Source organism: Paenibacillus lacisediminis, from assembly GCF_046567315.2.
Genome location: NZ_JBKIAX020000003.1, coordinates 459,961 through 517,494, shown reverse-complemented (window position 1 = coordinate 517,494; position 57,534 = coordinate 459,961). Strand labels below are relative to the sequence as shown.

Annotated in this window: 57 protein-coding genes, 1 pseudogene and 1 riboswitch (1 of these 59 only partly in view); of the genes and pseudogenes, 41 read left to right on the top strand and 17 right to left on the bottom strand. The window is 52.9% G+C overall.

From position 1 onward, the window contains the following. Positions 1-1,231 carry the 3' portion of a DNA topoisomerase 3 gene (locus tag ACLD72_RS08550; protein WP_410999112.1) on the top strand. Its footprint begins 1,061 nt before the window's first position, so 1,231 of the gene's 2,292 nt are visible here — the last part of the coding sequence; its start codon lies off the left edge, out of view; the stop codon is at positions 1,229-1,231. Here the strand turns inward: ACLD72_RS08550 and ACLD72_RS08545 are convergent. After that, positions 1,220-1,507, bottom strand: coding sequence for an EamA family transporter (locus ACLD72_RS08545; RefSeq protein ID WP_410999110.1), 288 nt, complete (start codon positions 1,505-1,507; stop codon positions 1,220-1,222). The two genes, ACLD72_RS08550 and ACLD72_RS08545, sit on opposite strands and share 12 nt — an antisense overlap. Positions 1,508-1,566: 59 nt before the next feature. On the opposite strand from ACLD72_RS08545, the pseudogene ACLD72_RS08540 reads away from it, so the two are divergent. The 7 genes and pseudogenes from ACLD72_RS08540 to ACLD72_RS08510 all read left to right on the top strand — a co-directional run. After that, a pseudogene (locus tag ACLD72_RS08540) lies at positions 1,567-2,205 on the top strand (helix-turn-helix transcriptional regulator); the annotation flags it as partial. Between the two features lie 4 nt (positions 2,206-2,209). Beyond that, positions 2,210-2,890 carry a response regulator transcription factor gene (locus ACLD72_RS08535; protein ID WP_410999108.1) on the top strand — a complete coding sequence of 227 codons (681 nt, stop codon included), beginning with the start codon at positions 2,210-2,212 and terminating at the stop codon, positions 2,888-2,890. Next, the gene (locus ACLD72_RS08530) at positions 2,884-4,713 is read left to right on the top strand and encodes a sensor histidine kinase (protein WP_410999106.1); all 1,830 of its coding nucleotides are present in this window, start codon (positions 2,884-2,886) and stop codon (positions 4,711-4,713) included. Before ACLD72_RS08535 ends, ACLD72_RS08530 begins: the two co-directional genes overlap by 7 nt. 118 nt (positions 4,714-4,831) lie before the next feature. Further along, positions 4,832-5,512, top strand: a complete 681-nt coding sequence (locus ACLD72_RS08525; protein WP_410999104.1) for a GDSL-type esterase/lipase family protein — start codon at positions 4,832-4,834, stop codon at positions 5,510-5,512. A 54-nt stretch (positions 5,513-5,566) separates the two neighbouring features. Next, on the top strand, positions 5,567-6,973 hold the full coding sequence (locus tag ACLD72_RS08520; RefSeq protein ID WP_410999102.1) for an MBOAT family O-acyltransferase: 1,407 nt from the start codon (positions 5,567-5,569) through the stop codon (positions 6,971-6,973). A 23-nt stretch (positions 6,974-6,996) separates the two neighbouring features. Further along, the gene (locus ACLD72_RS08515) at positions 6,997-8,136 is read left to right on the top strand and encodes a DHHW family protein (protein ID WP_410999100.1); all 1,140 of its coding nucleotides are present in this window, start codon (positions 6,997-6,999) and stop codon (positions 8,134-8,136) included. Further along, the gene (locus ACLD72_RS08510) at positions 8,133-8,636 is read left to right on the top strand and encodes a DUF4358 domain-containing protein (protein WP_410999098.1); all 504 of its coding nucleotides are present in this window, start codon (positions 8,133-8,135) and stop codon (positions 8,634-8,636) included. The genes ACLD72_RS08515 and ACLD72_RS08510 overlap by 4 nt, the downstream gene beginning before the upstream one ends. Positions 8,637-8,940: 304 nt before the next feature. On the opposite strand, the gene ACLD72_RS08505 is transcribed toward ACLD72_RS08510, so the two are convergent. Both ACLD72_RS08505 and ACLD72_RS08500 read right to left on the bottom strand, forming a co-directional pair. Further along, positions 8,941-9,711 carry an HAD family hydrolase gene (locus tag ACLD72_RS08505; protein ID WP_410999096.1) on the bottom strand — a complete coding sequence of 257 codons (771 nt, stop codon included), beginning with the start codon at positions 9,709-9,711 and terminating at the stop codon, positions 8,941-8,943. A gap of 48 nt (positions 9,712-9,759) precedes the next feature. Then, the gene (locus ACLD72_RS08500) at positions 9,760-10,677 is read right to left on the bottom strand and encodes an ArsR family transcriptional regulator (RefSeq protein WP_410999094.1); all 918 of its coding nucleotides are present in this window, start codon (positions 10,675-10,677) and stop codon (positions 9,760-9,762) included. A 207-nt stretch (positions 10,678-10,884) separates the two neighbouring features. Between ACLD72_RS08500 and ACLD72_RS08495 the strand changes: the two genes are divergently transcribed. From ACLD72_RS08495 to ACLD72_RS08475, 5 genes are read left to right on the top strand one after another with little or no spacing between them, the layout of a single operon-like run. Next, on the top strand, positions 10,885-11,619 hold the full coding sequence (locus ACLD72_RS08495; protein WP_410999092.1) for a phosphonate ABC transporter ATP-binding protein: 735 nt from the start codon (positions 10,885-10,887) through the stop codon (positions 11,617-11,619). Between the two features lie 16 nt (positions 11,620-11,635). Next, positions 11,636-12,898, top strand: coding sequence for a hypothetical protein (locus ACLD72_RS08490; RefSeq protein WP_458475708.1), 1,263 nt, complete (start codon positions 11,636-11,638; stop codon positions 12,896-12,898). 32 nt (positions 12,899-12,930) lie between these two features. After that, positions 12,931-13,629: a response regulator transcription factor gene (locus tag ACLD72_RS08485; RefSeq protein WP_251595045.1), complete on the top strand. Its 699-nt coding sequence runs from the start codon at positions 12,931-12,933 to the stop codon at positions 13,627-13,629. Continuing rightward, a complete protein-coding gene (locus ACLD72_RS08480; RefSeq protein ID WP_410999088.1) occupies positions 13,626-15,143 on the top strand; it encodes a sensor histidine kinase in 1,518 nt (505 codons plus the stop codon). Before ACLD72_RS08485 ends, ACLD72_RS08480 begins: the two co-directional genes overlap by 4 nt. A gap of 21 nt (positions 15,144-15,164) precedes the next feature. Continuing rightward, entirely contained in the window at positions 15,165-15,710 is a 546-nt protein-coding gene (locus ACLD72_RS08475; protein ID WP_410999086.1) for a GNAT family N-acetyltransferase, read from the top strand. A gap of 124 nt (positions 15,711-15,834) precedes the next feature. On the opposite strand, the gene ACLD72_RS08470 is transcribed toward ACLD72_RS08475, so the two are convergent. Continuing rightward, the gene (locus tag ACLD72_RS08470) at positions 15,835-17,052 is read right to left on the bottom strand and encodes a glucose-1-phosphate adenylyltransferase (RefSeq protein ID WP_410999084.1); all 1,218 of its coding nucleotides are present in this window, start codon (positions 17,050-17,052) and stop codon (positions 15,835-15,837) included. 180 nt (positions 17,053-17,232) lie between these two features. Between ACLD72_RS08470 and glgB the strand changes: the two genes are divergently transcribed. Together glgB and glgA are read left to right on the top strand one after the other, a co-directional pair. Further along, positions 17,233-19,161 carry a 1,4-alpha-glucan branching protein GlgB gene (gene glgB / locus ACLD72_RS08465; protein ID WP_410999210.1) on the top strand — a complete coding sequence of 643 codons (1,929 nt, stop codon included), beginning with the start codon at positions 17,233-17,235 and terminating at the stop codon, positions 19,159-19,161. Then, complete coding sequence (glgA, locus tag ACLD72_RS08460; RefSeq protein WP_410999082.1) at positions 19,158-20,594, top strand: glycogen synthase GlgA; 1,437 nt, start codon at positions 19,158-19,160, stop codon at positions 20,592-20,594. Before glgB ends, glgA begins: the two co-directional genes overlap by 4 nt. A 16-nt stretch (positions 20,595-20,610) precedes the next feature. Here the strand turns inward: glgA and ACLD72_RS08455 are convergent, their stop codons facing one another. Then, positions 20,611-22,356, bottom strand: coding sequence for an alpha-glycosidase (locus ACLD72_RS08455; RefSeq protein WP_410999080.1), 1,746 nt, complete (start codon positions 22,354-22,356; stop codon positions 20,611-20,613). A 364-nt stretch (positions 22,357-22,720) separates the two neighbouring features. On the opposite strand from ACLD72_RS08455, the gene ACLD72_RS08450 reads away from it, so the two are divergent. The 4 genes from ACLD72_RS08450 to ACLD72_RS08435 all read left to right on the top strand — a co-directional run bounded on the left by ACLD72_RS08450 (position 22,721) and on the right by ACLD72_RS08435 (position 26,227). Beyond that, complete coding sequence (locus ACLD72_RS08450) at positions 22,721-23,575, top strand: transporter substrate-binding domain-containing protein (protein ID WP_410999078.1); 855 nt, start codon at positions 22,721-22,723, stop codon at positions 23,573-23,575. A 99-nt stretch (positions 23,576-23,674) separates the two neighbouring features. Beyond that, complete coding sequence (locus tag ACLD72_RS08445; RefSeq protein WP_410999076.1) at positions 23,675-24,337, top strand: amino acid ABC transporter permease; 663 nt, start codon at positions 23,675-23,677, stop codon at positions 24,335-24,337. Continuing rightward, positions 24,324-25,046: an amino acid ABC transporter ATP-binding protein gene (locus ACLD72_RS08440; RefSeq protein ID WP_410999074.1), complete on the top strand. Its 723-nt coding sequence runs from the start codon at positions 24,324-24,326 to the stop codon at positions 25,044-25,046. Before ACLD72_RS08445 ends, ACLD72_RS08440 begins: the two co-directional genes overlap by 14 nt. Positions 25,047-25,392: 346 nt before the next feature. After that, positions 25,393-25,566, top strand: a riboswitch (cyclic di-AMP (ydaO/yuaA leader). A gap of 4 nt (positions 25,567-25,570) precedes the next feature. Further along, on the top strand, positions 25,571-26,227 hold the full coding sequence (locus ACLD72_RS08435) for a 3D domain-containing protein (protein ID WP_410999072.1): 657 nt from the start codon (positions 25,571-25,573) through the stop codon (positions 26,225-26,227). A 74-nt stretch (positions 26,228-26,301) separates the two neighbouring features. Here ACLD72_RS08435 and ACLD72_RS08430 read toward each other — a convergent pair whose 3' ends face one another. Further along, on the bottom strand, positions 26,302-27,150 hold the full coding sequence (locus tag ACLD72_RS08430; protein WP_458475707.1) for a polysaccharide deacetylase family protein: 849 nt from the start codon (positions 27,148-27,150) through the stop codon (positions 26,302-26,304). Positions 27,151-27,303: 153 nt separating this feature from the next. On the opposite strand from ACLD72_RS08430, the gene ACLD72_RS08425 reads away from it, so the two are divergent. From ACLD72_RS08425 to mobB, 5 genes are read left to right on the top strand one after another with little or no spacing between them, the layout of a single operon-like run. After that, a complete protein-coding gene (locus ACLD72_RS08425; protein WP_410999070.1) occupies positions 27,304-27,999 on the top strand; it encodes a dihydroorotate dehydrogenase electron transfer subunit in 696 nt (231 codons plus the stop codon). Then, positions 27,996-28,934: a dihydroorotate dehydrogenase gene (locus tag ACLD72_RS08420; RefSeq protein WP_410999068.1), complete on the top strand. Its 939-nt coding sequence runs from the start codon at positions 27,996-27,998 to the stop codon at positions 28,932-28,934. The genes ACLD72_RS08425 and ACLD72_RS08420 overlap by 4 nt, the downstream gene beginning before the upstream one ends. Before the next feature lie 36 nt (positions 28,935-28,970). Next, positions 28,971-29,297: a prenylated flavin chaperone LpdD gene (gene lpdD, locus ACLD72_RS08415; RefSeq protein WP_410999066.1), complete on the top strand. Its 327-nt coding sequence runs from the start codon at positions 28,971-28,973 to the stop codon at positions 29,295-29,297. Continuing rightward, on the top strand, positions 29,294-30,565 hold the full coding sequence (locus ACLD72_RS08410; protein WP_410999064.1) for a molybdenum cofactor synthesis domain-containing protein: 1,272 nt from the start codon (positions 29,294-29,296) through the stop codon (positions 30,563-30,565). Before lpdD ends, ACLD72_RS08410 begins: the two co-directional genes overlap by 4 nt. A 26-nt stretch (positions 30,566-30,591) precedes the next feature. Continuing rightward, positions 30,592-31,095 carry a molybdopterin-guanine dinucleotide biosynthesis protein B gene (mobB, locus tag ACLD72_RS08405; RefSeq protein WP_458475705.1) on the top strand — a complete coding sequence of 168 codons (504 nt, stop codon included), beginning with the start codon at positions 30,592-30,594 and terminating at the stop codon, positions 31,093-31,095. Positions 31,096-31,168: 73 nt separating this feature from the next. Here mobB and xerS read toward each other — a convergent pair whose 3' ends face one another. From xerS to ACLD72_RS08390, 3 genes are read right to left on the bottom strand one after another with little or no spacing between them, the layout of a single operon-like run. Next, positions 31,169-32,257, bottom strand: coding sequence for a tyrosine recombinase XerS (gene xerS, locus ACLD72_RS08400; RefSeq protein WP_410999060.1), 1,089 nt, complete (start codon positions 32,255-32,257; stop codon positions 31,169-31,171). Beyond that, positions 32,254-32,928, bottom strand: a complete 675-nt coding sequence (locus tag ACLD72_RS08395; protein ID WP_410999058.1) for a spermine/spermidine synthase domain-containing protein — start codon at positions 32,926-32,928, stop codon at positions 32,254-32,256. Before ACLD72_RS08395 ends, xerS begins: the two co-directional genes overlap by 4 nt. A gap of 44 nt (positions 32,929-32,972) precedes the next feature. Beyond that, positions 32,973-33,419: a MarR family winged helix-turn-helix transcriptional regulator gene (locus ACLD72_RS08390; protein WP_410999056.1), complete on the bottom strand. Its 447-nt coding sequence runs from the start codon at positions 33,417-33,419 to the stop codon at positions 32,973-32,975. Between the two features lie 173 nt (positions 33,420-33,592). Between ACLD72_RS08390 and ACLD72_RS08385 the strand changes: the two genes are divergently transcribed. Continuing rightward, the gene (locus ACLD72_RS08385; protein WP_251595006.1) at positions 33,593-34,048 is read left to right on the top strand and encodes a CBS domain-containing protein; all 456 of its coding nucleotides are present in this window, start codon (positions 33,593-33,595) and stop codon (positions 34,046-34,048) included. Positions 34,049-34,065: 17 nt separating this feature from the next. Further along, on the top strand, positions 34,066-35,316 hold the full coding sequence (locus tag ACLD72_RS08380; RefSeq protein ID WP_410999054.1) for an MFS transporter: 1,251 nt from the start codon (positions 34,066-34,068) through the stop codon (positions 35,314-35,316). 241 nt (positions 35,317-35,557) lie between these two features. On the opposite strand, the gene ACLD72_RS08375 is transcribed toward ACLD72_RS08380, so the two are convergent. Together ACLD72_RS08375 and ACLD72_RS08370 are read right to left on the bottom strand one after the other, a co-directional pair. Further along, a complete protein-coding gene (locus ACLD72_RS08375; RefSeq protein WP_410999052.1) occupies positions 35,558-36,886 on the bottom strand; it encodes an outer membrane protein assembly factor BamB family protein in 1,329 nt (442 codons plus the stop codon). Positions 36,887-37,044: 158 nt separating this feature from the next. Continuing rightward, entirely contained in the window at positions 37,045-37,971 is a 927-nt protein-coding gene (locus ACLD72_RS08370) for an L-lactate dehydrogenase (protein WP_251594999.1), read from the bottom strand. 571 nt (positions 37,972-38,542) lie between these two features. On the opposite strand from ACLD72_RS08370, the gene ACLD72_RS08365 reads away from it, so the two are divergent. The 4 genes from ACLD72_RS08365 (at position 38,543) to ACLD72_RS08350 (ending at position 41,896) form a co-directional block, all read left to right on the top strand. Then, entirely contained in the window at positions 38,543-39,514 is a 972-nt protein-coding gene (locus ACLD72_RS08365; RefSeq protein ID WP_410999050.1) for a polysaccharide deacetylase family protein, read from the top strand. Between the two features lie 76 nt (positions 39,515-39,590). Beyond that, positions 39,591-40,889 carry a WD40/YVTN/BNR-like repeat-containing protein gene (locus ACLD72_RS08360; RefSeq protein WP_410999048.1) on the top strand — a complete coding sequence of 433 codons (1,299 nt, stop codon included), beginning with the start codon at positions 39,591-39,593 and terminating at the stop codon, positions 40,887-40,889. Between the two features lie 193 nt (positions 40,890-41,082). Further along, positions 41,083-41,274: a hypothetical protein gene (locus ACLD72_RS08355; RefSeq protein WP_410999046.1), complete on the top strand. Its 192-nt coding sequence runs from the start codon at positions 41,083-41,085 to the stop codon at positions 41,272-41,274. A gap of 202 nt (positions 41,275-41,476) precedes the next feature. Continuing rightward, complete coding sequence (locus ACLD72_RS08350) at positions 41,477-41,896, top strand: DUF2500 domain-containing protein (protein ID WP_410999044.1); 420 nt, start codon at positions 41,477-41,479, stop codon at positions 41,894-41,896. Between the two features lie 126 nt (positions 41,897-42,022). Here the strand turns inward: ACLD72_RS08350 and ACLD72_RS08345 are convergent, their stop codons facing one another. Continuing rightward, on the bottom strand, positions 42,023-43,348 hold the full coding sequence (locus tag ACLD72_RS08345) for a phytoene desaturase family protein (RefSeq protein ID WP_410999042.1): 1,326 nt from the start codon (positions 43,346-43,348) through the stop codon (positions 42,023-42,025). A 270-nt stretch (positions 43,349-43,618) separates the two neighbouring features. Between ACLD72_RS08345 and ACLD72_RS08340 the strand changes: the two genes are divergently transcribed. From ACLD72_RS08340 to ACLD72_RS08330, 3 genes are all read left to right on the top strand, one after another. Continuing rightward, positions 43,619-44,041: a cell wall hydrolase gene (locus tag ACLD72_RS08340; protein WP_410999040.1), complete on the top strand. Its 423-nt coding sequence runs from the start codon at positions 43,619-43,621 to the stop codon at positions 44,039-44,041. A 62-nt stretch (positions 44,042-44,103) separates the two neighbouring features. Further along, positions 44,104-44,553 (top strand): spore coat protein GerQ, encoded by a 450-nt coding sequence (gene gerQ / locus ACLD72_RS08335; RefSeq protein ID WP_410999038.1) that lies wholly within the window; start codon positions 44,104-44,106, stop codon positions 44,551-44,553. Between the two features lie 283 nt (positions 44,554-44,836). Next, positions 44,837-46,156 carry a hemolysin family protein gene (locus ACLD72_RS08330; RefSeq protein ID WP_410999036.1) on the top strand — a complete coding sequence of 440 codons (1,320 nt, stop codon included), beginning with the start codon at positions 44,837-44,839 and terminating at the stop codon, positions 46,154-46,156. Between the two features lie 60 nt (positions 46,157-46,216). Here ACLD72_RS08330 and ACLD72_RS08325 read toward each other — a convergent pair whose 3' ends face one another. Continuing rightward, a complete protein-coding gene (locus tag ACLD72_RS08325) occupies positions 46,217-46,795 on the bottom strand; it encodes an RNA polymerase sigma factor (RefSeq protein WP_410999034.1) in 579 nt (192 codons plus the stop codon). A 241-nt stretch (positions 46,796-47,036) separates the two neighbouring features. Here ACLD72_RS08325 and ACLD72_RS08320 point away from each other — a divergent pair, with 241 nt between their 5' ends. After that, complete coding sequence (locus ACLD72_RS08320; RefSeq protein ID WP_410999032.1) at positions 47,037-48,248, top strand: MFS transporter; 1,212 nt, start codon at positions 47,037-47,039, stop codon at positions 48,246-48,248. A gap of 74 nt (positions 48,249-48,322) precedes the next feature. Here ACLD72_RS08320 and ACLD72_RS08315 read toward each other — a convergent pair whose 3' ends face one another. Continuing rightward, positions 48,323-49,555 carry an aminopeptidase gene (locus tag ACLD72_RS08315; protein ID WP_410999030.1) on the bottom strand — a complete coding sequence of 411 codons (1,233 nt, stop codon included), beginning with the start codon at positions 49,553-49,555 and terminating at the stop codon, positions 48,323-48,325. 89 nt (positions 49,556-49,644) lie between these two features. Further along, positions 49,645-50,973: a TrkH family potassium uptake protein gene (locus tag ACLD72_RS08310; RefSeq protein WP_410999207.1), complete on the bottom strand. Its 1,329-nt coding sequence runs from the start codon at positions 50,971-50,973 to the stop codon at positions 49,645-49,647. Positions 50,974-51,129: 156 nt separating this feature from the next. Here ACLD72_RS08310 and ACLD72_RS08305 point away from each other — a divergent pair, with 156 nt between their 5' ends. The 3 genes from ACLD72_RS08305 to ACLD72_RS08295 all read left to right on the top strand — a co-directional run bounded on the left by ACLD72_RS08305 (position 51,130) and on the right by ACLD72_RS08295 (position 53,091). Then, entirely contained in the window at positions 51,130-51,402 is a 273-nt protein-coding gene (locus ACLD72_RS08305) for a hypothetical protein (protein ID WP_410999205.1), read from the top strand. Between the two features lie 48 nt (positions 51,403-51,450). Beyond that, positions 51,451-52,539 (top strand): AI-2E family transporter, encoded by a 1,089-nt coding sequence (locus ACLD72_RS08300; RefSeq protein WP_410999028.1) that lies wholly within the window; start codon positions 51,451-51,453, stop codon positions 52,537-52,539. 84 nt (positions 52,540-52,623) lie between these two features. Beyond that, positions 52,624-53,091 (top strand): hypothetical protein, encoded by a 468-nt coding sequence (locus ACLD72_RS08295; protein WP_128633650.1) that lies wholly within the window; start codon positions 52,624-52,626, stop codon positions 53,089-53,091. Between the two features lie 68 nt (positions 53,092-53,159). Here the strand turns inward: ACLD72_RS08295 and trxA are convergent, their stop codons facing one another. Next, complete coding sequence (gene trxA / locus ACLD72_RS08290; RefSeq protein ID WP_410999026.1) at positions 53,160-53,501, bottom strand: thioredoxin; 342 nt, start codon at positions 53,499-53,501, stop codon at positions 53,160-53,162. Continuing rightward, positions 53,473-53,871, bottom strand: coding sequence for a MerR family transcriptional regulator (locus ACLD72_RS08285; protein ID WP_251594966.1), 399 nt, complete (start codon positions 53,869-53,871; stop codon positions 53,473-53,475). The genes trxA and ACLD72_RS08285 overlap by 29 nt, the downstream gene beginning before the upstream one ends. Positions 53,872-54,063: 192 nt before the next feature. Here ACLD72_RS08285 and ACLD72_RS08280 point away from each other — a divergent pair, with 192 nt between their 5' ends. The 4 genes from ACLD72_RS08280 to ACLD72_RS08265 all read left to right on the top strand — a co-directional run bounded on the left by ACLD72_RS08280 (position 54,064) and on the right by ACLD72_RS08265 (position 57,436). Continuing rightward, the gene (locus ACLD72_RS08280) at positions 54,064-54,552 is read left to right on the top strand and encodes a cysteine hydrolase family protein (protein ID WP_410999024.1); all 489 of its coding nucleotides are present in this window, start codon (positions 54,064-54,066) and stop codon (positions 54,550-54,552) included. Between the two features lie 71 nt (positions 54,553-54,623). After that, positions 54,624-55,058 carry an Rrf2 family transcriptional regulator gene (locus ACLD72_RS08275; protein ID WP_410999022.1) on the top strand — a complete coding sequence of 145 codons (435 nt, stop codon included), beginning with the start codon at positions 54,624-54,626 and terminating at the stop codon, positions 55,056-55,058. A gap of 834 nt (positions 55,059-55,892) precedes the next feature. Then, on the top strand, positions 55,893-56,771 hold the full coding sequence (locus ACLD72_RS08270; RefSeq protein ID WP_410999020.1) for a VOC family protein: 879 nt from the start codon (positions 55,893-55,895) through the stop codon (positions 56,769-56,771). A 77-nt stretch (positions 56,772-56,848) separates the two neighbouring features. After that, positions 56,849-57,436, top strand: coding sequence for a GNAT family N-acetyltransferase (locus tag ACLD72_RS08265; protein WP_410999018.1), 588 nt, complete (start codon positions 56,849-56,851; stop codon positions 57,434-57,436). Positions 57,437-57,534: the final 98 nt, after the last annotated feature.

The window sequence follows — 57,534 nt, the reverse complement described above, 5'->3', positions numbered from 1 at the left end:
CTGCAACCCGGCTCGCGTGGAAGATCACCATGCGATTTTGCCCACGCTAAAACGGCCGGGTAATTTAAGCAAAGAGGAGCAAAACGTGTACGACCTCGTTGTCCGCCGGTTTCTGGCGCATTTTTATCCGCCGGCCGAGTACAAGCAGCATACCGTGTTGACCGAGGTGGAGGGCGAGACGTTCAAAACAAACGTAAAGGAGCTGCTTTCCCTGGGGTGGAAAGTGTGTCTCCCCGGCGACGAGGCCTCCAAGCCAAGCGGACGCGGCAAGAAAAAGGACGAAGAGGAAGAAGCCGAGGAACTGGTCAGCGAGCCGTTTCACATCGACCGGAATCAGCCGGCTTACTGCGCGGACGCTCAGGTTAAGGAGAAGGCGACCCAGCCGCCGAAGCATTATACCGAAGGAACGCTGCTCAAAGCGATGGAAAGCGCGGGCAAGCAGCTTGAGAACGAGGAGCTGCGCGAAGTGATGAAGGATGCCGGGCTCGGCACGCCGGCCACCCGGGCGGCGACGATCGAGCGGCTAAAAAAAGTCGGCTACATCACGATGCAGGGCAAAAAAATCACCGTTACGCAAAAAGGCCGGACGGCTGTGGAACTGATCCGCCGCGCCGGCGTCGAACTGCTGACTTCTCCGGAAATGACCGGCCAATGGGAGAGACGGCTGTACCAAATTTCCCGGGGGGAAGCCACCCCGGACAAGTTCATGGACAATGTGCGGCGGTTTACGGTGTCGATCATCGATAAGGTACGGACGCAGCAAAAAGCGGACTCCGCCTTGTTCGGCACGGAAGGCGAGGGCAAAACCGCAGGGCGCGGGCGCGGAAAAGCCGCAAAATCCGGCCCGACAACCCGCCCCGCCAAGGCGGCGGGCGGAGGAGAGGGCGGCACAACCAAAGCGGCGTCCGCGGCCAAGCCAGCGGCCGGCCCGGGTCTGCAGCCGCTCGCGCCGTGCCCGCGCGAAGGCTGCGGCGGCCAGATCATCGAAGGCCGCAAAGGTTACGGCTGCACGCATTACAAACAGGGCTGCGGCTTTGTGATTTGGAAGGAGTTCAGCGGGAAGAAGATTTCGCAGACCATGCTGAACGGGCTGCTCGCCAAGGGCCAAACCCAACTGTTAAGCTTTAAGCGGGCAGGCGGAGAGGTCAAAGGGCGGATCGCCCTGGCCGACCGTTCAACCGGGAAGCTTGAGTTGCTGCAGGTCGAGCCGTCAGAAGCATCATCCAACTAAATCCTGACTCGTATTTTTCGGCCCAATCGCATTTTTGCGATTCGGGTCGTTTTTTCTGGACTTTGCCCAGAAATACATGCCCATTCCCACCATGGTGAACAATCCTCCAATGAATTGGGAAAAGGAAATGATCTCTCCCAAAAATACAAAGGCCAGAATGATGGCAAGGACAGGTTCTCCGATAATACCGACGGAAACGGTGGTCGCTCCGATATATTTTAACAATAGATTAAAAACAAAATGCCCAAATATGGTTGGAATCAGAGCAAGCAACAAGAAATAGATCCAATCCGAAGAGCGATAACTTGTCAGCGAGAAGTGATATTACGCCCTACAGTCAATACGTCAGTTTCAATTTTCCCGAAAAACTGTTAGGATTTTTTGCAGACAGTACTTTGGAAAATAATTATGTACTTCCTTTTACCAATTCTTTATTTTTATCTCTAGTAATCAAGCAAGAGGTAAAATGGCAACGCGAAATGGTAGGGATGCTCTGGGATTTGAAAAAAAGGTTCGATCTCAAAAAATCCTGGGGCTGGGAATATGAGGTCTCTATTAAAACCGTGCAGTTATGGTTCACGATGATCTCCCATATTTCTCTTTCTTCTGAGGAATCGCCTAAATATATCAAACAACAACAAGAAAGAATTCAATTAATGATAAGTTGCATCCATCAGAACTACGCCAACAGCATCACTTTGCCGGAAATTGCCGATGCCGCGCATCTGAGTGTCTCTCAGTGCACCCGCAGCTTTAAGAAAACATTGCTTACGACTCCTTATGATTATTTAATTAAATATCGCATCAAAAAAAGCACCGAGTTATTGATGGATACGGACTGTACGATTTCAGAAATAGCCCGCAGGGTGGGCTTCAATCATGTCAATCATTTCATCCAGTCCTTTAAAAAACAGCATAGACAAACCCCAAAGGAATACCGCAAATCCAAAAACACAATACATAACGAGAGGTAGGACCATGTCGAAAACGATTCTGCTTGTTGAAGACAAGCTGCTCCTGCGGGAGATTGTTAAAGATTACTTCCTTAACGAAGGATACGACGTGCTGGAGGCCGGCGACGGAAAACAAGCACTGGCGTTGTTCGGACAGCATGAAGTGGATTTGATCATTCTCGATATCATGCTGCCGGAATTGGACGGCTGGTCGGTGTGCCAGCGGGTCCGCAAGGTGTCGGACGTTCCGGTCATCATGCTAACGGCCCGTTCGGACGAGGACGATACCTTGCTTGGCTTCGAGCTGGGCGCGGACGATTATGTCGTCAAGCCGTGCAGCCCGCCTGTGTTGCTGGCGCGGGCCAAACGTTTCCTGGAACCCCGCAGCATACCCGGACAAGAGAGGGACGTAATGTCGGGCGCCGGGATCACTGTGCACATTCCATCCCGTTCCGTGACGATCGATGGGACGAGCTGCAGCCTCACATACACGGAATTCGAAATTTTGGCGTATCTCATGAAAAACAAAGGAATGATCGTGACCCGGGAGCAACTGATGGCGAAAATATGGGGATACGATTTTCCCGGCGACGAACGCACGATTAACAGCCATATGCGCAATTTGCGGGCGAAATTGGGCGAAAAAGCCCAATGCATCGTGACCGTCATACGCGCCGGGTACAAGTTTGAGGATCAGCCATGTTAAAGGGGATCGTCCTCAAGCTGTTTTTACTGACGACGGCGCTTTGCTTGTTTATGGTGGCGATGATTTTTGCAGTTCAAACCGTATTTTTCAAACAATTTTATGTGCATCAGAAAGTGTCGGACGTTAAGGCGGCCGTTCAAACCTTCGAGCAGGACTACATGAAAATGGACGGTGAACCGAAAGCCGTGGCCGAACTGGAGCAGGAATTTTACCGGAAGCATAACATCTGGATCGCGGCGTTGGACGAAATGGGGTATCTGCAGTACTCTGCCGATTTTAAGCTGGAGGTCCGGCTGGAACAGGCTGAAGGTTTCCCTGACCTTGACGGCCAAACGCTGACGATTCCGCTATACACCGTGGCGACCGTGGAGGATTTTAGCGCCGACAATCCGATTTACGCTTTCGGCGGTACCTGGGTCCAGGAAGACCAGCCGATCGCGATCGAGGGTCTTATGATGAAGGGGCGCCTGATTCCGCAGCGGATGGCCAGGGGCGTTTCCGGCTTAAGAGAGGAAAACCGCCTGGAAAACACACTGCTGGCCAATAAGGAATACGAGATTGTCCCGCGCTTTGAGAGCCCGGTGCAATATCATGAAAAATATCCTTCGCCGCTGGTCCAGGGGACGATCACGAAACTTTCGCTGCCGGAAGGAGCCGGCGTCTCCCGTTATACGAACCGTTTGTTTCTGGAGCGGGTCAAAGCTTTTCAGGCGGACCTGCTGTACGGTGATTTCGCCGTTGACGGAAACGAAGAGGTGATGGATTTTGCGGAAAACGATGTGGACTATAAATTGTTCGTGGAACGTATCCAGGATCGGGAAGGCAAGCCCTCTTACATTCTCGCGATGACGTCGCTTCAACCCGTCAGCGAAGCCGCAGCGGTGATGCAAAATTATTACGTTTATATTGTAATCGCCGCATTGCTGCTCGCGGTGCTGGCCTCGCTGTACTTTTCCACCCAGATTGCCCGGCCTTTGCTGCGCATCAACCGGACCACGCAAAAAATCGCCCGCCTCGATTTCTCCGAGAAGCTGCCGGTGAGCGGCAAGGATGAAGTGGGACAACTGTCCGCCAGCATCAACGAGCTGTCCGAGCGGTTAAATTCCCATATTGTGCAGCTGGAGCGGGATATTGAGAAGGAAAAGCAATTGGAGCATACGCGGAAGGAGTTTATCGCCGGCGTGTCGCATGAGATGAAAACTCCGCTGAGCGTCATCCAAAGCTGTTTGGCCGTACTCAAGGACGGGGTGGCCGGCCATAAGCGGGCCTATTATTTTGCGGCGATGGAAGAAGAAGTACACGGCATGATCTTATTAATCGCGGATATGCTGGAGCTGGCGAAATACGAGTCGGGCACGTACAAAATGCAGCTGGAGCCGTTCGAGATCGGCCATGCGATCGAGCGGGTTTGCGGTAAACTGGCCCCGGAGCTCGCGGACAAGCAGCTGCGGCTGTCGACTCGATTGGCGCAGGCCGAAGTCGTGGCGAACCGGCACCGCATCGAGCAGGTTTTGGTCAATTTCCTGACCAACGCGATTCGTTATACGCCGGAAAGGGAATCCATCCTCGTCACGGCTGCCGAAGAGGCGGATTCCGTAAAGGTGAGCGTGGAAAACCGCGGTGTTCATATCCCGGAGGAGCAGTTGGAAAAGGTGTGGGATCGCTTTTACCGCGGAGAACCCTCCCGGAATCCGGCAACCGGCGGAACCGGGCTGGGCCTGGCGATCGCCAAAAAAATATTGGAGCTGCACGGTCTGCCCTTTGGCGTGGCGAATACGGCGGAGGGCGTCATGTTTTACTTTTATTTGCGCAAACAAGCGTAGAACTTCGGTTCTGCGCTTGTTTTAACTTATATTGATTTAATCTGCACCTGGTCTGCATTTCTCTCAACTATCCTATCATGTGTGAAAGAAAAACAACATGAGAGGAATGTGAACGAAAATGAGAAAGATGCTCTGTATTTTGTTGGCCGGGATCGCTTTAATATCGCTTGCGGCGTGCGGACAACAAGAAGGAGAGCCAAACCCGGCTTCCGGCAATCCGGCTTTAGCCGGACAGGCGCAAGGGGAGGTTTCCGCGGATGTAACGCAAGCCACGCTCGCTTCGCGGTTTCAAAGCAGCGTATTTCTGGGGGATTCCATCACGGAAGGCTTGTCGTACCATGACGTGCTGGATGAAGAAAACGTGCTGGCCGGGGCGGGAAAAACGGCGGAATTCGCGATGAAGGATCTCGACGAACTGATGCGGAGAAATCCCGAGCATATTTTTATCCAACTGGGTTCGGATGACATCCTCTGGCCGACGGATAACCCGCAGGAATACGCGGTCAAGCATTACACCGCCTTGATCGAAGCGATCAAAAATAAGCTTCCGCAGGCCGACATTACGGTGTTGGCGGTAACTCCCGTTACGGATGAGGCGCGGGAGAAAGAGCCCCGCTACCAAAGCATCTCCGATTTTAATGAGAAACTGAAAGAGATGGCCGCCAAGGAGCAGACCGCGTTTGTCGATTTGACCCCGATCCTCGCGGATCATCCGGAGCTGTACGATACGGACGGCATTCACTTTAAGCAGGGGTTCTATACGCTGATGCTGGACGCTTTGAAGGGCCGAGTGGAGTGACGGCGGCCATGTACTTCCATCCCCGCCGATCCAGTGAGGCAGGGGGGATAAGCGTTGGTATTTAGCAGTCTGATCTTCCTGTTTTATTTTTTGCCGGCTACGATATTTATCTACTATTTGTCGCCCCAACGGTTTCGAAACGGTGTCCTGCTCGCGGCAAGCCTGGTGTTTTACGCTTGGGGGGAGCCGTTATATATTTTCATTATGATCTTTTCGACCGTGTTCGACTATGCCAATGGCTTGCTGATCGAGAAGTACCGGGAGCGCAAAGCGCTCGCCCGGACGATCTTTATCGGCTCCATTGCAGGCAATTTAGGGCTGTTGTGCTTTTTCAAATACGCCGGATTTGCCATCGACAACTTGAACCGGTTGTTGCATCTAGGATTGCCTGCGGCCGATCTTCCGCTGCCGGTGGGCATCTCCTTCTATACGTTCCAAACGATGTCTTATGTCATCGACGTCTATCGCGGCAAAGTGCCTGTGCAGCGCAGTCCGATCGCTTTCGGCGCTTACGTGGCAATGTTTCCGCAGCTAGTGGCCGGTCCGATCGTCAAATACGGCGACATCGCCCGGCAATTAGTTTCCCGCTGCATGACGCTTGGCCGGTTTGGCGCGGGAGCGGAGTTGTTTATCCGCGGCCTCGCCAAAAAAGTGCTGCTGGCCAACAATATCGGCCTGCTGTGGACGAATGTCAAAGCGGCGCCGCCGGGGGAGCTGAGCGTGCTTTCCGCCTGGCTCGGGATTACGGCGTTTGCCCTGCAAATTTACTTCGATTTCAGCGGATATTCCGATATGGCCCGCGGTCTCGGCAAAATGTTCGGGTTTGAATTTATGAAAAACTTCAATTATCCGTATATATCCCGGAGCATCACGGAATTTTGGCGCAGATGGCATATTTCCCTGGGCTCCTGGTTTCGGGAGTATGTCTACATTCCGCTCGGCGGCAACCGGCAAGGCCTGCCCAAGCAGCTGCGCAACCTGCTCGCGGTGTGGTTTTTAACCGGATTGTGGCATGGAGCGAGCTGGAATTTTATCGTCTGGGGTCTTTATTTCGGTTTATTGGTCACGCTTGAAAAGCTGTTTTTGCTGAAAATGCTTCGCCGGCAGTCGCGTTTTGCCGGGCACGTCTATACGCTGGCGGCCGTTATCATCGGCTGGGTGTTTTTCGAATACGAAAACCTGGGGACCGCCGCCGATTTCATCGGAACGATGTTCGGGTTGGGCGCGCGTGGCCTTGCCGGTCGGCAGGCGCTTTACGATCTGTCCGCCTATTCCGGCTGGCTGATCCTGCTCATGTTATGCGCAACGCCGTTACCGCGCCTTCTGCTGCTGCGTTTCCGGAGAAGACGAGCGCGAGTGGGGGCTGCCGCGGCTTTGGGTACGCACCTGCTGCTGCTGTTTTTATCCACGGTGTATTTGGTCAGTGAAACCTATAATCCGTTTTTATATTTTCGTTTTTAGTGTCAGGAAGGGAGGCGGCGAAATTGGAATGGTATAAAAAAGCCATGGCTGTTCTGCTGCTGGCATTTATATGCGCCTTGCCGGCCCTGGAGATTCTAACGCCGGACCGCGAATTCTCCGCAGCGGAAAACCGGATGCTCGAACCAAGGCCCAATCTCTCGCTGCAGCATTTGGCGTCAGGGAAGTTTATGGCTAATTACGAGAAATACGTGTCCGACCAGTTTCCTTTCCGGGATTTCTGGGTTGGCGCGAAATCCGATACGGCCCGGGCGATGGGGCAAAAGGAAAATGGCAGGGTTTACCTGGGCAAAGACGGTTACCTGATTCAGCGGTTCTCTCCGCCGGCGGAAGGGGAGGTGGAGGAGAACGCGGAGGCGATCCGTACGTTTATTTCCGCGGCGCCGGGCCTGCAAACCTACGTAATGCTGGCGCCTACCTCCATAACACTGAACGAGGACAAGCTTCCGGCATTCGCTCCGGCCGGCAGCGAGCTTGCCTTTTTGGACAAAATGCGGAATGCGCTCGGCCGCTTCGCGCGCTTTGTCGACGTCTATCCGGCGCTGTACGCCAAACGCCATGAGTATCTTTACTACAAGACGGATCACCACTGGACGACCTTGGGCGCTTATTACGCATACCGGGAGTTATGCAGGCAAATGGGGATGCCCCCCCAAGAAGCGGAAGATTTCGAGATCCGGCAGGCTGCGGATGATTTCTACGGATCGCTGTATTCGCAGAGCGGCTTCAGGCATTTACGGCCGGATCAAATCGCTCTTTGGCTGCCAAAGGAGAAAGAGAACGAAACAGTTGAATATGTCGACGAAGAGCAGACTACGAATTCTCTGTATGCGCTGGAGAACTTAAGCAAGAAGGACAAATATGCAGTCTTTTTGAACGGCAACCATGCGCTGGTAAAAATCACGTCGCCGGCTCATCCGGCGGGAAAAAAGCTGCTGGTCGTAAAGGACTCGTATGCCAACAGTCTGATTTCTTTTTTGACGGGGCATTTCAGCGAGATTTATGTTGTGGACCTGCGGTATTATGACGGCGATTTGCTTGCTTTAATACGGAAGCGGGAAATTCATGACATGCTGGTGCTTTATAATATCAATACGTTTTTTGCGGATCCGTCCATCAAGAACTTATCGGAGATGATAAAATGAATAAATATTTGCAGAGAACAAAATCGTTCGTGTTCGGTTCCGCTCTGCTGGCGCTTATCGTCATGACCGGCATTTTGGCGGGGTGCGCCGAAAGGGAAAAGGGAACCGGGAACCTGACGGCGGCCGATGTGGGCGAGCGAATCCGCCAGTCGGCTAACTTGGAGAACATGAAGCAAGGAGATGCCGAGAAGCTGCAAAAGCTGTATCATATCTCCAGCGAAGACATCGCGGATTTTGTGCTCTACACGGCGTCATCGAATGTGAGAGCGGACGAATTGCTGGTCATCCGGCTTAAGGATGAAGCTCAGGCGGACCGCGTCATGGCGAAAATCGCGGAAAGAATTGCCGCGCAATCCGCCAAATTCAAGGACTATCGTCCGGATCAATATTACCTGCTCGAAAAGCATGTGCTTAAGACGAAAGGCCTGTTCATCCTTTTTGCTGTCTCGGCTGAGGCGGATCAAATGGAGCGGGTTTTTGACGCGGTGACTGACGCCTGAGGACAACAAGGCAAAGGAGAGTGATATTCCTTGCTCTGCCAGAAATAACGGTAAAAAAGGGTCTTATTTGGGGAACTACGCGACTATAGGAAAAATAAGGGGCTTTTGGGGCCTTATTTTGAGGTGGAGGCGGAAATTGCATGGAATTTTACTGCTCCCAAGGGAAATAAGCACATTTTGTTCTTCTATTTTATCGAAAAAACACAATGTCACCCCAATAAGGCCCCAAATTACCTTTATTTCGTGGGTGTTCAGGAACCCGGTGGTGGGTGAGACGCGTTTCTGAACAACAAAACGGACCTTGTTATAGGGTCCGTTTTTGCCGTTTCATCTGATGGATGTGATCAAAAATGATCCGCGGCACTTCCTCGAGCGAGGACACCGTATGCATGTCCGAATTGATCTCCTGCTGCAGCTCAACGATGTTATACAGCCATTCATTTGGAATTTTGATGTAAACGGCGTTGATTCCGGCGGATAGGGCGGGCATCACATCGGTGCGCAGACTGTTCCCGATCATCCAGGTGCTGGTCCGGTCGAAACCGCGCGAGCGCAAAATTTCCTCCAGCGCTTCCGCGTTTTTGTGTTGGCGGATATAGATGCGGTCTTCAAAAAACTCGGCCAGCTTCATCTGGTCGATCTTCCGCTGTTGAATCGCGGCCTCGCCCCCGGTATATAACAAGAGTTCATGCCCCTGGCTGCGGAGCAGATTCAGCGTTTCGACCATGCCGGGATAAGGCTCGACCGGATATTCGTATACGCTGAGCCCCATCCGCAACAGCCGCTGTTCTTCTTCCGGCAACGCCTTGCGGTCATAGATGCGGCAAAAATAGCGGTACGTTTCGACGAGCGACTCCGGAAAATGGGAGCTGGCAAAGCCGATTTGATGCACGCCGGCCACATCGATTTCAATCTGCTTGTCGCGGATTTCCGCGGCGGTGACTGGACTATCGTTAAACCAATCGGCGAGAAGTTCGGCAAATTGCTCCAGGATCAAATCGAAATATTTATTGCAATAAATCAAAGTATCGTCAAGATCAAAAAAAAGGTGCTGACGCTTGGTCCGCGTGTTCACAGCAGGTCACTCCTTTATCCAATCAAACTCTCTCTGCTGCCGCCTGCATTACAAACGGATATAAGACTCCAGGAAAATCTGCAGCTCGGCGGCGCCGTCCGGGCGGATGCTGAACTTTTCGTTATCCTGATCGACCAGATGGATGCGCAGCAGTCCGGCCACCCGAAGCCGCATGAGGTCATGCATCAAATCCTCTTTGCTTTCGTTCAAGTCATGCAGCATTTCGTAGATCGATTTCGGTTCGTCCGCCACATAGCGGAGAAGCCGCAGCCGCTCGGGCTTGGCGAGCGCCCGGGTCAGACGCTTCAGTACGACCGGCGGCTCATCCTCGTCCACTTCCGGGATGTCCAGCGGGTATTGAATAAACAGGACATCGCGGTAGAAGACGTATGTATTGATCGGCCGGAAATGCGTCGACGGCGTCAGAACCACTTGGGAAACCGGCTTTTGCGGCTCCAGCACAAGACCGCCGGAAGCGTATTCGATCAGCGCGTCGGTATCCATTTTTTGGAGCAGCGCGTTTTTCTCCGCCGCGTCTTCTTCCAAGAGAGGGAGCAACTGTGGCTGCACGTCGTGAAAATACACCTGATGCCACGTTTTTAACAAAGGGATGTAATTGTCGCGAATCCGCACGATTGTCTCACAAGTCACATCGGGAATATAGGATTTTGTTTTCTGCCATAGCGCATTTGCATCAGCTTCGGCCAACTCGTTCAAAAAGACGGGAACCTCATCCGTCGTCCCGCGTTCCAAAATCCAAACAAACAATACGTCGTAATCGGAAAAAGGGAATCCGGCGGCTTCCGCGAACTGTTGTCTGACCTCCGGATTGAAGCGGTTCTGAATCTCCTCGATCCATTCCGCGCCGACATCGAGATTGTTCACCCATTTTCGCGTCGTATATATCATGAAGCTGCTGAGCAGTTCGTAGACCAGAGAGTAATCTACCTTCACATCATATGCCATGACAAGATACCTCCCAGAAATCTTTGCATACAAATTCATTATGGCTTGTTTAACGGGGGATTGTCTACTATAAATCATCAATTATTATTGGCGATTTTTCTTTTGTTTACAAATATTAAGATGCTGTAATGGATTTTCGCTGGCTTTTCCAATACACTTAGGGGTAGAGAATAAGCTAATGGCACTGTTCAAAAGGAGAATCGGACAATGATCAGAGTGAACCACTTGCACAAATCGGTGGATGGGAATAAGAAAAAAGTGCTTCGCGACATTACCGTCCAGTTTGAAGCCGGGGAAATGATCGGCGTGGTGGGGTCCAGCGGCAGCGGCAAAAGCACCCTGCTGCGCTGCCTGGCGCTGCGGGAACGCTGGAACCGCGGGGACTATACGTGGGACGGCGACCAGGTCATAAGCGGCGGAGGCAGCGGCACGCAGAAGTACCGCTCCAAATGCGCATACCTGGAGCAAAACCCTGCGCTGTTTCCCGAGAAAACGGCGCTTAAAAACGTCCTGATCGGACAAGCCGGGCAAACGCCGCTGCTGCGCCGCCTGACCGGCATGGTGCGCTCGGACGATTATATGGGCGCGATGGACGAGCTGGAGAAGTTCGGCCTGCTGGACAAAGCCCATGTGAAAGCCGGCAAACTGAGCGGCGGGGAACGCCAGCGCGTGGCCATCTGCCGGGCGCTTGTGCACGGCGCCGGTTTTATCGCGGCGGACGAGCCGGTGGTCGGGCTGGATCCGAAGTCGGCCGAGCGCGTATTGGACACGCTGAAGGGGCTTTGCAAAGAGCAGGACAAAATCGTCGTGGCGGCGCTGCCGCTGGACTTGGCCGAACGCTTCTGCACCCGTATATGGGGCATTCGCGATGGAGAGCTTAAAATCGACGTTTCCGGAAGAAGGCTTCTGCCGGATGAGAAAAGGTTGATCGATTTGGCATGAAAAGAGTGATATGATGTTGGCAAAACGATGGAGCACTGTTCTCGCGGGATTTTTTTTGCTTATAGTTTTGAGCGGCTGCAGTTTTATCAGCGACCCAAAATCGCTTATGGAAACGCCGCAGTTGTCTTCGGATAAGGCGTCCCTGATCAGCGTCATCAAATCGGAGCTGAAAGGGGGAGAAATCATCTCGCCCCGGGACGTCCGCAACAGCAGCTCGATCCGCACCCCCGACCTGAACAATGACGGAGTCAAGGAGGCGGTGGTGTTCTACCAGACGCCGGATGAAGCCGTGCGGATTCACGGCATGATCCTGGATCGCGAGGGGGATACCTGGGCGCTGAAGGCCCGCTTCGACGGTGAAGGTCAGGTATTGGAGACGTTTGACATCCTGGATTTGAACGGGGACGGGAACCTGGAGATTATCGCCGGTTTTTCCAGAGGGGGAGATGGCGATGAACAGCAAAAGGGATTAACCGTTTATTCCTATAAAAATGGAAGCGTTGAGAAAATGATGGCTTTGCCTTACGACTATTTCATGGTTGACGATCTCAATCAGGACGGTCAACCGGATATTACGGTGGTGAGTCTGAAGCGCGAGCAGTTCGCCACGGTGACGACTTACCAGTATGCGGACGGGTCCTTTCAGCAGCTCAGCCAGTTGGAGCTGAACGATCCGGTCAGTGAATACTACAACGCGGTGAGCGGAAATATTACACCGAAACTCAAGGGGATTATTCTCGACGCGTCCGTGGGGACCCATTCGGCCTTTTCCACCATCATCGTGATGAAGGACGGCCAGCTCGTGAACCTGCTTCCGTCGCAGGATATGACGCTGAAGGGGTATCCGATTATGAGCGGAGACGTGAATAACGACGGCGTGCTGGAAGTCGGCATGCTCGAGAAGCCGAAGGGCTGGGAGTACATCTCTTTTGATGAAATCCCCTGGCTGTTTACCTATTATCAATGGGATGAAAAAGACGGTCTGAAATCCGTGATGCAGCAGTATATGGATATGGCCGGCCGCTTTTATTTCAACTTCCCGAAGGAATGGCGCGGCAATGTGACGATCGACACCAAATCGGATAAAAACGAGCATCTCTGGTTTATCAAAACCGATACGAACGAGGTCGTGGCGGAAATTCGTTTCTTTACGCTTTCCGAATGGGAGAAGAACAAAGCGGATTGGCAGTACCTGGCGCAGGATACCGACAGAGTGATCGGCTTCCTCAGCCATACGGATTTGAAATTGAATAAAGGCGAGACGGAAATCAAACGTTAAGCCGTTTTCGGATAGAGAGGGAGGGCATATCATTGAGCAAGGTATTGATTTTGGAAGATGAAGAATCGATTCGCAGCTTTATCGTCATTAATTTGAAGCGGAACGGTTTCGAGGTGCTGGAAGCGGCGGAAGGCCACGAAGCGCTGAGCAAGCTGCAGAGCGTGCCGGATATCGACATCGCGCTGCTCGACGTCATGGTTCCGGGCATCGACGGGTTTGAAGTATGCCGCCGGATCCGCGAAACCAACGAACGGATCGGGATCATTTTCCTGACCGCCAAAGTGCAGGAGCAGGACAAAGTTTACGCCTTGTCCGTCGGGGCCGACGATCACGTCAGCAAACCGTTCAGCCCCACCGAACTGATCGCGCGGATCCATTCGCTGCTGCGCCGGGTTAACGTGTACCGGGAGAGCAGCGCCAAAGTCATGTTTACGTCGGGGCCGTTCACGCTGGACCTGATTTCCAAGCAATTTAAGAAAAACGGGCAACTGATCGAGCTGACGCCAACGGAATTTTCGCTCATTCAATATTTTCTTGAGAAGGAGAACATGCCGCTAAGCCGGGATGCCCTGCTTGACCACGTCTGGGGCAAGGAATACATGGGCGATCCGAAAATCGTGGATGTGAACATCCGCAGACTGCGGCAAAAAATCGAGAACAATCCGTCAGAACCGGCTTTCCTGCAGACCGTGTGGGGGCACGGTTATAAGTGGAAAGGCGAGGGACAATGATCAAGAAAGGGATCGGACGGCAGATCGTTCTGCATTATTTTATCGTCGTATTCGTGACCCTGTTCATGGTGGAGATTATTTTCACGCTGGCCATTAGAACGTATTATTACGATACGATTTATAATCATATGTACACCCATTCCATATGGGCATCGGACTTTTTCCAGAAATTCGTGCGCTTGAACTCCGAACGCGATCCGGATTATTTTACCGAGATGCTGCGTACTTTCGAGCTGGACAATACGGAATTGATGATTTTGGACCGGAACGGTGAAGTCAAAGCGAGCACGAATGCCTTCCAGGCCGACAAAGCGGTTCAAACGGGCGATGTTCCGCAAGCGCTGGCCGGCGGCGTGGGGAAATGGGTCGGCCGGCTGCCAAGCACCGGCGAGCTGGTGATGGCGGTCTCGCGTCCGCTGCAGATTCAGGGCCAGACACAGTATGTTGCCCGGTTCGTTACCTCGCTGGAGCGGGTTAATTCCAAACTGCTTAACCTGACTTTTCTCTCCATCGGGGTATCGGCCGCCGTGCTTGCGCTTGTAACGTTGTTCAGCATCGGTCTCGCCAACTCGATAGTTAAGCCCATTAACAATATTCGCGATGTGTCCGGGCAAATGGCCCGGGGGAAATTCGACGCGCGGATCAGGGGCAATTACAAATACGAGTTGGGCGAACTCGCGGCAACGCTCAATTATATGGCGGAAGAAATCGTGCGCAGCAATCAGATCAAGGATGAGTTCATTTCTTCGATCTCGCATGAGCTTAGGACCCCTCTGACCGGCATTAAAGGGTGGAGCGAGACGCTTACGTCCGGGGGGTTCGATCCGGAGGAAACGAAGCTCGGCATGGGAATCATCGCCAAGGAGACCAACCGGTTAATCGGGCTCGTCGAGGAAATTCTCGACTTCTCCAAGCTGCAGCAAAATGAAATGAAGCTGGTCATTGGACAGGTCAATTTGAAAGAGCTGATTCAGGAAACGATGCTGAATGTGTGGGCCAAAGCGGAGCAGAAGCAAATCCAGCTGAAGCTGGAGGAACGCACCGAGCGGCCCGTCATCGTCAGCGGAGACGGCAACCGCTTGAAGCAAGTTTTCCTGAATGTCGTTGACAATGCGATCAAATTTTCCCATGAACAGAGCTGGATTCAACTGGTGATCAGTCTGAAAGAGGACGACCGGGCGATGGTGGAAGTGGTCGATACCGGGATCGGCATCAGCGAGGAGTATTTGCACAAAGTGAAGGACCGCTTCTTCCAGGTCAACCACCAGGGAGGCGGGACCGGGCTTGGCCTGGCCATCAGCCAGCAGATCGTGGAGCTGCACCAGGGAGAGATGGAGATACACAGCGAGCTCGGCGTCGGTACGACCGTGGTAGTGACGCTTCCTGTCGCGGAAGACGCGGAGTTGCCTGACGCTTCTGATGCTTCGGATACAGCCGCAAGTGAAGACGGCTCGTCCTCCAATGACGACGAGGGCACGCCTCACTCTGCCGCAGGTCATAAAGATCAAGTTTAATCGAAAGAGAGAGTAATCGGAATGGTTGACATACTGGATACGTTAAACACACGGGCCGGTGAATTCGCCGTCACACTTGCGTCGCCGGCCGATTTGGAAACGGTGCGGTTAATGCTCGTCGAGGCGGCGAACTGGATGCAAACCGGCGGCGTCAAGCAGTGGGCCCCCGAGCAGTTTACTCCGGACTTGATTCGCTCTTACTATGATGAACGGGAAATATATCTGTTAATCAGGGAAGGGGAGCCGGCAGCCATGTTTACGCTGCAGGATTCGGATCCCGATTATTGGGGGGCACTGAACATCCCCGGATACAGTTACTTGCACCGGCTCACGGTCCGACAGTCTTGCCGCGGTCAGGGGCTTGGCGGTGAAATGCTGCATTGGGCGGCCAAACGCTCTAAGGCTTTGGGACGCGCTGGACTACGTCTCGATTGCTGGAACCAAAACGTGAAGCTGAACCGGCTGTATCAGGAGCTCGGCTTTCGCCTACAGGGTTCGGGGCGGAAGGATGGTGGCCGCGAATTTAATTTGTATCAGTTGGATCAGGCAATTTACGATCATGCTTAAGCCTACCCGCTGAATCAAGGGAACAAAACCTTAGCCTGAAAAGGGGCATCCCCGCAAGCTCACTTCCGTGATCTCTGCGGAGACAGCCCCTTTTTTGCATGACTCACTTACTTTCAAAAGCCCATCAGGACAGCAAGCCTTCCGCCCGCAGCCGGGCCGTATTTTCGTAAACCTCCTGCAGCAGCCTGGATGGCTGGGGGAGCACAACGGGCTTCGCCGATACGGTTTCAAAAGGCCCGATCACCGCGATTTCCGGCGAATTTCCCTTGACGACCGCACCATCCTTGATCATGGCGCCTTCGCCGATAATTGCTCGTTCAATCATCACGTTTCGTCCGATTTTGACGCCAGGCATAATGACGCTGTCCTTAATTTTGGTATTCCGTCCGATTTCCGTGCCTCCGAAAATGACCGAACGTTCGGCGTAGCCTTCCAGTTCGCAGCCATCGTGGATTAATGTTCCGAGCGGATTCCCCCGTTTTTTTGCCGGAACAGGGCTTCCCGGCAGTTCTCTCGTGTACATCGGCCAGTTTGCGTTATGGAGCTTCCAATCCGAGTTTTCCTCCAGCAAATCCATATGAGCTTCCCACAAGCTGTGAACGGTCCCCACATCCCGCCAGTAGCCCTGAAATTCGTAAGCGTGCAGCGGATCGGCACCGGCGAGCATTTTCGGAATCAGATCCTTTCCGAAGTCATGGCTGGAAACGGCATCTTCAGCATCCTCCAGCAGATGCCGCTTCAAGAATTCCCAGTTAAACAAATAAATGCCCATCGAGGCCAGGTTGCTTGCCGGCTGCTTCGGCTTCTCGGCGAATTCGGTAATGCGGTGCCGTTCGTCCTTGGACATGATGCCAAAGCGGTGCGCTTCTTCCCAAGGAACCGTCATGACGGAAATGGTGGCCTTGGCCCCATGGCTTAAATGAAAATCCAGCATTTGGCGGTAGTCCATATGGTAAATATGATCCCCCGAGAGAATAAGGACATGTTCCGGACCATACCCATCCACGAACGCGATGTTCTTATAAATGGCGTCCGCCGTTCCCGCATATTCCGCTGTTCCGGCTTTGGAGGACGGAAGCAGGGAAATTCCGCCGCCACCTGACCGCGGGAGCATCCAGGGTCCGCCTTCCCCGATATGCTCGTGCAGCGATTCGGCTTCGTATTGGGTCAGTACCCCGATCGTATCGATGCCTGAATTGACGCAATTGCTGAGAGGAAAATCGATAATTCGATAATGCCCGCCAAACGGCACGGCCGGTTTTGCCTGCTTGGCGGTTAATGGGGATAATCTTCGTCCTTCCCCTCCCGCGAGCAGCATCGCAATACAGTTCTTTTTCCTCATTTCGTTTCCCTCCCGTATGTTTTTGACCGTGTAGTACATACATTAAAGGATATAATGTAGATGAAATAAATTATGGAAATAGAAAGAAAATATTACATGAATTTCGGGAAAAACTCATTATTTTTCTTTCTCGGGAGTATATCTGGTTTCGTCCGCAAAATGTTGAATGGTGGTGATGATATGCCTGAACCGTTCTGGCGTGAGGCCGTTTCAAAAACCGATGTGTATCTGTTCCATGAGGGCACCCTGTACCAAAGTTATCGTACGTTTGGCGCTCATCTCACCGAAGAGAACGGCCGGTCCGGGGTTCGTTTTACCGTGTGGGCTCCCAATGCATGCCAAGTCGCCATCGTTTCGGATTGGAACGGATGGAAAGGAGACCGCGATGTACTATATAAGATACCCGATTCGGGAATTTGGACTCGTTTTTTTCCGGGAATCGCGGATGGAACATTTTACAAATTGGCGATAACGACGGCGGACGGCGAGACGTTTCTTAAGGCGGACCCTTACGCGTTTCATGCGGAAGTCCGGCCCCGTACGGCTTCCGTCGTCACTAGTCTGGACGGGTATGCTTGGCGCGATGCGTCATGGATGAAGAGCCGAACCCCTCCTTACCAAACACCGGTCAGCATTTACGAGGTCCATTTCGGAACATGGCGGCAAGGGGATGAGGAACGGTTTTACACCTACCGGGAAATGGCCGACCTCCTGATTCCGTACGTTAAGGAAATGGGGTATACCCATATAGAGATTATGCCGCTCGCCGAGCATCCATACGATTTATCGTGGGGGTATCAGGCGACGGGTTATTTTGCCCCGACCAGCCGCTACGGGAAACCGCAGGATTTGATGTACTTTGTGGATCGCTGCCACCAGGCGGGCATCGGTGTCTTGCTTGACTGGGTGCCGGGGCATTTTGCCAAGGACGCGCACGGCCTGCGGCGGTTTGACGGAACACCCCAGTTTGAATACAGCGATCCCGCCATAGCGGAAAAACCGGGATGGGGGACGCTCAGTTTCGATTTCGGCAAGCCGGAGGTGCGGTCGTTTTTGATCTCAAACGCGCTGTATTGGCTGGAGATGTATCATTTTGACGGGCTGAGGGTAGACGCGGTCACTAGCATGATCAGGCTCGATTTTGAGAACAACGATGCCCCGTGCAACGAGCACGGCGGCGTGGAAAATCTGGAGGCGATCGCGTTTTTGCGGCAGCTGAATTCAGTCGTATTCCATTATTTCCCGCACGTGCTAATGATGGCCGAAGAGTCCAGCGCCTGGCCTATGGTAACGGCTCCCGCTCATGACGGAGGGCTCGGCTTCAACTATAAATGGAACATGGGCTGGATGAACGATACGCTGGATTACGTCGAGACACCATTTACGGACCGCCCCGGGCGCCATCATCTGCTGACGTTTCCGGTGTGGTACGCCTACTCCGAAAATTTCGCGCTGCCATTGTCACATGACGAGGTCGTGCACGGGAAAAAATCGCTGCTGGACAAAATGCCGGGCACTTATGAGCAAAAATTTGCCGGACTTCGCCTGCTGCTTGGGTATCAGTTCACTTTTCCAGGGAAAAAACTGATATTTATGGGCGGTGAATTCGGCCAGTTCATCGAATGGCGGGATCAAGCCGAGCTCGACTGGTTTCTGCTCGATTACGAAGCCCATCGCCAGATGCGCGGTTACAGCTCCGCCCTTAACCGGTTTTATTTGCGGGAACCGGCGTTGTGGCAGCTTGATCACGAACCGGAAGGGTATCAATGGATTAACCCGCATGATGCCGGGCAAAGCGTCATAGGTTATATGCGCAGAGGCAAACGAAAAGAGGAGCAACTGATCGTATTGCTTAATTTTCAGCCGGCGGAGCGGCCCGTGTACCGTGTCGGCGTACCGCTGCCGGGACGATACGAACTCGTGTTCAACAGCGATGACGCCGGCTTCGGCGGCCTAGGTTATCCGCTGAACCTGATGGCGGCCAGCGAACGGTCGCCTTGGCATGAACAGCCTTACAGTTTAGTCCTTTCGCTGCCTCCGCTCAGCATGACCGTGTGGAAGCGTAAAATTAAAGTTTCGCCCAAACCGAAAAGGAGGGGAAGACGTTGAACATATGTTTTGCCGCCGCGGAAGTGGCCCCTTTTATGAAAACGGGAGGTCTGGCCGACGTGATTGGAGCGCTGCCGAAAGCTTTAACCGCCGCCGGGCATGATGTGCGGGTCGTGCTGCCGAAATATCGGGAGATCCCTGGGGAATATACGCAGCGGATGAAGCATCTCGGAGCGGCGACCGTGCCCGTCGGCTGGCGCCGCCAGTACGGAGGGGTGGAAGCGCTGAATTGGGAAGGTGTGCCCGTTTATTTTATCGACAACGAATATTACTTTGGCCGGGAAGGCGTATACGGCCATTGGGACGATGGCGAGCGCTTCGCCTTTTTGAACCGGGCGGTGCTGGAAATTCTGCCGCTGATCGGATTTGCCCCCGACATCATTCACTGCCATGACTGGCACACGGCGATGGTGCCGCTGCTGCTGCGGGAACATTATCAAGACAGTCTGTTCCATAAAGGCATTCGCACGGTATACACCATCCATAATTTGCTGTACCAGGGGATATTTCCGCCGGAGGTGCTTGGCGATTTACTTGACCTGCCGCAGTCCTACCTGCATGCGGACGCCGTGGAATACTACGGCAACGTCAGCTTTATGAAGGCCGGGCTCGTGTTCGCCGATCATGTGACGACGGTCAGCCCGACCTATGCCGAAGAGATTAAAACGGAGCATTACGGCTACGGCATGGACGGTCTGCTGCGGTCGCTAGGGAGCCGGCTGACCGGTATCGTGAACGGGATCGACACGAGCGTCTACAATCCCGAAACCGATCTTGAGCTGTTCGCCCGTTACCGCAACAACCTGTCGCAAAAGCAGGCCAACAAGCCCGTGCTCCAACAGGAGCTTGGCCTGAACGTGGCGCCGCATATTCCCCTCGTCTCGATGGTGACCCGGCTGGTGGAACCGAAGGGACTCGATCTCATCTTGCGGATTTTGGATGAATGGCTGGAAGAGGATGAGGTTCAGTTTGCCCTGCTGGGCACAGGGGATAAAGGATACGAGGATTGGTTCCGGGAAGCCGTACATAGGCATCCCGGAAAAATCTCCGCGCAGATTAAGTTCAGCGACGCGCTGGCGCGCCGCATTTATGCCGGCAGCGACCTGTTTCTCATGCCTTCGCGGTTTGAGCCCTGCGGCATCAGCCAGCTTCTCGCGCTTAGGTACGGGGCCGTGCCCGTGGTGCGGGAAACGGGCGGGTTAAACGATACGGTGCGGGCCTATAACGAATTCACCGGCGAAGGCAATGGGTTTACGTTCCGCAACTACAACGCGCACGATCTGCTGTATACGCTGCGCAGGGCGGTCCGGTTTTACCGCGACCCGAAGCGCTGGAGCCAAATCACGGCGAATGCGTTCGCGGGGGATTACAGCTGGAGCGCTTCGGCCGCCCGGTATGCCGATATTTATCGGCAGATAAAGGCGAATGATTAAGCCGGCTGCTTGCGGTTTATTTTAAACGCCGGTACAAAATGCGGAAGCCATAAGGATCGAGCGAGACGTTCATGACGCCGCCGACGGGCGCAACCGGCTCTTCGGTGAGTCCGTCGCGCCAATCGCTTGTCTGCATCGGATGGGTCAAGGTTCGCGGTTCGGGCGTATTGTTCATCCAAACCGTAAAATGCATCGCCTCGTCCATACGTTCATAAATGATGCACGGGTCCCCGGGTTCGGCATGAAGAAAGCGGAAGCGGCCCTGCCGCAGCGCGGTGTGCTTTTTGCGGAGCGCGATCATCAATTTGTAGAAATCGTACAGCTCCCGGTCCTGCTTGCTTTGATCCCATTCCATGCATTTCCGGCAATCCGGGTCCCCGTCGCCGGTCAGCCCGATTTCATCGCCGTAAAACACGCACGGCGTTCCGATGTACGTAAACAAAAACACGACGCACAGCTTCAGCTTGCGTTTGTCGCCGCCGACTCGGGCCAGCAGGCGGGGGGTGTCATGGCTGCATAGCATGTTGAACACGACCTCGTTCGTCTGCTGCGGATAACGCATAATCAGGGCACCCATTTCATCCGAAAAAGCGCAGCCGTCCATGCCCCCGGTAAAAAACTCCAGCACCTTGTCAGCGAACGGATAATTCATGACCGAATCGAATTGGTCGCCGAGCAGCCAGTTAAGCGAATCGCTCCAAACCTCGCCAATCAGGTAGGCGTCCGGATTGGCCCGTTTGACGACCTGGCGGAATTCCCGCCAGAAATGATGGTCGATTTCGTTGGCCACATCGAGCCGCCAGCCGTCCAGCTTGATCTCCTTGATCCAGTACTCGGCGACGCCGAGCAAATATTCCTTCAGCTGCGGGTTGGCGGTGTTGAATTTCGGCATTTTCGGAAAAAAGCCAAATGTATCGTACGTTGGAACTCCGTTTTCCACGCGCGCCGGGAACTTGTTGACATGAAACCAGTCGGCGTAAGGAGAAGCGGCCCCGTTCTTCAGCACATCCTGAAACGGCGGAAACTGCTCGCCGCAATGGTTGAACACGGCGTCGAGCACGACGCGGATGCTGCGTTCGTGGCAGCTTTCGACGACCTTTTTCAGCAGCTCGTTATCGCCGAAATGGGGGTCGACTTGTTTATAGTCCATCGTATCGTATTTATGATTGGAGGGCGCGGTAAACAGCGGCGTGAAATAGATGGCCGTGATGCCGAGGTCGACCAGGTCGTCGAGATGATCGAGAACGCCCTGCAGGTCGCCGCCAAAGAAGTTTTCCCGGGTCGGCTTTCCGCTCCAGGTCTCCACCGGCTTCGGATCATTGGACGGATCCCCGTTAGCAAACCGCTCCGGTATGATTTGATAAAAAACCGCTTGTTTGGCCCATTCCGGGACTTTAAACACCTCGATCTCGTGAATATACGGAAATTCGAACAATTCGCCGGGCGGGGTTGGCTCTTCCGTTTGAATTCCCGAATCCTGCACGTACACCGTTTCGGCTCCGGAAACCAGTTTAAAAGCGTATGACAGACGCTTGAATTTGGGCCGGACGGACACCTCCCAATAGTCGAACATCCGGTCATGCGCCGCTTTTTCCATCGCCAGTTCCTGATAGGTGCCTTTCCAGTCGTATTTGTCGCCCGTGAGGGCGAAAACCCGTTCGACATCATCCCGTTTCGTGCGAAAGCGAAGATGAATTGTTGCTGGGTCATAGGCATAGGCCCACTTGTCCCGGGGGACGTGATAGAGAGCTTCAAGCAGCACGGATCGACGCCTCCTCTTTTTCATCGAGTATTGGTTTCCATGGTCCCATTATTCCCAAACTTTTCGCGGAGCATGAACTGGAGATAGCAGGTTAGCCGGCGGCACGCTTGATGATGAGCAATGGGGGGTTGTTTATCAAACCATCGTTCAATATGTACCGCGCCATAAATGGCCGAGGGTCAAGCGGTAATAATTGACCAAAGTATTATAAATGAAGGGCGCGCGGGAGAGCGGGGAACGGTTAATGTGTGAAAATCTGATGAATGGCATGAAAATCCTTTGCATATATATACAATCTGATTTATAATTAGCCCAGTAATGATCACGTTAATAATTTGTGGAAAAAAGGACAGGAGAGAGACGAATGAAAAAATGGGGCATATTACTAACAGCTGTCTTGATGCTAACTTTCGTGTTGGCAGCCTGCGGACAGGGAAAAAATAACAGTGCAGGCCAGGCCGGTAATACCGGAGGCCAAACCACACAAAACGGCGCGCAGGCGGCCGAACCGGATACAACTACAGCGGACAAAACATTGACAATTGGTATGAGCGCGGATTTCCCGCCGTACGAGTTCCACATTAAAAACGAGCAAGGCGAAGACCAAATCGTCGGGTTCGACGTAGAGATCGCCAATGAAATCGCCAAGGACATGGGCGCGAAGCTGGAGATTAAGGATTTGAAGTTCGACTCCTTGCTGAACGAGCTGGCAAGCGGCCGTGTGGATCTGGTCATTTCGGGGCTGAGCCCGACGCCGGAACGCGCCAAGCAAATCGATATGTCGAAAATTTACTACAAAGCCGAGCAGGCGGTAGTGACCCGTGAAGCGGATAAAGACAAATTCAGCACGATGGAATCGCTGGAGGGCGCTAAAATCGGCGTGCAGCTAGGCTCCATTCAAGAGGAAATGGCCAAGAAGGTCCCGAACGGTAAACTGACTTCACTGGCCAAAATCAACGATATTATTATGCAGCTAAATACGAACCGTGTGGATGCGGCCATTTTGGAAGGTCCGGTAGCGGAATCGTTCGTTAAGAACGTCAAAGGGCTTGTCATCACCGACGCCAAACCGGAAAACGAAGATGAGGGTTATGTAATCGGCGTGAAGAAAGGCAACCAGGAGTTGCTGGATCAGGTGAATTCCACGCTGGACCGCTTGATCGGCGACGGCAGCATCGATAAATTCGTCACTGAAGCGAGCGCGCTGGCCGAGAAATAATGGCGGATTGCAACCTGCAGAAAATAGCGAAGGTCTTTTTCGCTATTTTCTGTTTTTTTGCGTAAGGGTTTGAGGTAAACGAGGAGGAATGAATGCTTTATGGATTTGATTTCGATGTTTATGGAGTATAAGGGCTACTTTCTGGCCGGCGTGCAGTATACGCTGGTGCTGGCGGCGATCAGCGTGGTCTGCGGTTTTTTCCTGGGGCTGATCATCGCCTTGCTGCGCATGTCGCCTTGGGGGATCGTGCGTTTTCTCGGCCATGCCTGGGTGGAATTTTTACGCGGCACACCGATGATGGTGCAACTGCTGATCATTCACTATGGGTTTGCGTTTATGTTCGACATCAACTTTTCGCCGATTCAGTCAGGGGCGATTACGCTGTCGATCAACAGCTCGGCTTATTTGGCGGAAATTTTCCGCGCCGGCATCCAGGGCGTGGATCGCGGGCAAGGGGAGGCCGCCCGTTCACTGGGAATGACCAAAGGGATGGCGATGCGGCATATCATCATTCCCCAAGCGATCAAATCGGTGCTTCCTGCGATCGGCAACGAGTTCATCACGATTATCAAAGAATCGTCAATCGTATCGATCATCGGTACGACCGAGCTGATTTTCCAGGCGCAATCGGTCGTGACCATTACGTACGACGGCATGACGCCGTATCTGATCATCGCAATCATGTACTTTATTTTGACATTCACCTTGTCCCGTATTTTGGGCGTGTTCGAAAGGAAGTTGAAGACCAGTGATCACCGTTAAAGGTTTGCATAAAAAGTTTGGCCAGCTGCACATTTTGAAGGGGATCGACCTGGAAATTTCCAAAGGCGAGGTCGTCGTCGTCATCGGTCCCAGCGGATCGGGGAAAAGCACGTTTTTGCGCTGCCTGAACCTGCTGGAGGTTCCGACCGAAGGCGAAATCCGTTTCGAAGGCGAATCGATTACCGGGAAGGGGCACAACATCAACAAAACCCGCGAGAAAATGGGTATGGTGTTCCAGCATTTCAACCTGTTCCCGCACAAAACCGTCCTCGACAACATTACGCTGGCGCCGATCCGCGTGAAAAAGCTCGACAAGGGCAAAGCCGAAGCGATCGCCATGGATCTATTGCACACGGTCGGGCTGGAGGATAAACGGGACGCGTATCCTTCCCAGCTGTCCGGCGGGCAGAAGCAGCGGATTGCGATCGCCCGCGCGCTGGCGATGGAGCCGCATGTGATGCTGTTTGACGAGCCTACCTCGGCGCTTGACCCGGAAATGGTCGGCGAGGTGCTGGACGTGATGAAGAACCTGGCGGAGCGGGGGATGACGATGGTCATCGTCACCCATGAAATGGGCTTTGCCCGCGAGGTCGGAGACCGGATTCTGTTCATGGATCAGGGCGTGATTCTTGAGCAGGGGACGCCGCAGGAGGTGTTCGGCGCGCCGCAGCATCAGCGCACGAAGGATTTTTTAAGCAAAGTGCTGTAGGGTTGATCGCAATCCGATGAATTCAGGCTTCTCCTTAGCGGTAAAAAATGGTCTTATTGCCGGACATTTTACACTTCGGGTTGAAATAGCGGAAGTTTTTGTACCTATTCTTGGGCAGATGCCGCAAATGAGGCGGAATTTTCTTGCTCCTTTGAACAATAAGGACAAAAATGACCGCTATTTTTTGTTTGCCTGCTCATTTGGCCAAATAACGCCCAAAATGACCGCTATCCACTTCCAATTTTACCGATTTGTCATGATTTCTTCGACGAATTTATCGCATGGGAATGCGGGTTTCCGCGTTATGGATACTATTTCCTGCCCCAATGGTTACAAAATTGTGATATATTCAGGTAAGCCAAAACCTGCCTCGGCAGGTGCGGGGGATGATTCACCGAAAAACGGAGCGTTTAACGGACGAGGCCGGTTTTCTTGGGGTGAAGCGCTGAAACAGGGCGCCGGGGATATCCTTTTTCCCGAATCCGACAACTAACTCCGCAGGCGTATAAAAGGAGGACGGACAGTTGAGAAATCGCATATTTTCGAAAATCGCAAAAACAACACTGGTGGCCGCAAGTTTAGCGGCGGTTTTGCAAACGGTACCTGTGCACGCGGATGCGGTACATACGGCAGGGGAAGGAGATACCTTCTATCTGTTGTCCAAGAAATACGGGGTCGGCTTGGAGCAGTTGATGGACGCCAATAAAGGGATTGATCCCGGCAATATATACGAAGGGTTGAAGTTGACGATTCCGGAAACGGAAGCTCCTGCGGCAAAGACGATGAAAGCCGAAGCGGCGTCGGGGCCAAACTTATTGGCAACGGACAAAGTCGTCGAGGCCTGGGGAAAAACGTTTAATTATTCCAATACGATTCAGGTGAAAGCATCGGCCTACTCGGCAGCCGCCGACGAAAACGGAAAATGGGGTGCGGTCGATTATTTCGGCAACCCGCTGAAGCTTGGTACGATCGCCGTCGACCCTAGCGTGATTCCGATGGGAACGAAAGTGCTGGTCACCGGCTATGACCATGAAGGTTTGCCGAAGCAGGCGTTCGTGGCCACCGCCAGCGATCAGGGGAGCGCGATCAAAGGCAAGCGCGTCGACATCTTCATTCCCGGCAGCAAAGCATCCGCCATGACGTTCGGGTTTCAGGATGTCACCCTGTACGTGCTGAAGTAAGGTTCATTTTTGGTAAGCCAATTTATAAAGCGCGAGCGCTAGACTATAGGGTCTGATGCCTCGCGCTTTTCTTTTTATCTATACTTCGTCGTATGCAGCAATTCGGCTAAATCGACAAACTGATAACCTTTGGCCCGCATCGTTTGTATAATTTCCGGCAAAGCCTGGACCGTCCCGTTTAAGTTAGATCCGACGCCCCCTCCGGCGTGGAAAAGCACGATCGACCCGGGCCCTGCGGCGCCGAGTACGTTGGCTTCGACCTTGGATTTGTCCAGCCCTTTCCAATCCAGCGAATCCACGTTCCAGTTAACGATGGTGTAGCCGTTTTTCTTAACCCATTGGATTTGAGGTTCGCGGATTTCGCCGTAGGGAGGACGGATCAGCTTCGGCCGATACCCGACGGTTTGCTGAATGATTTTATCCGTGCGTAAAATTTCCGCTTGAAACTGCTTTAGCGACCGTTTTCCGAAATTCGGGTGGCCAAAGGAATGATTGCCGATGAGGTGGCCCTCATGGTGGATCCGTTTTACGAGCGCGGGGAATTTTTTCGCCCGGTTGCCGACGACAAAAAAGGTCGCCTTTACGCCCTGCTTTTGCAAAACGTCCAAAACCCGCGGCGTAAATCTTGGGTCCGGCCCGTCATCAAACGTCAGCGCCACCTGCTTGACTCTAGGTCCGTGAAATTTAAAGGTTTCGGAATATTTGCGCTGGAGCTCGCTTAAATCGGCCGGCTTGGGCTTGGCGTTCGCCTGAACCTGTGCGGCGGCTGTGGCGCTTGCTTCCGTGCCGTTAGGCTTTAGCGCGGCAGCCACAGCGCGGGGCGTTTCGGAAAGGGCCGGCATGACGGGCATGCTTCCCCCCGATAAACCGGTCACCGCCAAAATGGAAATGGAAATCAGCACGTTTCTGAACAGGGTAGACAACGAATTTTCCTCCTTCGTCCGGGTGTTGTTATGATTTGGTATGCCCATCTTTACCGGGATTTATAAAGAAGCATGCTATGAAAAACATCACAGACGTTCTTCCCGAAAAATTGCATTCTTTGATGAAGCAGACGTAAGGAAGAGGTGGATTTGGTGGCTATTGTGGTTAGCAACAGGCACATTGCTGACGGCGTGTTTTTATTGATGGCGGAAGGCCGCTTTGCCGGGAAAATGGGCCAGTTTTATATGCTCCGCGCCGGCGAAAGGTATCCTTTGCTGTCGCGGCCGATCAGTATTTTTGATTTGACGGAGGACCGGATCGGATTTTTGTACCGGGTTGCCGGGGAAGGAACCAGGCTGATCTCCCAGCTGAAGCCCGGCGATTCGCTCCAAATGGAAGGGCCCTTTGGCAACGGCTTTCCCCCGTTGGCGGGGAAAACGGCATTTGTCGGCGGCGGCATCGGCATCGCCCCGTTTTATTTTGCCTTGAGAACGGCGCCGCAGGCCGATGTATTTCTCGGCTTCAGCCAGGAAGCGTACATGGTGGAGGAGTTTCGCCAGGCGTCTACGGGCCGGATTTTGGTGGATGTGGGCGGATCGATACTCGACCGCGTCGATTTTGGCGCATATGATACGATCATCGCCTGCGGACCGCATCCGATGCTGCAAGCCGTGCAGCAAAAGCAGACGAGTCCGGAAAGCCGGGCCAAGGTGTACGTGTCCCTGGAAAACCGGATGGCCTGCGGTATCGGCGCTTGTTTGGTGTGCAGCGTGAAATGCCGGGATGGCCGCAAAAAAGCGTGCACGGATGGTCCCGTTTTTCCGGTGGAGGAGGTGGTGTTTGCGTGAGCGGGATCGACTTGTCTTGTTCCATCGCCGGGGTTTCCTTTAAAAACCCGATCGTCATGGCTTCCGGCACGTTTGGTTTCGGACGGGAGTACGGTGCGCTGTATGATCTCAACCGGCTTGGAGGGATCTGCGGCAAAGGCTTGACCCTGCATTCGAAGGCGGGGAACGACGGCCTTCGCGCGGCCGAGACGCCATCCGGGATGCTTAACAGCGTTGGGTTGGAAAATCCGGGCGTCGCCGCCTTTCTCCGCGAAGAATGTCCGTATTGGGAAAAGCTCGATTTGGCGCGAATCGCCAATCTGGGCGGAAACACGCTGGAGGAATATGCGGAGGGCGCGCGCCTGATCGATGAGGACGCCGCCCGGCGCAAGCGGGAGGGGCGTCAGGCGGTCGATATGATCGAGTTAAATATCTCCTGCCCCAATGTGAAGGAAGGCGGAATGGCCTACGGGATCAAAACGGAGATCGCCCGCGGCGTTGTCCGCGAGGTGCGCGCGGCCACGAAGCTGCCGCTGATCGTCAAGCTGTCGCCCAATGCCGAAGACATCGCCGGGATGGCCGCGATGTGCCAGGAGGAGGGCGCGGACGGGGTCTCGCTGGTCAACACGTTTTCGGCTATGAAAATCGACATTTACCGGCGGCGCAGCTTATTCGACAACCTGTACGCCGGTTTGTCGGGACCGGCGATCAAGCCGATCGCATTAAGGATGGTCCATCAGGTGTGCCGGGCCGTTACGATTCCGGTCATGGGTATGGGCGGCATCAGCAGCGCCGAGGATATCATCGAGTTTATCATGGCCGGGGCGGCCGTCGTTCAGATCGGGACCTACAATTTCGTGCAGCCGCGCGCGGGCGAGCAATTGGTGGCCGGGCTGACCGAGTTTATGCGCGCCGAAGGCATCCGAAATTTGGACGAAATCCGCGGAATCCTTTAAAATGTGGTTACATGGACAAAAGGAGGCTGCGGCATAGTGACATTTGACGACATCAAGCTGGAGGCGATTCCGATGGGGCGCGATTTGCTGCTCACGATTGGCGGCGGAGAGGTCCATATCGGGGCGGCGTCCACCGCTTATGAGGCGGAGGAGGGCATCGTCGTGCAAACCTCGGCCGTTCCCGGCCATAAAGAGCACACGCTTAGCGAGGAATTCGCCCGCCGGGCCGCCGCGGCGCTGAATCGGACGGTGACCGTGGTCATGGGAATCCATTACGATGATTTAAGCAAGGCGGAAATTGTGGCCGTTTCACAAAAAGCCTCCGCTTTACTGGATGAATATTTGCAGGAGGTTAAAAAATGACTACCGATTCAGGGCAAGACAAGTTTCGCCGCAAAGCGCTGCAGGTTCCGGACGCGCAAGCAAGGATTTTGCCTTATGTCCACCGCCTGCCGGCAGAAACCGTAGCGCTGCCGGACGCACAAGGGCGTATTTTGGCCGGGCAGGTCACATCTCCGCATCCGTATCCGCATTTTCGCCGCTCGGGGATGGACGGCTTTGCCATCCTCAGCCGGGATACGGCTGGCTGCGGCGCGAACCGTCCCGTGCTGCTTGAGGTTGTGGACGAGATCCCCTGCGGCTTTTTGCCTTCCGTATCGCTAACGCCAGGAACAGCGGCACGCATTATGACCGGTGCGAAGGTGCCGGACGAAGCCGATGCCGTGGTCATGTTTGAAATGACCGAGACGGTCCAGGAGGACGGCAAAACATACATCCGGCTCGTCCGGGAGATCGAGCCGGGCAAGAACATTACCCCCGTGGGATTGGAGCTCGCCGCGGGAGAGGTTATTTTGGAGCCTGGACGTAAGCTGGGGGCCGGTGAGATTTCCGTGCTCGCGACGTTTGGAATCGACCGGGTAGCGGTGATCAAACGGCCGCGGATCGCGATTTTTTCCACCGGTTCGGAGCTGCTGGCAATCGGCGAACCGCTGCAGGACGGAAAAATCCGCAACAGCAACGCGTATATGCTGGCCAGCCAGGTGAGGGAAGCGGGCGCAGAGCCGGTGATGCTGGAGGCGATTCCCGACGACCTGGAGCTGGCCCGCCTGCGGGTGCGGACGGCATTTGCCGATTATGATGCGGTGGTCACGACCGGGGGCGTCTCCGTCGGGGATTTCGACATTATGGCCGATCTCGTGTCCGGAGGCGATGTCGAAATGCTGTTCAACAAAGTGACGATGCGTCCCGGCAGCGTGACGACCGCCGCCGTGAAGGACGGGAAGCTGTTGTTCGCGTTGTCCGGAAACCCCGGCGCCTGCTTTGTCGGCTTCGAGCTGTACGTGCGCCCGGCGATCGGCCGGATGCTTGGCGTTCCGCAACCGTTTTTGCCGGAAGTAACGGCGGAGCTGGCTAGGTCTTACCCCAAAATCAACAACTTTACCCGTTACGTTCGGGGGAGACTGGAAGTACAAGAGGGCAAGCTTTATGCTTATCCGGCCGAACTCGACGAATCGAGCGTGATGATTACGATCAAGGACAGCGACGCGTTGATCGTCATTCCTCCTTCCAGTGAACCGAAAGAAGCGGGAGAAATGGTCACCGTGCTGAAACTTCCGGGCGGTTCTGTTTGAGCATCAGGAACAAGGAGGGCAACGAAATGGCGCCGATCATCCAAATCGTCGGCTATAAAAACAGCGGTAAAACGACGTTAATCACTCGCCTGCTGGAGATGTTTCATGCCATGAATCTTCGCGTTGCCGTCATCAAACATGACGTCCACGGCTTTGAGGTTGATCGGGAAGGGACGGATACATACCGCCACCGTGAGGCCGGCGCTGCCGCCGCCGCCATCGTCTCGCCATGGCGAACGGCGATCGTGGAAGAGCGGGAGACGCCGCTGGCGGGGTTGATCGGGCATTTTCAGGCGTACGATCTTATTCTGGTTGAAGGGTTTAAGCGCGAGCCTTATCCGAAAATGGTGCTGCTCCGCTCCGCCGAGGACGCGTCTTTGCTGACGGAGCTTAACGGGGTTTGCGCCGTGGTGTACAGGGAAGGGGAGATCCCCGAACTGGAGCAGCTAAAGCAGCCCGGGCTTCGCTGCTTTGAGCGGAACGATCTGGACGGGATTGCGGCGTTCCTCAAGCAACATGTTCTCGTCTGAACAAAAAAGGACTCTCCAGCTTAAATAACGGGGGAGTCCTTTTTTGTCGTACGGTGGCCGGCAACTGACCTCTTTACGATCCGCCACTGACTCGGCGCTCAATCGCTTCGGACATCGTTTTGTCGGTGAGATGGGCGTAAACCTCGGTCGTTTCCGTCGAGGCGTGGCCGAGCTGTTCCTTCGTTTTATAGATGTCGTTTTGCAGATAATAGTCCGTGGCAAAGGAATGGCGAAGCTTATGCACGGTCAGGTACGGTTTGCCGAAACGTTTGGCGTATTTGATGATCATCGCCTGAATGGCCCGTTTCGTCATCCGCTTGCCTTCCTTTTGCCCGTTGGGGATGGCGACGAACAGCGCTTTTTCCCGTTTCGGCGTGCGGTAACGCGTGTGCCGCAGCGTTAAATAATGGGCGAGATCGTCTTTGGATTGCTCGCGGAAATAAACCGGTGTTTTGAACGTTTCGTCATTGTTCCCTTTGCGGTACACATAGATGAGCTTGTTGTTCAAATCCAGATCGTCGGCGTTCAGGTTAACGACCTCGGACACCCGCAGTCCCGAATTTAGAATCAGACTGGCGATGCAGGCGTCGCGTTCTTTATTTTGCTCGTAAGCGTACAGCGCCTGCTTATTACCCTCGATATCGTGGCCATACCCTTCGGCGATGTAGCCGATAAATTCGAGCAGTTCATCCTCCTCGAGAATTTTCCCCTTGAGCTTGGCCGCCGTATCCTTCGGCTTGTGGATGCGTTTGATTTCCACCTTGGCCATAATGTTGCGTTTCAGCAGCGGGTAGAAATTTTCATCCTCGGCGATTTGGCTTAAATAATGGAACAGGGAGCGGAGGGACGACATTTTGCGCGATACCGTGATTTTTGAATTCGTCCCCTCGGTCCGGGTCGTCAAATGCAGCCGGTAGCCGACGACGTCCTCCATGCGCAGCGTCTCCAGATCGGTTAGCGTGACTTCTCCGTTCTTTTCCGCCTTCGTTAATCCTTCGGCCCGCAGCCAGCCGAAAAACTGCTCATAGTCCCGCACGTACTCCAGCAGCGTGGAAGGGGACAGGTCGGGCAGCTTATAATCGATGAACTGCTGCACAAACCATGGCATTAACGGCGTTTTTTCGTCGAGTTTTTTACGGTCGATCGCTTTTTGCACATTCACAGGCCGGCACCTCCAGCCCGCACCAGAAACACATAATCCGGATCGCCATGGCTTTGCGGCACTTCCCGGATCTCCACGTTCCCGAAAAAAGCGTGCAGCCGCTCGGCGAACTCCGGAGAGGGAGTGGCGCTCCAAAAAGAAATGCATCCGTCCGGATTGATCCGCCGGCTGAGCGCTTCAAGTCCCCGGTTGTCGTACAGCGACGCGTTCCCGTCAAACACCTTCCAGTCCGGGCCATTATCGATATCGAGGCAAATCAGGTCAAACGTTTCGTCAGTCTCCCAAATCCAGGCGATTAGATCGGCGTGCACCAGCCTGGTTTTCGGATGCCGCAGGGCATTATCCGATACCGGGGCCAGAACGGTCCGGTTCCATTCGATCACTTTCGCCTCGATTTCGACGACCGTAACCTCCTGTACCCGCGGGTCCCCCAGCGCTTCCTGCAGTGAAAAGCCGACGCCCAAGCCGCCGATCAGCACTTTGCCGGGGGTTTTCGTTTGCTCCAGGGCGCGCTGCACCAGCAGCCGTTCTGATTCCCCATTATAAGTTGCCATCAGAAATGTGCCGTTGCTGATAATTTCATAAAATTCGCCGCGCCGCTGCAGTTGAATTTCCCCGTACGGAGTAGAGGCGCGTTCGATGATTTCGGCGGGATGATGGGTATCGTTCATAAATAACTACCTCCCATTTAGTTAACATAACAATAATTATGTATCTAATTTTCATTTGCTTTGGAATGATCCAGCAGCGCCTGGTTAAATCTCTCCAAATACTGGCCAAATTGCCAGGTATCCTCGTCGGACCAATCTTTGAGCAGTTCACTGATCCGGTTTAACCGGACCAGCTTGTAAGCAAGATACTCCGTGGTCCCCAGCTCCGTGATCTCCAAAAAATACGCCCGGCGGTCATCGGGATCGGGCGTGCGCTTGACGTAGCCTTTTTGCTCCAGTGCAGCAGTCTGCCGGCTTACGGTGGAGATATCCAGTTGAAATTCGTCAGCCAACGCTTTGACGCCGATGGAGCCGAAGGAGCGGATGTGATGCAGCAGCAAATAGGCGGAGCGGTCCAGGTTGCCGTTTTTTTTCGCCGCGGTTACGAAGGTAATCCGGCGATATAAGATGGCGATTTCCAACTCGATCGTTTCCAGGGAATTTTGATCCATATCATGAATACCTCACAGCTTTTTAATATAATTTTATCGTAACATATCATCTGTGGAATTTGAAATGAAACCAGGCGGCGCAAGACTTGGGAGGGGAGCTGGCGACCCGGCCGCAACCTTGACAAAAAAGCAGGTAGTTGTATAATACAATTATATCGATTAGGGGGATTTGCATGCAAGCGCATGAAATTATGATCAAGCAGGTCTACAAGGTGAAAGAAAGCGATACGGTCCGTTCGGTGATCGAAAGGTTCATCGAGCATCGGATCAGCGGGTTGCCCGTCGTGAATGAACGAAACGAAATCGTCTCATATATCAGCGATGGGGACATCATGCGCTACATCGGCAAACACCGCGATGTCGTTGTCGATTCGATCTATTATGTGGCCGTCTTCAAAGGAGATCAGGAGGCTTACGAGGAAAGAGCCAGAAGATTGCTTGACCTCAACGTTATGGAAATCGGCAAAAAGAAAGTCATTAAAGTTTCATGGGATGAAGAAATCGAGGACATTGCGGCTATTTTGGGGAAAAAGCAAATCAAGAAGCTTCCCGTCGAGCGCAATGGGGTGCTCGCGGGCATTATCAGCCGCGGGGATGTCATCCGGCATTCCTTCAAATCTTTAATGTAAGACGAAAGGAAGATTATATGTCATCATCTACATCATCGGCCAAAACCGCGCCGCTAAGCGGTACATCAAGTCCTTTGGAGCTTGGGGAACCAAGCTTGCTGAAACAACCTAAGTCCGTATGGGCTGTTTTTTTTGCCTCGATCATCGCCTTTATGGGACTCGGTCTCGTTGATCCGATCCTTCCGGCGATTTCGGCAAGCCTGAACGCTACGCCCAGCCAGGTTACTCTGCTGTTTACGAGCTATAACGCCGTGATGGCGGTAGCGATGCTGATCACGGGGGCGATTTCCTCCCGCATCGGCATCAAGTGGACGCTGCTGGCCGGCATCGTCGTTATCGCCGTCTTTTCGGCGCTTGGGGGGATGGCCGGCGATGTCTGGACGATCATCGGGCTGCGCGGCGGCTGGGGCCTTGGCAATGCCTTGTTCGTGGCCACCGCGTTGTCGGCCATCGTTACGCTGTCAAGCAGTGGCACGGGCAAAGCCGTCATCCTGTACGAAGCGGCGGTGGGCCTCGGCATTTCGGTCGGGCCGCTGCTCGGGGGCTGGCTTGGCGCTATTTCCTGGAGAGGCCCGTTTCTCGGCGTCGCTTCCTTGATGGTCATCGCTTTCATTGGCCTCATTATGCTGATGCCCAAGGAGAAAAAAGGGGAGGTTACGCGCTCCCGCACTTCGATCCTGGCCCCGTTTAAGGCGATGAAATATCGTTCCCTGGTTGTATTGGGGCTGACCGCTTGCTTTTACAACTTCGGCTTTTTCACGCTGATGGCTTACGCTCCGTTCGTCATGGGGCTCGATGAGCACGGGCTCGGTTACGTCTTCCTGGCCTGGGGCATTTTGCTGGCCATTACTTCGGTCGGCACCGCCCCCAAACTGCAGGAAAAATTCGGCACGCTCAAATCGATGTGCGCTATGCTGTTCCTGTTCTCTTTAGTGCTGCTGGCGATGGGCATTTGGGCGGATTCGCCTTGGGTGATCATCGCCGCCGTCATTTTTGCCGGAGCGCTGCTCGGCAACAACAACACCCTGATCACGACAGCGGTCATGAACGCCGCGCCGGTAGAGCGGTCCACCGCATCCGCCGCGTACAGCTTCCTGCGCTTTTTGGGAGGCGCGGTTGCTCCGTTTTTGGCCGGGAAGCTGGCCGAATGGTACAGTCCGCATGTTCCGTTCATCGTCGGAGCCGGGTTCGTGATGCTGGCGGTCGTGTTCATTGCGTTAAACAGCAAGCATGTGCAGCATGTCGACCAGGTGGAATCGGGGCACTAACGCCGTGCCGTAATAACTTCGACTGATCACTCGGAGCGCTCTGCAGCGCTTCGGGTGATTGATTGCTCTTCCGGGCGGCTGCCATGATATAATAAACTCCTAATAGATAGTACCTCAGGATTAATGGCATGAATTAATATAATTCACCAGATTAACTATACAGAGCCCCGTTTGAGGGCAGCGGTTAGACCTTATGGTTTATCACGCCGCCCTCAAGCGGGGCTTAATCAGCAGTCGTTCATTATTGCAGTTCCTTCGGCAGCGCTACCGCCAGTAATCCTGTATCTGTTTGGACCAGCGCAGCTCCGTTTTTGACGAAAATGGTACCGTACTCCTGCGCTCCGGTCTTGACCCGGCCCAGCGTTTTGCCGGTAGCGGCATTCATAATATAGAGGTAACCATCTTCCGCCCCAGCAAATACCGCCTTGCCGCTGATCTGCAAATGCAGTCCCGGAGTAGCCGGGATGCTGAATTTCACGGTTTTGTCGCTGCCCAGGTTAAGCCCGGTAAGTTGCCCATCCTTATGGAAATATGCTGTTCCGTTGATCGGCCCGGCCAGCCACTGCCCGTATTCGGCATAGCTTTTGATCGCGGCCGCGTTTTCTTGCCCCCGCTTGATGCGCGTCAGTACTGCTTCATTGCTATCCAGGTTGCCGTCAACCGTATACAGCTCATTGTCTTGAAGCACAGTATAGTAGCTGCCTAACCGCCTTATATCACTCAGCGGTTGAAAATTTTCCTGCTTCGTTATTTTACCGTTGGCTGTGTTGAATGTAACCAGTGTCGCCAGGTACCCTTTGACGGGAGCTTTGGCCGTAGGGTCCGCATCCTGTCTTAATGTAAGCTGACCTTTGTTAAAGGAAACGGTGGAGTAAACGCCTTCCAGACGCCACAGCTTTTTGCCGCTGGCTGCGTCCAGCCCGAAAAATTGCGTCCGGGTATTGTCGACCGTGCTATAGACAACAAGCACTCCGCCATGCTGGCCGACAATGTCGCTTGCATACATGGGCAGCTTGCTATCCGCCCATATTTTTTTGCCTGAATCGGGATGATAGGCAGCAATACCGCCACTTTCATTGGTTACATATAACACGTCATTTAGTAAGGTCGCATATGCGCCTATTACGATCGGCGTTTTGGCTGCCTTAACTTTCCAGAGAACCTTGCCCGTTTTGGCCTGCAATTTAACCAGGTATCCGTTCAAATCGATCAAGAAGACCGAGCTTGCGGTGACGACCTCGGGATGCGAGCCGTATTTGTATGACCATTTTACTTTACCTGTGTCCAGATCGGCCGCTTTAAGCGTACCGGAGACAGAATAATAAACCAGTCCGTTTGCAACTGGAGCCTGGGTGTCATACAAGCCCAATCCGTCCGCTTTGGCCTGCCATTTCGGCGAAAGCAACGGGACGGAGGCACTTTGGGCCGGATTGTTGTTTGTGGAAACGGTTGTCGTGGGGGCTGCTTGGACAGCGCTTAAGGAAGCGCCGGAAGTCCAAGATAGTCCTGTTCCCGAAGCAAGCAGGGCCGTAGTAAGAATTGTGTTCAGAATAAGTTTGGATTGTGTCAATAGAACCATCTCCTTCATGATTACCGGTTTCAGTTAATAATACGCCGTAGGAGGAGGGAAAGTTGTTTTAATAAACAAATGTTATGCAAAAATAAAAACCCAGCGCGCTGTTCATTTCAGCGTCTGGGCGTTTTGCTGTTGGTGCGGAGTTACCGTAATTAGAGCTCCAGTTTGGCGATTTCCGATTTCAGCTTGTTGGCCGAAGCTTGGAACTGCGTCAATTCCGCATCGCCGAGCTGCAGATCGAGCACCTGGCGTACGCCGGTACGGTCCACGATGCTTGGCACGCCGAGATATACGTCCGAAACTCCGTTGTAATCGGTCAGCAGGGTGGAGACGTTTAGCACGGAACCTTCGTTTTGCAAAATCGACACGATAATCCGGTCCAAAGCCAACGCGATCGCGTAGGAGGTGGCGCCTTTGGCGTTAATGATTTCATAAGCGGCGTTTTTGGTGCTGCTAAAAATCTCCTCGCGCTCTTGTTCGTTAAACTCCAAGCCGATGCCGGCCACGTTCGCCAAGCTCCACAGCGGCACCTCGGAATCGCCGTGTTCCCCGACAATATGCGCATGGATACTGCGCGGGTTGATCTTTTTGTTCTGTCCGATCAGATAGCGGAAACGGGCGCTGTCCAGCAGCGTACCGGAGCCAATGACACGGTTCGACGGGAACCCGCTTTTCTTCAAGGTCACATAAGTGAGAATATCGACCGGGTTGGTAGCAACCAAAATAATGCCGTGATTGTTGTACTTTACGATGTTTTGAATGATGCTGTCAAAAATGCCGGCATTGCGCTTGAGCAGGTCGATCCGGGTTTCACCGGGACGCTGGGAAGCGCCGGCGGCAATAACGATAATGTCGGCGTCCGCGCAATCGCTGTAATCGCCGGCCCACAGCTTGACCCCGCCGGTAAACGGCAGTCCGTGGTTCATGTCGAGCGCTTCGCCAAGCGCTTTTTCCTTATTCGCATCGATCAGGACCAGCTCGGAAATCCGTTCTCTTAACAGGAGCGTGTACGCTGTCGTTGCCCCTACGGCACCGGTTCCGATAATCACGACCCGGCTGGAGCGAAGTTGGGTTTTCATCAAATCATCTCCTTAATAATGTAGATTCCCGTTTAGGATAGATTGTACCGAAGCCAGGCTTCTTAGACTCCCCCTAAAACGTATGTATCCATCCTCATTGTACATGAATTATCTTAAATTTAAAGAAAAATCTGCAGGATTATTTCATAGCTCAACTTATTTGGTTATGGCTGCTTCTGAATTACTGTTTTTATGGAAGTAGGACGGCCCGATGAGATCAACTGCAAAAGCGCATTCTATTATCCGTAAACTGCCATTTTAGAGCAATTGAAATGCAAAAGTACATCTTATTTAAGGCTATCCGATAAAAAGCAGCTTTTGACCAGAAATGAACTGCACTTTTACATTTGAGCCACCGGTTTAGAGGAGTTTCGACAAAAACCGCCTGCACTTTTGCATTTCGTGGGATTCCCTTCCAATAACAAAACATAAAAATTGTTACGTAAACTTAATAGCATTAATCCATAAAATTCTGTAATGACTTTGTAACCTGCGATTAACGATTCTGTAAGGACGAATCGCTCATTTTATATTATTCTAGTAATAATGAAATGAGAGAGGAACTATTCAAATGCCGTACACCAGCAGAAGCACACAAAATCATTCCACCCGCACCGCGCGCACCAAATCCGAGCGGAAAACGAAATGGATCAAGGTGACCGCCGTGTCGCTTGCCGTCGTATCATTAACTTTGTCGGGGATTGCCGTATATTCGTATCTGAACCACGGTAAGCCAAGCGCAGTAGTCAAACACTCCACAACAGCCGTCGTATCCGCCAATCTGGCCGGCAAAAATGCAGACTCGGCCGTCCAGCCGTCGGAGCCAAAACAGGAGCCGCCGACACCGGCTAAAACAACTCCGCAGGAAGCAACTTCAACCGACGCGAAGGCAGGAAACTCTGAGAACGTTAAACCGTCCGCCGTTAAGCAGCCAAAGGTGATATATTTGACTTTCGATGACGGTCCGAGCAAGCATACAGAGGAAATTATGGATATTTTGGCTAAATATCAGATTCACGGCACTTTTTTTATGATCGGAAATCAGCTTTCAGGCCATGAGCAAACCGTGAAGGATGCGGTTGAAGCCGGCAATTATGTTGGACTGCACAGCATGAGCCACAGCAAGAAAAAAATCTACGACAGCGGAAATTCGGACAATTTCATTAAAGAATTCAAGCAGGAACAAAAGCTGATGGCCAAGATCACCGGAGTTTCGCCGACACTGATCAGGGCGCCGTACGGCAGCAAGCCGGAGATCGGCAAACAATTCCGCGGCGATATCGCCGATGCGGGGTTTAAGATGTGGGACTGGACGGTCGATTCCCAGGATTGGCGTTATTCGGGCAACCCCCAACGCATTTTGAAGGAGGTCAAACGCCAGGTACACCGGGATACCGAAGTGATTTTAATGCACGAAAAGGCGCAAACCGTGGAAATCCTTCCGGAGGTTATCGAATATTTGCAGAAAAAAGGCTATGCCTTTGCCGTTTACAAGCCCAATCAACATGTTAGCGTAAATTTTGCCAAAGATCCGCGGCTGTAATTCCGGTCCCTGAAGACTTCGATCACGCTATGATATAATAAACAATCAGCATGTGGTTGAAAGTGAGGTAGTCTTTTTGAAGTTATGGCGTTATGTTATCGCAGTTTCACTGTCCGGATGCCTGCTGCTGACGGCCTGTACGGCCGAGCAGCCGCCGGAAGCGAATCAGGCACAGCCGGAGCCGCCGGAAGAAAAAGGGCAGACGCTCACCGTCATTAACCCCGACTCCTCTGAAAATCTGGGAGTGGAAACGAAAGCTCCCGCGGAGGACGGGAACAACAACCAATATCAAATTCAAACGCGCTTAACCGATTTTCAGTTGCTCAGCACGACTACCGGGCTGGCCTGGGGTTGTACCCAAAGCGAGCTGAGGCTGTATCTTACCCGAGACAACGGGCAGACCTGGACGAATATTTCCCCGGCCGCTTCGGTGCTGTTTCCGAGCACGCCGCGTTTCGGCAAAGAGATCTTTTTTATCGATCCGATGCACGGTTGGATTGTGCGCAATGCCGCCGGTTTGGATGACGCGATCGTCTTAAGGACGGAAGACGGGGGCATCACTTGGAAGGTCTCTTCATTTCCGGGAGGGGACCAGGTTGAGGGGATTTATTTTTCCAACGAGTCTAACGGCTGGATATTGACCAATAAAACGAGCGACTCGGGGCGTAGTGAAAGAGTGCTCTACGCGACGGAAGACGGGGGAGCAACGTTTGATCCGATTATGGGGGCTCCGGACCCGAACAGCTTTGCGCTCAATCCATCAGCGCGATCGGGACTGGGGCAGGGGACCCCGATGTCGATGGCCTTTGTCGATGAGCTAAACGGATTCGTCAGCGAGATTGAAGCAGGACAACCCGCACTGTATACCACGGATAACGGGGGAGATACATGGGCGAAAAAAGAGAGCTTCTTTGATGCCGCAAAATTCAAAACCTGTGATCGATTTATCGTCGGCAATGTCTCGCTCTTCGGGGATGGCAGTTCAGGCTGGGTCCCGGTCGGCTGTACCCGCGATGAAGCCACCAAGTTTAACGGTTACTTCACCCAGGATGCCGGAGCCACCTGGACGCTGGTCCCTTTCAATTTATCGTGGCAGACCGGATTCAATGAGGAATTGGCGCCGACCTTTTTGACGCGAAACGAAGGCTGGACGATGATGGGCTCGACCGTTTACTATACTTCGGATCAAGGCAATCATTGGACGCCGTTGCCGCGAAGCGCGAAGCTGGTTGATATCGTGGCCGATTATCCGGAAGTGGTGAAACTGCAGTTCTTTTCCTCCAGAGTAGGCTGGCTGCTGGTGGCCAAAGAAGATCAGAAACGTTCGCTGCTGCTGCAGACGAGAGACGGGGGAACGAGCTGGCATGTGCTGTAAGCCTGTCTGCGCCTTCAGATAGCGTGAATATCAAAAGTGAAAAAGTATGGCAATGCGGCCATGCTTTTTTATTTTTCAGACTATGTGAAAATAATCACATATAAAATGCAGGATTTGTGATAAATTTAACTTGTAAAGGAAACAGCAGCAAATTGGAGCGGCGCTCCAAATTCCAAGGCAGGAGTGAATAGTGATGAAAACGACAACGCAAGACACGGTAACCCGCAATTATCTCCAATTTTGCTACACCTGCGAAGACGCTCATTTATGCACGACCGAAGACATGTGCCAGGCTTGCTGGGCGGAGAAGGGGCTTTTGGAGACCGAACCTGAAGCCGACGGCGCCGCAGAAACCCGCCAATTGCTGTTTGAATATTATGCTTGATTCTTATTCGCTGGCAGACCAGTTTGGCTAACCCTCCGGTTCGATTAACGAGCCGGAGTTTTTTTTGCTATTTTGTGGGACAAGAGTGGCATAATTTACGCCGGAGGTGAATAACAAGTTTCAAGTTAACCGGCATATACTTAGGAAAGGAAGGAGAGGGACAAAAGTAGCAGGCCATAGCCTCTATGAAGGAGGGCGAACCATGCAGTCATGGGTGGAAATGTTCGATATGATGGAAACCGCGCTGCCGATCCTGCTCGTTGTGCTTACGGCGATCGTCGTGATTTCGGCCGCGGGAGGGGTGTGGCGCTTTTTTGCCAGCAGCAGGCAGCCCGTACTCAGCGTAAATTCGGTGATTGTCGGGAAGCGGACGGAGGTTTCCCATCGCCATGATACCGAGACATCGGTCAACCGTTCGGACACGAAATATTATGTTACATTTGAGGTCGAGAGCGGCGACCGGCTGGAATTTGTCGTCAACGGCCTGGAATACGGCCAATGCGCGGAAGGAGACGAAGGAAAGCTGACGTTTCAAGGCCAGCGTTACCACAGCTTTGAACGGGTACGGAATACGCATCGGACGGAAGTGCAGGAATTCCGGAAATACCGCAGCACACTTTAAACTTTAAATCAGACCAGGAAAGGAAGTCGCCAGGTTGAAAGGTAATACGTCCATAAAAAAACAGAAGCAACGGAGCGCCTTAATCCGGCTACTCGCGTTCGCTTCTGTTTTTGTTTTTGGATCCTGCTAATGGGAATAGGCCTTAATTTGTACGGTATCCGCCAAAAGCGTCTGGGCTACGGTCCGCGCGCTGGAAAAAGCGCGTTCGGCGAGCTCGCCTTTGCCTGTGCAGCCGTCGCCGCAGAAGTAAAACGGCAGGCCGGCCAAGCGGTTCGGAAGCAGCTTGTTTGTGCAGATGTTTTTGACGCTGGCCACCATCGCTTTTTTGGAAACGCGTTTGACCTCGACAAAATTCCGCCAATCCGGGTAATACGTATCGAACAGGGCTTCCATCTGCGCGGTTTTCTGCTCCAGATATTGTTTCTTTTGCTCCTCATCCGCAAAGTCGTCATTCAAGTAGGCGATCCCCTGAAGCAGCTGGCCGTGCGCCGGCGCCACCGTATAGTCGGTTGCCGAGACGTCGCTGATAAATATTTTATGATCCATGTCGCTGATATAATGGAAGGGGCGCGCGACGACTTTTGAGAAGCCGACGTCGTACACCAGCACCTCGGTGGAGGTGGACTCTTTATACGGCTCAAGCGCAGCGGACCAAGGCGAGTTTTCCAGCAGCTTGGCGACCTGCTGTACCGGCATTGCAAAAATAACCTGATCGTATTCTAGCCGCTCCCGCGTTTTAGTGTTCAGCACAAACTTTCCGTCTTCCATCACAATCGACTCGACCGGCTCCTTCACAGAGATTTCCCAGTTTGCGTTGTCGCGGATCTTGTCGACCAACTGGCCGGTGATCGTTGCCCAACTGCCGAGAATATAGCTTACCGGCCGCTGGGAGAGGAACAGGTTATGATAGTACTCGGCGATGACCTCGCCGGGCACCTTCCTGGCTTCCTCCGGCGTAATGAAGAAATTGGAGCAGACCAGATGCGCCCACAGCTCTTTGACATCGGCGGAGGCGTGGGAATGTTCGAGATAATCGCCCAACGTACGATGATGCTTCAACTGATGGATGTTACCGATCACCGCAGCGATCTCGCTGACGAATCGCACCTTCTCCAGCGGAGTCAGGACATCCGTCTTGACGATGTTGACGAAATCGAGCGGAGCGGGCGTCAAATGCCCGTGCTTGGCGTACATCACTTTGCGTTTATCGACCTGCTTGCTTTGAAATTTAAGGTTTAGCTCTTCTTCCATGTGATGGAGCGTGTGTCTGTCAATTCCGTATACCGCATGCGCTCCGTAATTTAGCGTAAATCCCGATTTTTCATAAGTAAAAGCCCGGCCGCCCAACTGCGGGCTCCGTTCAAACACCGTGCCAGCCGTCTCCTTGTTGTCCGATAGGTATGCCGCTGCCGTCAAACCGGCCAAGCCGCCGCCAATAATCGCGATTCTCATGTGGGGAACCTCCTAAAAGGTGTTGTGAAGCAAAGCGTTTTTATAAAGAAATCACCATAACCATATAAAAAACATTTATTTACTTAACAGTATATGCTATTCGTGTAAGCGCGTCCATAGAAATAGCCACAAAATGTTCAAGATTGTAATCGGATTCACAATGAAAAATTGCTTCTATCTATTGACAATGCTCTTTTTAGGGGGTTAGACACCCGGATGGGCATTCGCACATACAATATAACGTCAAGTAGGGAGGAAGGAGGGATGGGATTGGCGGTCATTAAAGCAAACTCGGAAGACGTCAAGCTGCTGGCGCGTCTCATGCGCGCGGAAGCGGAAGGCGATGGGGAGCAGGGCATGCTGATGGTCGGGAACGTAGGCGTAAATCGGATCTTGGGAAATTGCCTTGATTTTCAGGATATTCGCCTAATGAAACAGATGGTGTTTCAATCTCCCGGCGGCTTTGAAGCAACGCAAAAAGGATACTTCTACCAGAGAGCGCGCGACAGGGATATCCGTTTAGCCCGGAGGGTGATCGGCGGAGAGCGGGTCTGGCCGGCGTCCAATGCGCTGTGGTTCTTCAGGCCCGCCGGCAATTGTCCCGGGACGTGGTACAATCAGCAAAATACCGGGCGCTTCAAAGCGCACTGCTTCTTTGCTCCCAACGCGCAAACTTGCCCCGGCGTTTTTTAAGCATACTTAGGCACGGCAAAAAAAGCGAAACCTAAGCAAGTAAAATGAGGAGGAATCGATTCATGTTTACCCAGTCTTACCGGCCGGTCGCACACCCCGCCGGCTATAACGTCTCGCCTGTTCAAACCGGAGGGGCGGGTTTTATGGCTCCCATGGGAGCCGGCGCAGGCTTCCCGCCGCAAGTGCCGAGCGGCAGTCCGATGACGCCCAGCGGCACGGTAGTGCCGTCGGCCATTCCGACGTTTGAGCAGTCATATATTGAAAATATTTTACGTCTTAATCTGGGAAAAGTCGGCACCTTTTACATGACCTACGAAAACAACCGCGAATGGAATGCCAAAATATTCAAAGGCGTTCTCGAAGCCGCGGGTCGCGACCACATCATCATCAGCGATCCGAACACCGGCCAGCGGATCGTTTTGCTGATGGTCAACCTCGATTATGCAACGTTTGATGAACCTTTGTATTATCAATATCCCGGCACCATCGGCGCCCCGCCGCCAACCAGATAGGCATAGGACTAGGACTCCCTCGCGAAAGGGGGTTCTTTTTCATTTTTGCGGCCGAATACGCCAGTACCGATGTCATACCAAAGCGTTTGACTGTGTAGTGTATAATAATATAATTAATAATAAACACGGTTTATGCCGAAGTATCCTATAAGGGAGATGATTCCATTGGGAAGTTGACGCTGCTCTATATAAATGAAAAATACAAAATGATGTACGATTCCATTCTGCGAAGGAGGTGCACCTATTCACCGCTGCCGCTGGATAGGCGGGAATAGGAAACGTATTGAGTGACCCTTTACCGAGTCTTCTGCAAGTAGGACTGATGGTGCTGCTGGTACTGTTGAACGGATTTTTCGTGTCTGCCGAATTTGCGATCGTCAAGGTTCGAAGCTCCCGCATCGACGCGTTGGTGGAGGAAGGGCGAAGGCGAGCCGTAATCGTAAAAAGACACTTGAATCATTTGGACGGTTACTTATCGGCGTGCCAGGTAGGTATCACGCTCAGCTCACTGGGGCTGGGGTGGCTGGGCGAGCCGGTTGTGGCCCGGCTGCTGAATCCGCTGTTTGAACTGACGGGATTGGGCGAAAAGCCGGCTTATCTCGTCTCGTTAACGGTTGCCTTTATTCTCATCGCCGTCCTGCACATCGTTCTGGGAGAGCTCTCCCCGAAAACGATCGCCGTCCGCAAGGCGGAAACCATTACCTTATGGTTTGCCTGGCCTATGCTGCTGTTTTATCGCCTCATGTATCCGTTCATTTGGATTCTGAACAACCTGTCATCCGGCCTCTTGCGTCTGTTTAGGATTTCGCCGGCTACCGGGCAGGACTCTGTGCATACGGAGGAAGAAATCCGGGTCATGATGAAGGAGAGCAGCGAAAGCGGCTTGATCGACAGCACGGAGATGTCGCTGGTGGACAACATTTTTGAATTTGCCGATACGACGGCGCGGGAAATTATGATCCCCCGGACCGAAATGATTTGCCTTTATACTCAGCATTCGCTGGAGGAAAACCTGGAAATCGCCTTGGAAGGCACAAGAACCCGATATCCCGTATGTCATCAGGACAAAGACCATATCATTGGATTTATTCATATAAAAGATTTGATTCGCTCGAGTACCCGGAATTTACGCGACTTGATCCGGCCGATCATGGCGGTTCCGGAATCCACCCAAATCAGTGATTTGATGAAACGGATGCAGCGGGGAAGAACGCAGATCGCCATCTTGATCGACGAATACGGAGGAACCTCCGGTATGGTGACGCTTGAGGATATCGTCGAAGAAATCGTCGGCGAGATTCAGGATGAGTTCGACGAGGAACGCCCTGGTATCGAGCAGATTGAGCCGGGTATCTATTCGGTGGACGGATTGATGCTGATCGAATCGATCAATGACCGGTTTGGGCTGGAACTCGACTCCGACGATTACGATACGATCGGCGGATGGCTCTATTCCCGAATCGATATTTTGCCGCCGCAGGTTGGCCAAACCGTGGAATACGGCGAATTTACTTACGTGGTGGAAGAAACCGACAACAAGAGAATTTCACGCGTCAAATTAATCCGGCAGCAGCTTCAGCCGCTGGAGGAGGCCGGCGCATAACATAGAGGAGGCTGCCTCTTAGGTCCTTAACTTGACCTGAGGGGCAGCCTCGTTTTTGTTTCAAGTATGCCGGCTTCTTTCCCACTCGTGGTACAGCTTTTTCTTGATGCCTTCCCGGGTGCGAAACAGCCGCTGGCGGACGATATTTTCGCAAACTCCCAGTTTGTCGGCGATCTCCCTGTAGCTTAACCCAAGTCTCCAGCGGTATTCGACCAGCATGCGGTACTCCGGCTTCAAGCGGCGCAAATACGAAACGATCGCCTCTTCCATCAGCTTCGTTTCCACCGAGTCCTCGACCGAGCCGTCTTTCCAGGAGGATACGGCCAATTCGCCGATCGCGGCGGGCTGCTCCAGATGTTGCATATATTTTTTGTATTTGCGCAGGTAGGTGATCGCCATATTGCGGGATACCGTTCTGAGCCAAGCCCGCATGCTCGCTTCCGACTTAAAGGCGGGCTTCTTCAGCATAACTTTCAGAAAGGCTTCCTGAATGATATCCTCCGTTGCCTGATGATCTTTGACTATATGATAGATGGTCCCATACACCCATTCATAAAAAGCTTCGTAAACTTGTTTCTGCTCATCTTCGTCCAGCTCCGAATAATTGGCGGATAGCAGGCACTGTAACCGGTTCTGCATGCGTTTCCCTCTCATCTCTGCTAAAAACGATATTCTATCGATTGGATACTCTATTAATTTTACTCTATCAACGAGAAAATAGGAACTATTTACCATAAATAAAACAAACTTGTCATTTGTTCATGATGCAGATGACGCCGCTTTAGGGAATCGATTACAATAGATGGAGTGTGCCCAAAATTTAAACCTGCTCCGTAAGGCGCGGGGCGGGAAAGCATCGTAATGCACGGAGGGAGAGAACATGAAGAGATTAATATGGTTGGGATGCTGGTCTTACCTGCTGATCGGCCTGGCGCATGTCGTCGTCGGCTCCTTGATGCCGAATCTGCTGGAACAATACGGCAAAGATTACAGTGCGGGTGGCAGCCTTATTTTTGCCCAGTTCGCCGGATTTTTGGTTGGCGTGCTCGTTTCGCCGCTGTTGCTCGCCAAATTCGGCAAAATTTATGGACTTTTGATTGCGACGGGGATGCTGTGTTTCGCTGAAGTTTGTTATTCGCTGCTGCCGCCTTGGGAATGGATGTACGCCATCGGGGCCGTGGCGGGGTTTGGATTCGGGATGATCGAGGCGGTGATCGGCACGATCATTCTCGTTGCGGTGACGGAAGGTACCGCGGTTGCTATGAGCCGGCTGGAGGTGTTTTTCGGGCTGGGCGCGCTGCTGATGCCGGTGGCCGCGGGATTTTTTATCCGCGCTGAGGTATGGCGCTTTTCGTTCCTGATCGTGGCGGGCCTGGCGTTTGTTATGCTGTTTGCCTGGGGCAGGGGAAACTTCGGCGAATTTCGCGGCGTGCTGCATGCGAAAGGGAAGCAGCAGGATAAGCAGGGAGGATGGCTGAAGCAATACCAAGGCATCAGAGGACTGCTGCTCGCTGTTTTTATCGTGTTCTTCTTTTTTTACGTCGGCACCGAAATGAGCTTCGTCAACTTCCTGCCGTCACTGCTGATTGAGAAGCTGGGCCTGGATAAACCGTCCGCGGCGTTCAGCGTTACGCTGTTTTGGATCGCGATGACTTGCGGCCGTCTGGTAGCCGGCACACTTGCGGAAAAAATCTCCTACAGCCGTTATGTGCTCTGGAGCTGCATCGTCAGCTTTGTGCTGATTGCGCTGTTTTCCTTGACCGGGGGGAAGGCCGTTACATATATCCTCATTTTGCTGTTTGGTCTGTTTATGTCGGGGCTGTTTTCCATCGCGCTTGTATTTGCCAACAAGCTGCTGGTCGGAGCCGAGGAATCGACGCCAAGCCTGTTGATCGCTTCCGGAGGAGTGGGAGGAGCCGTATTGCCGTTGATCATGGGGAAAACGATGGATCTGGGGGGTGCTCATGCCTCGTCTTGGCTGCTGGCCGGCTTTCTGATGCTGCTCGCGCTCCTGAGCATTATCGCTGTGCTTATTCAGCGGAGCCGGGGCAGCGCGCTGGCTGCCGCCGCTTCGGCCGAAAGCAATGGGTAGGATTTTGCACAAAAAAGCAGCCGCTGGCTGGAATGGATATTCCAATGGCGGCTGCTTTTTTGCGTTCCCGGTAGTTAAATGGCCCAATTGCCTTTAGCGAAAATCGGTTCTTCTTTGCCGTCCTCCGTAACCCCGAAAATGTCCATTTCGGCCGATCCGACCATAAAGTCTTCGTGCGCCAAGCTGGAATTCAGGCCGCGCTGGTCCAATTCTTCCTTGGACATCGATTTTCCGCCCTCCAGGTTGAAGGCATACGCGTTGCCGATCGCCAAATGATTGGAGGCATTTTCGTCAAACAGCGTGTTGTAAAACAGAATGCCGGACTGAGAAATAGGGGAGCTGTGCGGCACCAAAGCCACCTCGCCCAGATAATGGGAGCCTTCGTCCAGTTCGACCAGCTGCTTCAATACGTCCTGGCCGACTTCCGCCTTGTAATCGACGATCCGGCCGTTTTCGAACGTCAGCGAGAAGCGGTCCACGATCGTGCCGCGATAGCTTAACGGCTTGGTGCTGGACACCGTTCCATTGACTCCGGTTTTGAGCGGAGCGGTGAACACTTCCTCGGTGGGCAGGTTGGCCAAAAATGTATGCCCCTTAGCATTGATGCTTTCGGCGGCGACCCAGAGATGGCCTTCCGGAAGCTCGATGGTGAGATCGGTCCCGGGGGCTATGTAATGGAGCTTCTTATATTTTTTGGCGTTCAAATAATCGGATTTCTGCAGCAGATTGGCGATATGCTCTTTCCAGGCCGCGATCGGATCGGGACGGTCCAGGCGGACGGTGCGGAAAATAGCTTCCCAGAGCGCATCGATTTGCTGATCCGCGGGAAGATCGGGGAACACTTTGGCCGCCCAGGCCTTGGAAGGGACCGCAACGATCGACCAGCTGAATTTATCGGACATCTGCATCTCCCGGTATTTGCTCATCACTTTGCCGTAAGTTTTCTGGTGATTGGTTAACCGCTCCGTGGACACGCCGCTGAGCAAATCGGGGTCCGAGGACATGACATGCAGGACGGCAGCGCCGTTTTCCACATACTCCAGCATCTCGCCCGCATACCACTTCGGTTCGTCCAGAAAAGATTCCTCCGCTGCCATATCGTATCTGAGGCGGGTGACGGTGTCGTCGCTCCAGTTGACCTTGACGAACCGGGCCCCGGCTTCATAGGCTTTCTTCACGATCAGCCGCACCAGCTCGGCGGAATCAATCGCACAGTTGATGATCAAATTTTGGCCTTGTTGAATATTTACGCCGATGTTTACGGCCAACTCAGCGTATTTTTCTAATTTGGTTTGAAAATCGGACATGGTGTTCTCCTCCGTTTTTACAATTTGGTTATTGTTTTATCATACATCATTCTTCACGATTTTAGTAATCAACCGATGGTTTAGGCAGCTTAGCCGATAATTATTTTCCCTTCGGGGTAACGCAGCAGCTCTTTTTTCGATTTCGAGGTGAACGCATAAGCGAGCGTAAGCGGCCCGATCCGCCCCAGGAACATGACGACGCAAAGAATCCATTTGCTGATGTTCGTGAGCTCAGGGGTTAAGTCCAAGCTTAAGCCGGCGGTCGCAAAAGCGGATGTCGCCTCGAACAGCAGCGGCAAAAAGGCATGATCTTCCAACGCGGAGAGCGCCATGGCCACAAATATGACGAGAAACATGGCCAGCCAGGTTTGGGTGATCGCCTTGATGATCGACTCTTTGGACAGACGTTCGCGAAAAAAGACGATATCTTCTTTCCCGCGTATCATCGCATAAATGGCACCCAGCAATATGGCGAATACCGTCACCTTGATCCCGCCGGCCGTAGAGCCCGGCGCCGCGCCGATAAACATTAGCAGGATAAGCAGAAACTGGCTGGACTGCTCCATATCCGACACGCTGACGGTGCTGAGCCCGCCGGATCGCGCGCTGACGGAATGGAAAAAGGCGGCCATGATCCGATCCAGCCAGCTCATTTGCTGCAGCGTATGCGGATTGGAGGATTCGATGGCGACTATAATCAGCGCTCCGACCACCGTTAGGATCAGAGTCATGGTCAGCACGATTTTGGAATGCAGGGACAGCCGGCGCGTACGGCGATAGTTCACCAAATCGGAAATGACGATGAAGCCGATTCCGCCAAGAAAAATGAGCGTCATGACAACGATATTGATAAACGGATCGCTCACGTATTCCGCCAACCCGCTGAACGGGCCGTGGATTTTGCCGAACAAATCAAACCCGGCGTTGTTAAAGATCGACACGCTGTGAAACACTCCAAAGAAGAGCGCTTGGGCCAAAGGCATGTCCTGGGAAAATCTCACGGCCAGGAGCAAGGCGCCGACGAACTCGATGCTGAAGGTATAAATGCAAATTTTAATGATTAACTGCAGCAGTCCTCCGATCGCATTATAGTTCAGCGTTTCTTGCAGAACCAGCCGGTCGCGCAGGGAAATGCGGCGATTGAAGGCGAGCGAGATCAGCGTGCCGATGGTCGTAAAACCGAGGCCGCCGATTTGGACAAGCACCAAGATCACAATTTGCCCGAATAACGAAAACTGCGTTCCCGTATCCACAACGGCCAGTCCGGTTACACAGGTGGCCGAGGTTGCCATAAAGAAGGCGTCCGTCAGCGCCAGTTTTTGGCCGCCGGCCGAAGCCGGCCCAAGCGAAAGCAGGAAAGCGCCGATAATGATCGTTAACGCAAACCCGAAGGTCAACACTTTTGCGGGAGTCAGCATGTTTTTTTTGCGTTTAGACAATGGAATCCACCTTTACTCTTGTTGTACCGAATACCGTTATTGATCTTAACATAAAACATGGTACGATATTGCAGTAAGGTTGTACAGGCATTAAACAAGACAAAAAATGTGAATCCGGGTAAAGGAGTAGACATGATGGAAGAATTGACAATTGTGGAAGCCCAAATGAAGAAACAGGAGGACGGATCCTACACCGGCAAAACCGTCTTTCAAGTAAGCTCCCATAAAGCAGGATATGAAATTACCTTTTACAGCAAAGACGGTGGAGATTGGGACTACAGCCTGCATTATGCGGGAGAACCCGGCATTGAAGCCGAGTTTATGGCCGTGGATGCCAGAATCGAAGCGGACGACGCATGGTTCGATGCGCTGCTGGATGCCGCTTGGGATGCTTTGCCGGAGGAATGAGGCTAACGGATACGCATATCTTCCTAAAAGAAAGGAGGGACAACTTTTATGATGAAACATCCTTTTTATCGGATTTCGTTAGGGATTATCATGCTGCTGACGATCATTTATTTGCTGTCCAAGGTCAGTTTTATCTTCATTCCGTTCGTCACTTTGGTGCAAATTTTGATCGTGCCCTTGACGATTTCCGGGTTCCTTTATTATTTGCTGCGCCCGGTCGTGCAATTTCTGGAGCGGAAAAAATGGAATCGGATCCTGTCGATCCTGCTGATCTACCTGCTTTTTGCCGGTGTTGTCACGATCTTTTTTATGGTCGTTTGGCCGCCGCTGCAAAAGCAATTGTTCGAGTTTATGAACAACGTCCCGAAACTCATGACCAGCTTGCAGGAGCAAATGAACGAAATCCGCAGCAGCCGCTATTTTTCGTTCGTCACAAGCGAAAGCAGCCCGGAAATCATGAACAAGGTGACCGAATACATCAATTCGACCTTGAATGCGGTCAGCGGATACGTATCGCATGTGTTTAGCTTTTTGAACAATTTTGTGATCATTGTGGGGACCGTACCGATTTTTCTGTATTACATGCTGAAAGAAGACGTGCGGGTGACGCCTTCTTTGGTGCGGATGCTTCCGGTCCGTTACCGGACCGATGGCGAACAGGTCATCCATGAGATCGACAACATGCTGAAGGGGTTCATCGCCGGCCGGATGATCAGCGCCATGATGCTGGCCGTTATGGGCTTCGTCGGATTTTGGCTGGTCGGTTTGCCGTATCCGCTGCTGCTCGCCATCGTCATGGCTTTGTTTAACTTTATTCCTTACTTTGGCGCACTGCTCGGGGCGATCCCATGCGTCATCGTCGCATTTACCGTTTCGCCCTCGATGGTGCTGTGGGTCATCATCATCGTTGTCGTCGCCCAGCAAGTCGAAGGCAACTTGATTTCCCCGTATATTTACGGGAAGACGATCAACATTCATCCGTTGACCACGATCGTACTGTTGTTGATCGCCGGCGACTTCATGGGCATCCTGGGCATGATTTTGGCCATCCCGCTGTATATGATGCTTAAAATTGTTGTGATTAGAGCTTACCTGCTGTACATTGCTCAAAAGGTAGACAAGCTGCCGGAAGCGTGACGAATATCATATCTCCAGATGCCTTGCATGCGAGATGATTTTAACGTAACGAAACGATCATTATTTAGCTCGGGGGATGAGAGTATGGCAGTAACTGCCAAGTCCGGGAAGTATTTTTACGCATGGAGCAAAGTACTTGCCGACGGATCGTTTTACCTGCCGGATCAAGCCCTGCAGGAGTATGGTATTCATCCGGATTCCAACATCATTTTAATGACGGGACGCAATACGGTCCGGGGCTTCAGCGTGGTGTGCAAGGAAATGATCGCAAATTCGCCGCTGGCGGCCGTTTTCGCCAGCATTCCCCAACTACGGCAATTTGCCGTCCCTGAAGGGGAGACGATCACGTTTAAAGAACGTACGTTCTGCTGGGTTCATTTGAACTGTAACCGCTATTTTACGCTGCCGCCAGGGACGTGGGAGCAATTCGGCCTGAAGCCGGGGGATCGGCTGCTCAGTTTGCGGGCGACGCATTTGGCGTTTAACAACTTACTGGAAGGTCCGTTCATCGAGCAAGCCAAACAAATCCCCGATCTAACCGCCTACGGATAAAGAGATACCGCCTTGGTCCCTTCTTGAACGAAGGAGCAAGGCGGTATCTTTTTGCGGCTAACTTCCGTTTATTGTGCCTGGCGTACGGAATCGCGGTATTTGAGGATCAGTTGGCGGTACACTTCTTTAGGTCTCAGGCCGATCAGCTTCTCCATCGGCTCTCCGTGGTGGAACAAAATGACCGTAGGCATCGACATGATTCCGTATTGCGAAGCCAGTTCCGGATGGTCGTCGCAATTTACTTGGAGCAGGGGGACGGCTCCTTGCAGTTCCTCATGCAGCTCTTCCAGAATCGGTGAAAGCACCTTGCACGGCGGGCACCACGGGGCGTCAAAATCGGCAAGCACCACTTCTGCGGACGCGCTTTCCCGGTTGAATTCGTTAGCATCGGCGATCCGTCTGATCGTCATATTCCATCATCTCCATTTCGGGATTTTCTTCTAAAATGTAGTGAATCCGTTCTTCCAGATTGGACTTGATCGTTTGCAGCAGCTCAATTTGCTCGGTAATCTCCTTCAGCTTGCTGCGGTACACCGGCATAATCTCCCGGCAAAACGCTTCTTGGCTCGTCATCACGCATTGCAGAAAACCGGCGATTTGCTGCGTGGTCAGGCCGAGGCTCAAATAAAACTGAATCGTTTTTACCTGCTCGGCGGTTAAGCTGTGATAATCACGATAGCCGTTGTTTAGCCGCTCTGAGGTGATCAGCCCTTGCTCCTCGTAGTACCTGAGGGAACGGATGCTGACGCCGGTCGCTTTCGACAATTCCCCGATCTTCATAAAACCTAACCTCACCTGCCTTCCGGATTCATTATAAACCCTGACATTAATGTGAGGGTCAAGAGGTTTTGCCGATATTTTTCGCCAGAGGAGAGAAGAATGCTACAGTAAGGCTTAATATAGGGCGCGGAAGTGTGTATAATGTAAGAAATGATTGACCCCAAAATGAGAGTTTGTTGAGGAGGCACGCCAATGAAACCGGCTTTATTAATCATCGATATGCAAAAGGGCTTATTAACCGATCCGCGCCTGCAAAGCGAACTGTCCGCAGCTAGCGAATATATTAACACCGTGGCCGATTTGTTCCGGGATGCCGGGAGACCGGTCGTGGTGGTTCAGGATACGGAAATGGGCGAACATTCGCCCGGATTTGAGGTGACTCCGGAAATTAAGCTCGCCGATGCGGATCTCCGCATTTCGAAGGAATGGAACAACGCTTTTTGGAAAACCGATTTGGAGCAGCTGCTGCGGGAACAGGAAACCGACTTTGTCGTCGTCTGCGGGTTTGCCGCGGAACATTGCGTGACCTTTACGTTTAACGGTGCCCGGGAAAGGGGATTTGGAGCGGCGATCCTGCAAAAGGGCATTCTCGGCGAACATCCGGAGGCGGTGTCCGGCGTGTACCGGGACCGCAGTTTGATTAGCTATGCCGTCATCCACGCGTTGTTTAAAAATCAATGATCAAGGTTATTGACACCCCGGTCAGTTTGTAACTAATATTGTTACTGACGTTTGGAAAGGGGGATATACGCTTGACGATCAGCTCCAGATTCTCTGTGGCCATACACATTTTATCCCTGCTTGAAATCAACAAGGACGGGGTTAGTACATCGGAGTATATCTCCGGCAGCGTGAATACGAATCCGGTTGTCATTCGCCGTATTATGAGCATGTTGAATAAAGCCGGGCTGGTGGAGGTTCGCCCCGGTGTGGCCGGGACCAGGCTGGCGCGCAAGTTGTGCGACATTACGCTGCTCGATATTTACCGCGCGGTGCATGTCGTGGAAGAAGACGGATTGTTTGCGGTGCACGACCACCCTAACACGGATTGCCCGGTCGGACGCAATATACAGGCGGCGATCGAGCCGATCTTCTCCATAGCGCAAAAAGCGATGGAGAAGACGCTGGAGGCCGTTACGCTGCAGGATATCGTCGAGGATATTTCCGCGAATATGCCGGCTGTGTAAGAACCAACTGAAAGTGAATGCGTTAAATGCCCCGAGATTGGGGCATTTTTTTTTACCGCGCCTATTTAATTCGCCTGATCGGATGGCGGGCAAAAGTGTGCTTGATCGACTCTACTCTGATCATTAATTGCAAATCATACAACTAACTTTATATCCATTTACCCAATCATTCGTTTAATTGCATTTCATACAAGTATTTCCTCGCTTTTTTGCCTCTTCTTCGAAATATAGCGTAGTAATTGCAGGTTTTACACTTAATCAAGCGCTGTGGCAGCATATCCTGATAAGTAACTGCACATTTTACGGCTATTCCATTAAACAATGAACCAAGAAAGCTGGAGTAGGAGTAGGTACGTTCAGGTGGGGCGATCGCTTTACTACAACTGCTGAACCTGAGAGGAGGAGAAGGCTAAGGGACTCCAGAGGCTCTATCTGCGGAAAAACAGAGGTTTGCAAAATGTAACGGACAGAGATGCTCTTATTTCCCTCGAATCGGCCCGGATGAGCTCGTTTAGAGCGAAATAGAGTCATTTGGGTCCGTTAGACTGGGAAATACCTGGGAAATGAGCGGATAAGGTCGCTGGTGTCCGTTAGAGCAGCATCCCCAGCTTAGAATGAGCCGAAGTACTCGGCGCTCCTGATCATGAAAGAAGGAGAAGGGTTTTCGTAGTAGAACAGAAGAGGGAATGAGTATGGGTTTGCACGATAATTCGTTGACACACGGCCGAGCTGTAACTATACTGATTACATAATGATCATGTAACCGCCGTGGTTACATGGATAAATACCACATTACGAGGTTATCCCCACCCATTCGATAGGAGGAGTTTCATTTTGTCTGAGCATGTATCCATTCATCCCGCTGCCCAAATCGGCAGCGTCTATCTTAAAGTCCGCAATCTGGAGCGGTCGGTGGCTTTTTACCGGGATGTGATTGGCCTGAGTGTACTGCAACATAACGGAAACGTCGCCGAGCTCACGGCCGACGGGAAGACACCGCTGCTGTACCTGGAAGCTAACGAACAGTACCGGGTGATGCCGGAGCGGTCGGTATCCGGACTGTACCATTTCGCAATCCTGGTGCCGGATCGGACCGCGCTTGGTTTGGCGCTGCGCAATCTGATCAAGAATCGGATTCCCATTGGGCAAGGGGATCACCTGGTAAGCGAAGCGTTATATTTAAACGATCCGGATCAAAACGGCATTGAAATCTACGCCGATCGCCCGCGCGATACCTGGCAGCGTAACGCAAGCGGCGAATATATCATGTCGACCGATCCGGTGGACGTGGACGGATTGCTTGCTGTTTCGGAAGGAGCCGAGTGGAAGGGACTACCGCCGGAGACTCGGATCGGGCATGTTCATTTTCATGTTGGCGACCTGCGGATGGCGGAGCAGTTCTATTGCCGAATCCTCGGCTTTGAAATTACCGCCCATTACGGCGGGGCGGCGTTGTTTGTATCCGCCGGCGGATACCATCACCATATCGGCCTGAATACGTGGGCCGGCGAAGGCGCTCCGCCGTCCCCGGAAGATGCGGTGGGGCTGCGGTATTTCACGACGGCGCTGCCGGACCTAGCGGCCCTGGGGGCCGTGGAAAGCCGCTTGTCGGCTGCCCAGGTGGCTTATGAACGGGACGAGCAAGGGCGGGAAATCAGACTGACCGATCCGTTTGGCATCGGCATTAGACTCGTGATTGACCAGGCTGAATAGATTTGGCACTTTCAATAGGCAAGGTTCCTCACCTATAATATATTACGACGTAATGTTATAGGAAAGGAGCGGTTGCCGTGAAGCTGTTCCCCCAGCTGGAGACGGAAAGATTTATTTTGCGCAAATTGACCGCGGGAGATGCCGAGGATCTGTTCCACTATTTTTCCAATGACGAGGTTACGAAATATTACGACCTGGAGCGGTTTGAAAGTCTCCGGCAGGCCGAAGAGCTGATCCAAAACTGGAACAGCCGCTATTTGGAGCGCCGCGGGTTTCGCTGGGCGATCACGGTCAAATCGGAAGGGGACCGGGTCCTCGGTACATGCGGCTTCCATAACTGGTCTCAAGAGCACCAAAAGGCGGAAATCGGCTACGAGCTGGACCCGGAATATTGGCGTCAAGGCGTGATGAGCGAGGTGCTGCAGGAAATTTTGCGTTTCGGCTTTGAGGATTTGGGCTTAAACCGGATTGAAGCCTTTATCGACCCGGACAACATTCGTTCCAGATACCTGCTGGAGAAGATCGGATTTCACGAAGAGGGTTATTTAAAGGAATGTTTCTTCGAGAAAAATCAATTTGTTGACGCCGTCCTGTTCGCTTTGCTGAAGAAGCAGTATCTGACCAGGCTTGAGCGATTTCATGGCAAACTGTTTAAAACTCCATAATAGAAATGGAAAAAGAGATTTGCTCCGCGAAGGAGCAAGTCTCTTTTTTTGCTGATGGAAATACCTGTGGGATGGGTATTATAATAATGATTGAAAAC

Coding starts and splice junctions, on each gene's coding strand:
- ACLD72_RS08535 (WP_410999108.1), top strand. CDS start 2,210: ATGTCGAAAACGATTCTGCTTGTTGAAGACAAGCTGCTCCTGCGGGAG.
- ACLD72_RS08530 (WP_410999106.1), top strand. CDS start 2,884: ATGTTAAAGGGGATCGTCCTCAAGCTGTTTTTACTGACGACGGCGCTT.
- ACLD72_RS08525 (WP_410999104.1), top strand. CDS start 4,832: ATGAGAAAGATGCTCTGTATTTTGTTGGCCGGGATCGCTTTAATATCG.
- ACLD72_RS08510 (WP_410999098.1), top strand. CDS start 8,133: ATGAATAAATATTTGCAGAGAACAAAATCGTTCGTGTTCGGTTCCGCT.
- ACLD72_RS08500 (WP_410999094.1), bottom strand. CDS start 10,677: ATGGCATATGATGTGAAGGTAGATTACTCTCTGGTCTACGAACTGCTC.
- ACLD72_RS08495 (WP_410999092.1), top strand. CDS start 10,885: ATGATCAGAGTGAACCACTTGCACAAATCGGTGGATGGGAATAAGAAA.
- ACLD72_RS08480 (WP_410999088.1), top strand. CDS start 13,626: ATGATCAAGAAAGGGATCGGACGGCAGATCGTTCTGCATTATTTTATC.
- ACLD72_RS08475 (WP_410999086.1), top strand. CDS start 15,165: ATGGTTGACATACTGGATACGTTAAACACACGGGCCGGTGAATTCGCC.
- ACLD72_RS08470 (WP_410999084.1), bottom strand. CDS start 17,052: ATGAGGAAAAAGAACTGTATTGCGATGCTGCTCGCGGGAGGGGAAGGA.
- glgB (WP_410999210.1), top strand. CDS start 17,233: ATGCCTGAACCGTTCTGGCGTGAGGCCGTTTCAAAAACCGATGTGTAT.
- ACLD72_RS08450 (WP_410999078.1), top strand. CDS start 22,721: ATGAAAAAATGGGGCATATTACTAACAGCTGTCTTGATGCTAACTTTC.
- ACLD72_RS08445 (WP_410999076.1), top strand. CDS start 23,675: ATGGATTTGATTTCGATGTTTATGGAGTATAAGGGCTACTTTCTGGCC.
- ACLD72_RS08410 (WP_410999064.1), top strand. CDS start 29,294: ATGACTACCGATTCAGGGCAAGACAAGTTTCGCCGCAAAGCGCTGCAG.
- mobB (WP_458475705.1), top strand. CDS start 30,592: ATGGCGCCGATCATCCAAATCGTCGGCTATAAAAACAGCGGTAAAACG.
- ACLD72_RS08395 (WP_410999058.1), bottom strand. CDS start 32,928: ATGAACGATACCCATCATCCCGCCGAAATCATCGAACGCGCCTCTACT.
- ACLD72_RS08390 (WP_410999056.1), bottom strand. CDS start 33,419: ATGGATCAAAATTCCCTGGAAACGATCGAGTTGGAAATCGCCATCTTA.
- ACLD72_RS08385 (WP_251595006.1), top strand. CDS start 33,593: ATGCAAGCGCATGAAATTATGATCAAGCAGGTCTACAAGGTGAAAGAA.
- ACLD72_RS08380 (WP_410999054.1), top strand. CDS start 34,066: ATGTCATCATCTACATCATCGGCCAAAACCGCGCCGCTAAGCGGTACA.
- ACLD72_RS08370 (WP_251594999.1), bottom strand. CDS start 37,971: ATGAAAACCCAACTTCGCTCCAGCCGGGTCGTGATTATCGGAACCGGT.
- ACLD72_RS08365 (WP_410999050.1), top strand. CDS start 38,543: ATGCCGTACACCAGCAGAAGCACACAAAATCATTCCACCCGCACCGCG.
- ACLD72_RS08355 (WP_410999046.1), top strand. CDS start 41,083: ATGAAAACGACAACGCAAGACACGGTAACCCGCAATTATCTCCAATTT.
- ACLD72_RS08350 (WP_410999044.1), top strand. CDS start 41,477: ATGCAGTCATGGGTGGAAATGTTCGATATGATGGAAACCGCGCTGCCG.
- ACLD72_RS08345 (WP_410999042.1), bottom strand. CDS start 43,348: ATGAGAATCGCGATTATTGGCGGCGGCTTGGCCGGTTTGACGGCAGCG.
- gerQ (WP_410999038.1), top strand. CDS start 44,104: ATGTTTACCCAGTCTTACCGGCCGGTCGCACACCCCGCCGGCTATAAC.
- ACLD72_RS08325 (WP_410999034.1), bottom strand. CDS start 46,795: ATGCAGAACCGGTTACAGTGCCTGCTATCCGCCAATTATTCGGAGCTG.
- ACLD72_RS08320 (WP_410999032.1), top strand. CDS start 47,037: ATGAAGAGATTAATATGGTTGGGATGCTGGTCTTACCTGCTGATCGGC.
- ACLD72_RS08315 (WP_410999030.1), bottom strand. CDS start 49,555: ATGTCCGATTTTCAAACCAAATTAGAAAAATACGCTGAGTTGGCCGTA.
- ACLD72_RS08310 (WP_410999207.1), bottom strand. CDS start 50,973: ATGCTGACTCCCGCAAAAGTGTTGACCTTCGGGTTTGCGTTAACGATC.
- ACLD72_RS08305 (WP_410999205.1), top strand. CDS start 51,130: ATGGAAGAATTGACAATTGTGGAAGCCCAAATGAAGAAACAGGAGGAC.
- ACLD72_RS08300 (WP_410999028.1), top strand. CDS start 51,451: ATGATGAAACATCCTTTTTATCGGATTTCGTTAGGGATTATCATGCTG.
- ACLD72_RS08295 (WP_128633650.1), top strand. CDS start 52,624: ATGGCAGTAACTGCCAAGTCCGGGAAGTATTTTTACGCATGGAGCAAA.
- trxA (WP_410999026.1), bottom strand. CDS start 53,501: ATGACGATCAGACGGATCGCCGATGCTAACGAATTCAACCGGGAAAGC.
- ACLD72_RS08285 (WP_251594966.1), bottom strand. CDS start 53,871: ATGAAGATCGGGGAATTGTCGAAAGCGACCGGCGTCAGCATCCGTTCC.
- ACLD72_RS08280 (WP_410999024.1), top strand. CDS start 54,064: ATGAAACCGGCTTTATTAATCATCGATATGCAAAAGGGCTTATTAACC.